At 71.2% G+C, this 57,671-nt stretch carries 46 protein-coding genes, 2 tRNA genes and 2 pseudogenes (1 of these 50 running past the window's edge); 30 read left to right on the plus strand and 20 right to left on the minus strand.

Annotated elements, in window-relative coordinates:
* Positions 1 to 37 precede the first annotated feature (37 nt).
* Positions 38 to 820, minus strand: a complete 783-nt coding sequence (locus tag ACIOHC_RS01575; RefSeq protein ID WP_351080500.1) for an alpha/beta fold hydrolase — start codon at positions 818 to 820, stop codon at positions 38 to 40.
* 187 nt (positions 821 to 1,007) lie between these two features.
* Here ACIOHC_RS01575 and ACIOHC_RS01580 point away from each other — a divergent pair, with 187 nt between their 5' ends.
* Positions 1,008 to 2,483 carry an MFS transporter gene (locus ACIOHC_RS01580; protein ID WP_401840912.1) on the plus strand — a complete coding sequence of 492 codons (1,476 nt, stop codon included), beginning with the start codon at positions 1,008 to 1,010 and terminating at the stop codon, positions 2,481 to 2,483.
* A gap of 114 nt (positions 2,484 to 2,597) precedes the next feature.
* Here the strand turns inward: ACIOHC_RS01580 and ACIOHC_RS01585 are convergent, their stop codons facing one another.
* Positions 2,598 to 3,485 carry a helix-turn-helix transcriptional regulator gene (locus tag ACIOHC_RS01585; protein WP_351080496.1) on the minus strand — a complete coding sequence of 296 codons (888 nt, stop codon included), beginning with the start codon at positions 3,483 to 3,485 and terminating at the stop codon, positions 2,598 to 2,600.
* Positions 3,486 to 3,998: 513 nt separating this feature from the next.
* On the opposite strand from ACIOHC_RS01585, the gene ACIOHC_RS01590 reads away from it, so the two are divergent.
* From ACIOHC_RS01590 to ACIOHC_RS01650, 13 genes are all read left to right on the plus strand, one after another.
* Positions 3,999 to 5,564 carry an aldehyde dehydrogenase family protein gene (locus ACIOHC_RS01590; RefSeq protein WP_351080495.1) on the plus strand — a complete coding sequence of 522 codons (1,566 nt, stop codon included), beginning with the start codon at positions 3,999 to 4,001 and terminating at the stop codon, positions 5,562 to 5,564.
* Positions 5,564 to 6,703 carry an acyl-CoA dehydrogenase family protein gene (locus tag ACIOHC_RS01595; RefSeq protein WP_365689623.1) on the plus strand — a complete coding sequence of 380 codons (1,140 nt, stop codon included), beginning with the start codon at positions 5,564 to 5,566 and terminating at the stop codon, positions 6,701 to 6,703. Before ACIOHC_RS01590 ends, ACIOHC_RS01595 begins: the two co-directional genes overlap by 1 nt.
* 17 nt (positions 6,704 to 6,720) lie before the next feature.
* Complete coding sequence (locus tag ACIOHC_RS01600; RefSeq protein WP_351080491.1) at positions 6,721 to 7,989, plus strand: aminotransferase class III-fold pyridoxal phosphate-dependent enzyme; 1,269 nt, start codon at positions 6,721 to 6,723, stop codon at positions 7,987 to 7,989.
* 54 nt (positions 7,990 to 8,043) lie between these two features.
* The gene (locus tag ACIOHC_RS01605) at positions 8,044 to 8,568 is read left to right on the plus strand and encodes an SRPBCC family protein (RefSeq protein ID WP_351080489.1); all 525 of its coding nucleotides are present in this window, start codon (positions 8,044 to 8,046) and stop codon (positions 8,566 to 8,568) included.
* A complete protein-coding gene (locus tag ACIOHC_RS01610; protein ID WP_351080487.1) occupies positions 8,568 to 9,071 on the plus strand; it encodes a hypothetical protein in 504 nt (167 codons plus the stop codon). Before ACIOHC_RS01605 ends, ACIOHC_RS01610 begins: the two co-directional genes overlap by 1 nt.
* On the plus strand, positions 9,068 to 9,604 hold the full coding sequence (locus ACIOHC_RS01615; RefSeq protein ID WP_351080485.1) for a flavin reductase family protein: 537 nt from the start codon (positions 9,068 to 9,070) through the stop codon (positions 9,602 to 9,604). The genes ACIOHC_RS01610 and ACIOHC_RS01615 overlap by 4 nt, the downstream gene beginning before the upstream one ends.
* The gene (locus ACIOHC_RS01620; protein WP_351080483.1) at positions 9,601 to 10,557 is read left to right on the plus strand and encodes a VlmB-like protein; all 957 of its coding nucleotides are present in this window, start codon (positions 9,601 to 9,603) and stop codon (positions 10,555 to 10,557) included. The genes ACIOHC_RS01615 and ACIOHC_RS01620 overlap by 4 nt, the downstream gene beginning before the upstream one ends.
* Entirely contained in the window at positions 10,554 to 11,585 is a 1,032-nt protein-coding gene (locus ACIOHC_RS01625) for a beta-ketoacyl-ACP synthase III (RefSeq protein WP_401840918.1), read from the plus strand. Before ACIOHC_RS01620 ends, ACIOHC_RS01625 begins: the two co-directional genes overlap by 4 nt.
* A gap of 75 nt (positions 11,586 to 11,660) precedes the next feature.
* Positions 11,661 to 11,900: an acyl carrier protein gene (locus ACIOHC_RS01630; RefSeq protein WP_351080480.1), complete on the plus strand. Its 240-nt coding sequence runs from the start codon at positions 11,661 to 11,663 to the stop codon at positions 11,898 to 11,900.
* On the plus strand, positions 11,897 to 13,141 hold the full coding sequence (locus tag ACIOHC_RS01635; RefSeq protein ID WP_351080478.1) for a beta-ketoacyl-[acyl-carrier-protein] synthase family protein: 1,245 nt from the start codon (positions 11,897 to 11,899) through the stop codon (positions 13,139 to 13,141). The genes ACIOHC_RS01630 and ACIOHC_RS01635 overlap by 4 nt, the downstream gene beginning before the upstream one ends.
* A 38-nt stretch (positions 13,142 to 13,179) precedes the next feature.
* Entirely contained in the window at positions 13,180 to 14,229 is a 1,050-nt protein-coding gene (locus ACIOHC_RS01640; protein ID WP_351080476.1) for an acyl-CoA desaturase, read from the plus strand.
* A gap of 316 nt (positions 14,230 to 14,545) precedes the next feature.
* A complete protein-coding gene (locus tag ACIOHC_RS01645) occupies positions 14,546 to 15,364 on the plus strand; it encodes an AfsR/SARP family transcriptional regulator (RefSeq protein WP_351080474.1) in 819 nt (272 codons plus the stop codon).
* 81 nt (positions 15,365 to 15,445) lie between these two features.
* Positions 15,446 to 16,567, plus strand: a complete 1,122-nt coding sequence (locus ACIOHC_RS01650; protein WP_365689617.1) for an FkbM family methyltransferase — start codon at positions 15,446 to 15,448, stop codon at positions 16,565 to 16,567.
* 292 nt (positions 16,568 to 16,859) lie between these two features.
* Here the strand turns inward: ACIOHC_RS01650 and ACIOHC_RS01655 are convergent, their stop codons facing one another.
* From ACIOHC_RS01655 to ACIOHC_RS01680, 6 genes are all read right to left on the minus strand, one after another.
* Positions 16,860 to 17,027, minus strand: coding sequence for an ABC transporter ATP-binding protein (locus tag ACIOHC_RS01655; RefSeq protein WP_351080471.1), 168 nt, complete (start codon positions 17,025 to 17,027; stop codon positions 16,860 to 16,862).
* Positions 17,028 to 17,074: 47 nt separating this feature from the next.
* Positions 17,075 to 18,076: a DUF2156 domain-containing protein gene (locus ACIOHC_RS01660; protein WP_351080469.1), complete on the minus strand. Its 1,002-nt coding sequence runs from the start codon at positions 18,074 to 18,076 to the stop codon at positions 17,075 to 17,077.
* Between the two features lie 117 nt (positions 18,077 to 18,193).
* Positions 18,194 to 18,284 (minus strand) — tRNA-OTHER (locus tag ACIOHC_RS01665).
* Between the two features lie 119 nt (positions 18,285 to 18,403).
* Entirely contained in the window at positions 18,404 to 18,826 is a 423-nt protein-coding gene (locus ACIOHC_RS01670) for a hypothetical protein (protein ID WP_351080467.1), read from the minus strand.
* Positions 18,823 to 19,755 carry a helix-turn-helix domain-containing protein gene (locus ACIOHC_RS01675; protein WP_365689613.1) on the minus strand — a complete coding sequence of 311 codons (933 nt, stop codon included), beginning with the start codon at positions 19,753 to 19,755 and terminating at the stop codon, positions 18,823 to 18,825. The genes ACIOHC_RS01670 and ACIOHC_RS01675 overlap by 4 nt, the downstream gene beginning before the upstream one ends.
* 330 nt (positions 19,756 to 20,085) lie before the next feature.
* On the minus strand, positions 20,086 to 20,811 hold the full coding sequence (locus ACIOHC_RS01680; protein ID WP_389635793.1) for a VC0807 family protein: 726 nt from the start codon (positions 20,809 to 20,811) through the stop codon (positions 20,086 to 20,088).
* A gap of 269 nt (positions 20,812 to 21,080) precedes the next feature.
* Between ACIOHC_RS01680 and ACIOHC_RS01685 the strand changes: the two genes are divergently transcribed.
* Positions 21,081 to 21,686 carry a DUF4291 domain-containing protein gene (locus ACIOHC_RS01685; protein ID WP_351080463.1) on the plus strand — a complete coding sequence of 202 codons (606 nt, stop codon included), beginning with the start codon at positions 21,081 to 21,083 and terminating at the stop codon, positions 21,684 to 21,686.
* Positions 21,687 to 21,749: 63 nt separating this feature from the next.
* On the plus strand, positions 21,750 to 22,472 hold the full coding sequence (locus ACIOHC_RS01690) for a DUF981 domain-containing protein (protein ID WP_351080461.1): 723 nt from the start codon (positions 21,750 to 21,752) through the stop codon (positions 22,470 to 22,472).
* Between the two features lie 106 nt (positions 22,473 to 22,578).
* On the opposite strand, the gene ACIOHC_RS01695 is transcribed toward ACIOHC_RS01690, so the two are convergent.
* On the minus strand, positions 22,579 to 23,145 hold the full coding sequence (locus tag ACIOHC_RS01695) for an AAA family ATPase (protein WP_351080460.1): 567 nt from the start codon (positions 23,143 to 23,145) through the stop codon (positions 22,579 to 22,581).
* A 294-nt stretch (positions 23,146 to 23,439) separates the two neighbouring features.
* Between ACIOHC_RS01695 and ACIOHC_RS01700 the strand changes: the two genes are divergently transcribed.
* The 4 genes and pseudogenes from ACIOHC_RS01700 to ACIOHC_RS01715 all read left to right on the plus strand — a co-directional run bounded on the left by ACIOHC_RS01700 (position 23,440) and on the right by ACIOHC_RS01715 (position 28,250).
* A complete protein-coding gene (locus ACIOHC_RS01700; protein ID WP_389635965.1) occupies positions 23,440 to 26,049 on the plus strand; it encodes an alpha/beta fold hydrolase in 2,610 nt (869 codons plus the stop codon).
* On the plus strand, positions 26,046 to 26,921 hold the full coding sequence (locus tag ACIOHC_RS01705) for an ABC transporter permease (protein ID WP_351080456.1): 876 nt from the start codon (positions 26,046 to 26,048) through the stop codon (positions 26,919 to 26,921). The genes ACIOHC_RS01700 and ACIOHC_RS01705 overlap by 4 nt, the downstream gene beginning before the upstream one ends.
* A gap of 288 nt (positions 26,922 to 27,209) precedes the next feature.
* Positions 27,210 to 27,664: pseudogene (locus ACIOHC_RS01710) on the plus strand (YfbK domain-containing protein); the annotation flags it as partial.
* A 136-nt stretch (positions 27,665 to 27,800) separates the two neighbouring features.
* Positions 27,801 to 28,250: an anthrone oxygenase family protein gene (locus tag ACIOHC_RS01715; protein ID WP_351080452.1), complete on the plus strand. Its 450-nt coding sequence runs from the start codon at positions 27,801 to 27,803 to the stop codon at positions 28,248 to 28,250.
* A gap of 207 nt (positions 28,251 to 28,457) precedes the next feature.
* Here the strand turns inward: ACIOHC_RS01715 and rhaS are convergent, their stop codons facing one another.
* From rhaS to ACIOHC_RS01740, 5 genes are all read right to left on the minus strand, one after another.
* Positions 28,458 to 29,543 carry a rhamnose ABC transporter substrate-binding protein gene (gene rhaS, locus ACIOHC_RS01720; RefSeq protein ID WP_365689607.1) on the minus strand — a complete coding sequence of 362 codons (1,086 nt, stop codon included), beginning with the start codon at positions 29,541 to 29,543 and terminating at the stop codon, positions 28,458 to 28,460.
* Between the two features lie 86 nt (positions 29,544 to 29,629).
* Entirely contained in the window at positions 29,630 to 30,691 is a 1,062-nt protein-coding gene (locus tag ACIOHC_RS01725) for an ABC transporter permease (protein ID WP_365689605.1), read from the minus strand.
* Positions 30,675 to 31,736, minus strand: a complete 1,062-nt coding sequence (locus ACIOHC_RS01730; protein ID WP_351080446.1) for an ABC transporter permease — start codon at positions 31,734 to 31,736, stop codon at positions 30,675 to 30,677. The genes ACIOHC_RS01725 and ACIOHC_RS01730 overlap by 17 nt, the downstream gene beginning before the upstream one ends.
* The gene (locus ACIOHC_RS01735) at positions 31,733 to 33,277 is read right to left on the minus strand and encodes a sugar ABC transporter ATP-binding protein (RefSeq protein ID WP_389635789.1); all 1,545 of its coding nucleotides are present in this window, start codon (positions 33,275 to 33,277) and stop codon (positions 31,733 to 31,735) included. The genes ACIOHC_RS01730 and ACIOHC_RS01735 overlap by 4 nt, the downstream gene beginning before the upstream one ends.
* A gap of 218 nt (positions 33,278 to 33,495) precedes the next feature.
* Complete coding sequence (locus tag ACIOHC_RS01740; protein WP_351080442.1) at positions 33,496 to 34,254, minus strand: nucleotidyltransferase; 759 nt, start codon at positions 34,252 to 34,254, stop codon at positions 33,496 to 33,498.
* A 324-nt stretch (positions 34,255 to 34,578) separates the two neighbouring features.
* On the opposite strand from ACIOHC_RS01740, the gene ACIOHC_RS01745 reads away from it, so the two are divergent.
* Complete coding sequence (locus tag ACIOHC_RS01745) at positions 34,579 to 36,084, plus strand: FG-GAP and VCBS repeat-containing protein (protein WP_389635787.1); 1,506 nt, start codon at positions 34,579 to 34,581, stop codon at positions 36,082 to 36,084.
* Between the two features lie 260 nt (positions 36,085 to 36,344).
* A complete protein-coding gene (locus ACIOHC_RS01750; RefSeq protein WP_351080438.1) occupies positions 36,345 to 37,106 on the plus strand; it encodes a hypothetical protein in 762 nt (253 codons plus the stop codon).
* A gap of 147 nt (positions 37,107 to 37,253) precedes the next feature.
* Here the strand turns inward: ACIOHC_RS01750 and ACIOHC_RS01755 are convergent.
* Positions 37,254 to 37,326: transfer RNA gene (locus tag ACIOHC_RS01755), tRNA-Arg, on the minus strand.
* A 327-nt stretch (positions 37,327 to 37,653) separates the two neighbouring features.
* On the opposite strand from ACIOHC_RS01755, the gene ACIOHC_RS01760 reads away from it, so the two are divergent.
* The 8 genes and pseudogenes from ACIOHC_RS01760 (at position 37,654) to ACIOHC_RS01795 (ending at position 48,632) form a co-directional block, all read left to right on the plus strand.
* Positions 37,654 to 39,312, plus strand: coding sequence for a dynamin family protein (locus ACIOHC_RS01760; protein ID WP_351080523.1), 1,659 nt, complete (start codon positions 37,654 to 37,656; stop codon positions 39,310 to 39,312).
* Complete coding sequence (locus ACIOHC_RS01765; protein WP_351080436.1) at positions 39,312 to 41,258, plus strand: GTPase; 1,947 nt, start codon at positions 39,312 to 39,314, stop codon at positions 41,256 to 41,258. The genes ACIOHC_RS01760 and ACIOHC_RS01765 overlap by 1 nt, the downstream gene beginning before the upstream one ends.
* Positions 41,259 to 41,358: 100 nt before the next feature.
* Positions 41,359 to 41,763 (plus strand): annotated as a pseudogene (locus ACIOHC_RS01770) (single-stranded DNA-binding protein); the annotation flags it as partial.
* A 605-nt stretch (positions 41,764 to 42,368) separates the two neighbouring features.
* Positions 42,369 to 43,784: an LAETG motif-containing sortase-dependent surface protein gene (locus ACIOHC_RS01775; RefSeq protein WP_351080432.1), complete on the plus strand. Its 1,416-nt coding sequence runs from the start codon at positions 42,369 to 42,371 to the stop codon at positions 43,782 to 43,784.
* Positions 43,785 to 44,407: 623 nt separating this feature from the next.
* The gene (locus tag ACIOHC_RS01780) at positions 44,408 to 45,595 is read left to right on the plus strand and encodes a PQQ-binding-like beta-propeller repeat protein (protein WP_351080430.1); all 1,188 of its coding nucleotides are present in this window, start codon (positions 44,408 to 44,410) and stop codon (positions 45,593 to 45,595) included.
* Positions 45,596 to 45,853: 258 nt separating this feature from the next.
* A complete protein-coding gene (gene ettA / locus ACIOHC_RS01785) occupies positions 45,854 to 47,518 on the plus strand; it encodes an energy-dependent translational throttle protein EttA (RefSeq protein ID WP_351080428.1) in 1,665 nt (554 codons plus the stop codon).
* A 5-nt stretch (positions 47,519 to 47,523) separates the two neighbouring features.
* Positions 47,524 to 47,946 carry a thioesterase family protein gene (locus ACIOHC_RS01790; protein WP_351080426.1) on the plus strand — a complete coding sequence of 141 codons (423 nt, stop codon included), beginning with the start codon at positions 47,524 to 47,526 and terminating at the stop codon, positions 47,944 to 47,946.
* Complete coding sequence (locus ACIOHC_RS01795) at positions 47,943 to 48,632, plus strand: hypothetical protein (RefSeq protein ID WP_351080424.1); 690 nt, start codon at positions 47,943 to 47,945, stop codon at positions 48,630 to 48,632. The genes ACIOHC_RS01790 and ACIOHC_RS01795 overlap by 4 nt, the downstream gene beginning before the upstream one ends.
* A gap of 115 nt (positions 48,633 to 48,747) precedes the next feature.
* Here the strand turns inward: ACIOHC_RS01795 and ACIOHC_RS01800 are convergent, their stop codons facing one another.
* The 5 genes from ACIOHC_RS01800 to ACIOHC_RS01820 all read right to left on the minus strand — a co-directional run.
* Complete coding sequence (locus ACIOHC_RS01800) at positions 48,748 to 49,944, minus strand: serine hydrolase domain-containing protein (protein ID WP_365689591.1); 1,197 nt, start codon at positions 49,942 to 49,944, stop codon at positions 48,748 to 48,750.
* Positions 49,941 to 51,491, minus strand: a complete 1,551-nt coding sequence (locus ACIOHC_RS01805) for an alpha/beta hydrolase (RefSeq protein WP_351080420.1) — start codon at positions 51,489 to 51,491, stop codon at positions 49,941 to 49,943. The genes ACIOHC_RS01800 and ACIOHC_RS01805 overlap by 4 nt, the downstream gene beginning before the upstream one ends.
* Before the next feature lie 113 nt (positions 51,492 to 51,604).
* Positions 51,605 to 52,567, minus strand: a complete 963-nt coding sequence (locus tag ACIOHC_RS01810) for an ATP-binding cassette domain-containing protein (RefSeq protein WP_351080418.1) — start codon at positions 52,565 to 52,567, stop codon at positions 51,605 to 51,607.
* Positions 52,564 to 55,371, minus strand: coding sequence for an FtsX-like permease family protein (locus tag ACIOHC_RS01815; protein ID WP_401840932.1), 2,808 nt, complete (start codon positions 55,369 to 55,371; stop codon positions 52,564 to 52,566). The genes ACIOHC_RS01810 and ACIOHC_RS01815 overlap by 4 nt, the downstream gene beginning before the upstream one ends.
* Position 55,372: 1 nt before the next feature.
* Positions 55,373 to 57,671, minus strand: partial view of an FtsX-like permease family protein gene (locus ACIOHC_RS01820; protein ID WP_401840934.1) — the 3' portion only. It continues 1,016 nt past the right edge of the window; the window shows 2,299 of its 3,315 coding nt (coding positions 1,017-3,315); its start codon lies off the right edge, out of view; its stop codon occupies positions 55,373 to 55,375.

The raw sequence follows: 57,671 nt of genomic DNA on the forward strand, positions 1-57,671 counted from the left end.
CCCGGCACCGAATCCGGCGCCGGGGCCGAGGCCGGTGTCAGCCCCGGCGCGGCCCCGCCGCGCCGCGCCGCAGCCGGCGCGCCAGATCCGCGGCCACCGCCATGGCCTGCTCGTAGATGTAGAAGTGGCCGCCCGGCAGCTCGTTGAGCCCCTGGAACGCGTCCGCCCGGTCCGCCCAGGCGCCCATGGCGCCCCCGCCCAGGAGCGGGTCCGAGGCCCCGCCGTAGGCCACCACCGGGCAGTCGACCCGCGCACGGTCGTCCGTGTATCCGTTGACCACGGTGAAGTCGGCGCGCAGCGTCGGGAGTACGAGGTCGAGCAGCTCGCGGTTCCCGGTGACCTCCGGCGGCAGGCCCCCGAACTCCTCGACGCGGGCCAGGAATTCCTCGTCGGAGAGCTGGGCGACGGGCACCGGGCTCGGCCGGTGAGCGCTCCCCTCCCATCCGGAGACCGCGAGCAGAGCGGGGGCGGGCGCACCGTCCTTCTGCAGGGCGAGGGTCAACCGGTAGGCGATCAGCGCGCCCATGCTGTGCCCGAAGAACGCGAAGCGACGTCCGTCGAGGTCGTCCTCCAGGGCCTCGTAGACGGACTCGACGAGGTCGTCCAGATCGGTGAACGCGGGGGTGGCGCGACGGTTCTGCCGGCCGGGCAGCTGGACCGCCGCGACCTCCACGTCGTCGGGCAGCATCTGCGCCCAGCGGGCGTACGTCGCGGCCGACCCGCCCGCGTGGTGGAACACGTACAGCCGGCACGCCGCGTCGGGCCGTGCCCGGCCGGTGTGGAACCAAGCGGCGCCGAGCCCCGCGTTCTCCTGGACCATCTGCCCCTCCCGCGCTTGTGCCGCGACGGACGGGGCCCTTGCCGCCACCGCCGCCTCGCGTCCGTACCACTCGACGCTAGGCAGCGGGCAGTGGCCGGAACAATTACCTGGCAGGTAATCGACACCCTCTCCGCCGCGCGCGGAAGGTGGGGGGACTTGTACTGGTTCGAGCGTGGGGAAGAGCGCTGTGAACGACGCCAACACCGCACCACCGAAAGCGGGCCGCGCCACCGCCGAGGGAACCGGATCCCTGGCGCTGCCGGTGATCCTGGCCGGCACCTTCATGGTCGTACTCGACTTCTTCATCGTGAACGTCGCGATCCCCGCGGTGCAGAGCGAGCTCGGCGCGAGTACGGCCCAGGTCCAGCTGATCGTGGCCGGATACGGGCTGGCGTACGCCTGTGGCCTGATCACGGCGGGACGGCTGGGTGACATCTTCGGCCGACGCCGTCTGTACGTCATCGGGCTGCTGCTGTTCACGGCGGCCTCGCTGGTGTGCGGGATCGCGCCCGACGCCTTGGTGCTGGTGCTCGCCAGGGTCGCCCAGGGCATCGGGGCCGCGGTGCTCTCGCCGCAGGTGCTGACCATTCTCGGGGTCACGTACACCGGCGCCTCGCGCGCTCGGGCGTTCACGGCGTACGGCCTGGTCCTGGCCTCGGCCTCGGTCGGCGGCCAGCTGATAGGCGGGGCGCTGATCCAGGCCGATGTCGCCGGGCTGGGCTGGCGCAGCTGCTTCCTGATCAATGTGCCGATCGGGGCCGCCGCTCTGCTGCTGACCCCGAAGCTGATCTCGGAGTCACGCGCGGAGGGGGCCAGCCGGCTCGACATCCCCGGGATGGTGCTGGTCACCCTGGGTCTGGTGGCCGTGGTGCTGCCGCTGGTCGAAGGCCGGGAGGCGGGCTGGCCGGCCTGGACCTGGGTGTGCCTGATCCTCGCCGTGCCGTTCCTCGGAGCCTTCCTGCTGCATCAGCGGCGGCTGTCGGCGAGCGGCGGCTCGCCCCTGCTGGATCCGGGGCTCTTCCGTCAGCGTGCGTTCACCGTCGGACTGCTCGCGGTGATCGTCTTCTATTCGGGGATGGCCTCGTTCTTCCTCGTCCTCGCGCTGTATCTGCAGCAAGGACGCGGCCTGAGCGCACTGGACTCCGGTCTCACCTTCACGGTCATGGGCGTCGGGTTCTTCGTCACGTCCGTCTCCGGGCGGCGGCTCGGCGCCTGGCTGGGGCGACAGGCCCTGGCCCTCGGCGGCGTGCTCATCGCGGTCGGCCAGCTGCTGCTCTTCCTCACGGTGTCCCGCATCGGCGTCGAGGGGAACGTCTGGCTGCTCGCCCCGGCCCTGCTGCTCGACGGAGCGGGGATGGGAATGGTGATGGCACCGCTCAACTCGACCGTGCTGGCCGGTATTCCGCCCCGCCTGGCCGGTGCGGCCTCCGGGGTTCTGACCACGATGATGCAGGTGGGCAACGCGCTGGGCGTCGCGCTGATCGGCATCATCTACTACGGCAGCGTCGACGCCGCTCCGGCGAGCGCAGCGGACGGGCTGGACGCCGGGCTGGTGTACCTGGCCGCCCTCGCGCTCGTCCTGGTCGTCGCCATCCAGCTGCTCCCGGGAAAGCCCGCGCCGACGAAGCCTGCCGAGCGCACGGGGGTCGAGGAGACCGTCTGAGCGCACGGCGGTCGAGAAGGCCTTCCGGGCCCACACCGTCCGCACCCGGACCCCGGGCCTGCCGAGCGCGCCCGCACCCGGACCGGTTGAGCGCACCCGCGCTCGCGGGTGCGCTCAACGGCCCGTCGGCAGCAGGGGACAGCCCTCCGGAACCGCCGCGCGCAGATGTTCGCTCCAGTGGTGGGAGTGGAGCGTGGCGGCCGTGTGCGTGTCGGCGGGATAGAACGTCTCTATGGTCAGCTCGGCCAGTGTGGCATCGGCGGGCGCCACGAAGGCGGTCACGGCACTGAAGAATCTCAACTCGGTCCCGAGCGCGCGGATGTGCAGCGGAATCGCGACATGGTGGGCTTCCGCGGGATCGGGGGTGCTCGGCTCCGACCCCAGCAGACCCGACGGGTAGCGGTAGGCGCGGACCTCCTCGTACAGGGCACCGAGCCGCTCGTCGTTGGTGAACGCGGCATCGCGCCCCAGCCGGGAGAGCAGATGCCGGCGCCACTCGGCGAAGTTGGTGATCCGCCGCGCCATACCCATCGGATGCAGCCCGAGCCGCACGACGTTGACGGGCGGCAGCAGCAGCTCCTCGGCGACACCGTCCAGCAGCGCCATCGCCGACCTGTTGGCGCGGCACAGATCCGAAACGGTGTCGAAGACCAGGGCGGGGTAAGGCTCGTGGCCGGTGAGGAGCCGCTCGACGGCCTCATTGGCTCGATCCATGTGGGACTCACCGATCGGAGTCTCCTCATAGGCGGGCGCATATCCGGCGGCCATGATCAAACCATTGCGCTGACGCACGGGCACGTCCAACTGGTCGCAGAGCCGCAGCAGCAGTTCGCGACTCGGCCTGGCGCGCCCGGTCTCTATGAAGCTCAGATGACGGCTGGATGTCTCCGCCAGCAGGGCGAGCGCCATTTGACTCAGATTGCGTCGGTGGCGCCACTCCCGGAGCATGGGGCCGATTCGACTGGGCTTCGTGTGTCCGCTGGCCATCGTGTGTCCGCGCATTTGTCCATGGTAGGCAGCGGACTTCACCCTTCCCGGCCCGGCCGTGAGCTGTAATAAACTTTGGCCGGAATGATTCGCCCATGGCCGCAGGGCTTTTAATCGCCCGCCCCGGTGTTGTCCTCCTCGTAAATAAACGGCGAATCGACGGTAAGAATCCGGACTGTCCTGATCTCGGACGTGTGGCGTCGTGCCCGTCCAGTATTCGGATGGGTCAGTCGACCGTCAGGGCCGTATCAGTGCGCCCTGCCAGAATCGCCGACGTGCCGAGTCGCGCAGCTTTCGGCCACTTCCGTGTTTCCGCAGCCTTTGTCTCCGCAGCGTCGAGCATCCAGCACCTCGGAAGGAAGACGTCGAATCGTGGAATCTCCCACAGGGACCTTCGGACAAGTCGCCACGAGTGGTTCGCGACCGCCCCGACCCGTGTTCCTCAGCTACGACTCGTATATCGCCGGACATGAGGTGCCAGCGGAAAGACACGTCTACACGGTGAAGACGTCGTCGATTCTTGACGACGTGTTCAGGAGTCTGACACTCAAGCGGAAACTGGAGCGTGGTAAAGCCGATCCCGCGGACGCGGCGGACTTTGTCGTGGGACGCTGCGCGCTGGCAGACGACCGCACGGTCGAAGATGCGTCCCGCGAAGCGGCCGCGGCGGCTTCCGTGTGGGCACGGTTTCCGCTGGAACGGCGTCTCGCGCTGGGCCGGGGAATCCGCGAACGGCTGCTCCGCCACCATCTGGAGTTCGTCGATCTGCTCATCGCCGAAGGAAACCCCAGGGCGCTCGCCGAATGGCAGGTGGCCGGTCTGCTGGAGATCTTCAGCGAGGAGACCCTCGGCTGGTGCGCCCGGCAGATGGAGCAGAGCATCGAGCACGCCGGCCGGCGGATGACCGTACGGCGTGTGGCGGACGGCGTGGTCGCCGTCAACCCGCCGCAGAACGCTCCCGCCAGCAGTGCCCTGTTCGGGATCACCCCGCTGATCGCCGGCAACGCCGTGGTCGTACGGGCCCCGCGCAGCGCACCGCTCGGCGTCATGTACGCGATGCGTGAGCTGGTCGCCCCGGCGCTCGACGACATCGGCGCGCCCCCCGGCACGCTCAACGTCTTCTGCTCCCGCCCCGGACCGGCCATCAAGAGCTGGCTGGAGAGCCCGCACATCAACGACATCTTCTACACCGGGGGCGTGACCACCGGACTGGAGCTGGAGCGGGACTGCGTCGCGCACGGCAAGAAGCCCGTCCTCGAACTCGCGGGCAACGACGCCGTGCTGATCTGGCACGACGCCGATCTGGAGGCCGCCTGCGAGGCACTCGTCGAGTGCTTCTTCGGCTCGGGGCAGATCTGCATGGTGCCCAACCAGGTGATCGTGCACCCCGCGGTCGCCGAGCAACTGCTGGAACGCCTGCGGCTGACCGCGTCACTGATCCGCCCGGGACTGCCCGAGGACCCCGGCGCGCTGCTCTCCCCCGTACTGCGCAGCGAGCGCTTCTACGCCTACGTCCAGGACGCACTGGACAAGGGCGCCACCCTGATCCACGGCGCCCGCCGGATGGAGACCGACGGCACGCCCTCCGACACGGGCCTCTTCCTGGAACCGACCGTCCTGCGGGTGGACGGCCTCGAACACTGCCGGGACATCGAGGCGGTCGCCGAGGAGACGTTCTTCCCGCTGCTGCCGGTCATCGTGCCCGAGCAGGCCCCCGACGGCGAACTGCTCGACCGGATGCTCGCCTATGTCAACAGCAACCCCTACGGGCTGCGCAACTCGCTGTGGACCAAGGACGAGGCCGTCGCCGACCGCTTCGTGAACGAGGTCTCCAACGGCGGTCTGCTCAAGGTCAACGACTCGCACATCGGCTTCCTGCCCTATCTGCCGACGCACGGCGGCACCGGACGTACCGGCGGCGCCTTCGGCGAGGCCAACTACCCGATGCTGCGCACCACTCATCTGCAGGGCGTCTCCCGCGCCACCGGGGTGAGGCCGCGCGAGGCGGTGTTCGGAGCGTACGCCGAGCTCGCCGGGATGCGTCCCGGGCCGCTGCCGACCGCCACGCCGGAAAACAACTCTGAGGAGCAGTAATGCAGTTCATGCAAGCCGACCGCGATACCTGTGACGCGCTGCTGCCCGGCCTGCTGGACCGGCTGGCCGAAGTCCCCTTCGCCGAAATGGAGTCCGGCGACAGCCCCGCCGTCGGGATCTTCCGCGACCACGGCGGATCCAATCTGCTGGTGCCCGCCGCGTTCGGCGGGGCGGACGCCACCGCGCTCCAGGCGGCCCGGGTGGTGCGCGCCCTGGGCGCCGCGGCTCCTTCCCTCTCCGTGGCGACGGCCATGCACCACTTCTCGATCGGCACGCTCTTCGGTGTCGCCGACACCTTCGCGGACGGCACGGACCTCGACGAACTGCTGCTGAAGCGGGTCTCCCAGGAACGCCTGCTGGTGGCCTCGGCCTTCGCCGAGGGACGCACCGAACAGGGAATCCTCAGCCCCACCATGGAGGCCCGGCCGGTGGACGGCGGGTATCTGCTGACCGGCTCCAAGAAGCCGTGCAGCCTGTCGAAGTCCATGGACCTGATCACCGCGAGCGTCGGGATGCGCCGGCCGGACGGCTCGGTCGACATGGGCTTCCTGATCCTGCCCGCCGACACCCCCGGCATCAGCGTGCATCCCTTCTGGAAGACCAGCGCGCTGCAGGGCACCGAGAGCAACGAGGTGCGCCTGACCGATGTGTTCGTGACCGATCGCCAGATCCTTCAGCCGCCGGCCGAGCTGGCCGAGGAGCTCAGCGAGCTCCAGGAGGTCGGCCTGATCTGGTTCCAGATGATCGTGTGCGCCGCCTACACCGGCATGGCCAGCTCCCTGGTCGACCGGGTCCTCAAGCGCGGACGGGGCTCCGCCGCCGACCGCGGGGCGCTCGCCGTCGGCATCGAGACCGCGGCCGCGCTCACCGAGGGACTGGCCCGGCGCGTCATGGACGGCGACACCGACAACGACGGGCTCGCGGCCGCGCTGGTCACCCGCTTCGGTGTGCAGAAGCTGATCGCCGAGATCACCTCACAGGCCGTCGAGATGCTCGGTGGCATGGCCTTCATCTCCTCCTCCGACATCGCGTACCTCGCCGCGGCGACCCACGCGATCGCCTTCCACCCGCCGTCGCGCACCAGCACCGTCGACGGCCTGCTCGACTACTACGCCGGCCAGCCGCTGGTCGTGGCATGACACCGGGAGCGTCCACGATGACCACCACGTACACCGACACCGCGCCGGCCCCCGCCAAGGACCCGTACGCCGACCTCGTCACCCGCTACCGCCGCTTCCTGAGCAAGGGCCGCGCCTCGCTCGGCGAGATGTTCGGCGGCGATGTCGAGGTCGCCGCCGAGGGCCCCTGGATCCACACCGCGTCCGGGAGCCGCATCCTCAATTGCGGCGGATACGGCGTCTTCCTGATGGGCGCCCGGCACCCCCGGGTCGTCGCCGAGGTGACCCGGCAGCTCAACGCCAACCCGGTCGCCACCCGGCTGCTCCTCGAACCCGCCGTCGTCGACGCGGCCGAGGCACTGATCGACGTCGTTCCCGCCGGGCTGCAGAAGGTGCACTTCGCGGGATCCGGCGCGGAGGCGGTGGAAGGCGCCATCAAGCTGGCGCGCGCCCAGGGCCGCGGCCGTCTGATCTCCATGGACCTCGGCTACCACGGCAAGACCATGGGCGCCCTCAGCCTCACCGCGAAGGACGTCTTCCAGGAGCCGTTCCGGCCGTTGCTCCCGCAGGTCTCGCACGTGCCGTACGGCGACGCCGCCGCCCTGGAGGCCGAGCTGGCGCGCTTCCCCGGAGAGGGCTGCGTCATCGTCGAGCCGGTGCAGGGCGAGGCAGGTGTGATCGTGCCGCCGGAGGGCTATCTGCGGGACGTCGCCCGGCTCTGCAGCGAGTACGGCGCGCTCTTCGTGCTCGACGAGATCCAGACCGGACTCGGCCGCCTCGGCACCTGGTGGGGCGCCGACCGGGAGGGCGTCGTGCCGGACATCCTCCTGGTGGGCAAGGGGCTGGCCGGCGGTGTGGTGCCGGTCTCGGCGCTGGTCGCGACCCCTCAGGTGTTCCGGCCCTTCGACAAGGACCCGTTCATCCACACCTCGACCTTCTCCGGCAACCCGCTCGCGATGGCCGCCGCCCGCGGCGCGCTCGCCGCCATCAAGGAGGACTCCCTGGTCGAACGGTCCGACGAGCTGGGGCGGCTGCTGCTGACCGAGCTGGAGCGGATCGCCCGCGAGGTGCTCGGTCACCGGCTGCTCGAAGTACGCGGGGCGGGCCTGCTCATCGGTCTGGAGTTCACCGTGCCCGGACTGGCAGGGGACCTGCTCCTGGAGCTGATCGGCGCCGGCGTCCTCGCCAACCACTCGCTCAACTCCTCCACCGTCATGCGGCTGACCCCACCGGCGGTGCTCAGCCAGGACGACGTGCAGTTCCTCCTCGACGCCTTCGAGAAGGCCGCCCGCGCCGTCCTCGCCTGAGCCACCGGTCCGTACGGCCGCCCTTCCCCCTCCGACAACTGGAGCAGAATCACCGTGAGAAGCATTCACCTCCTGGTGGCCCTGGACACCGAGAACCCCTCGGCGGCCTTCGAGACCATCGCGGACTTCACCCGCTTCGCGGACATCGCGGAGGACATCCACGTCGTCGAAACGCATGGGCCCACCGCCCCGGACGCACCCCGCGACAGCGACTGGGAGGTCAACTTCCGGCGCGGCATCATGCGCTGGAACGAGGCGGAGATCCTCGATCCGGAGAAGCTGAGGATCGAATTCGACCAGACCGACGGCGACTTCGAGGAATTTCGCGGCAGCTGGCAGCTCACCCCGGCCGGCTCCGGCATCGAGGTCCGCTTCGAGGTCACCTACGACTTCGGCATCGAGAGCCTCGTGGGAATCATGGACCCCATCGCCGAACGCGTGATCAAGCGGGCCATCTGCGCCGTGCTCGAAGGGCTCTTCGGCTCCATCACGGTGCTGGAGGGCGGCGAGGCGCTCACCGATCTGCCCGGTCCCGCTCCGGAGCCGGCCCACTCGCTCTCCGCCCGAGGAGGCGCCTGATGGATGCGCTGAACCGCTTCGACACCAAGGCCACCTACCGGCTGATCCGGCTCGAATACCTCTTCGCCCTCGGTGTCAGCTTCTACTTCTTCTTCCGGCACCTGGGCGACATCCGCTGGTGGCCCTTCGCCCTGCTCTTCGTCTACATCGACCTGATCGGCTACATCCCCGGCGCCATCGCCTATCACCGCAGCAGGACCAAGCGGATACCGAAGGCGTACTACGTGCTGTACAACACGATGCACAGCATGGCGACCCAGGGCGCCGTCGCCCTGCTGTGGATCCTGCTGATCGGCAACGAGTGGGCGCTGCTCGCCCTCCCCATCCATCTGTGCGGCGACCGGGCCCTGTTCGGCAATTTCCTGAAGCCGTTCGGCGTCAGCTTCGAGCCCGTCGTCCACCCGCAGTTCGCCGCGCTGGAAGCGGCCGTGGAGCAGGGACCGGGAAGGCCCCCGGCCTCCGCCCCCGCCCCGGCTCCCGCCCGTCAGTCCGCCACCTCATGAGCTCGCCGATCGGCACGGCGCACCGGCCGGTCGTCGAGACCACGGTGTGGAGTGCGGCCCGGAGGTTCCCCACCGGGGTGTCGGTGGTGACCGTGGGCAGCGGGGACGCGGTGCACGGCAGCACGGTCAGCGCGTTCTCCTTCGTCTCCCACGAACCTCCGCTGATCTCCGTCTGCCTGCAGAACGACAGTTCGCTGCTCCCGCGCATCACGCAGCACCGCGACTTCACCGTCAATGTGCTCGCCGCCCACCAGTCCGCACTGGCCCGGCACTTCGCCAGCCGCTCCAAGAGCCCGGGACGCGCCCAGTTCCAAGGGGTGCAGTGGGCGCCGGGTGAGGGCGGTGTGCCGAGGCTGCGGTCCGCCCTGAGCTGGCTGCACTGCCGGGTGCACGAATGCGTTCCGGCCGGGGACCACATGGTCGTACTGGCCACCGTGACGGCCTGCGCGGCCGAGGGCGGCGGGGCCCCACTGCTGTACTTCGCCGGGCATCTTCACCCCGGTCACATCCGGATCGAGGAGGAAACCACATGACCACGCAGATTCCCGCCGAGGCGGACTGGGACCAGGCCCCCGGGCTGCTCGAAGGCGCCATGGACCTGGAGCTCACCGCGGCGGACTGCAACCTCCGCTACTGGCTGCAGGCCGTACCGCAGGGCACCCTGCGCGGCCGGCCCGACGGACACGACCCCGCGCTCACCGTGGCCCCGTACATGCTGGAGGGGCCGTTCTTCGAGGCCATCACCCAGGAGTACGCCTTCCGGGCACTGGCCGAGGAGAAGGCCACCCGGGTGCTGTCGTACCTGGTCCCCATCGCGCCGGACAACGACACCATGGAGTTCTACGCCACCCAGGTGCTGGACGAGTGCCGGCACGCCATGGTCTTCCGCAACCACCTGCTGGCGCTGGGCATCGCCCCCGAGCGGCTGGTCGAGGCCGTCGACACCTTCGCCTCGCCGTACAAGGACAGCGTGCTGGGGCCGCTGGAGCAGCGCAGCCTGGAAATCATGCGTGACGACCGCGACTTCATCGGCGGCGTGGTGATGATGACCATCATCCTGGAGGGCGCCCTCGCCCCCGCCGCCGAACTGAGCGAGCGCAAGTGGCGTCCCCTCGACCCGGCGGCGGCGGAGATCGACAAGGGCGCCGGCATCGACGAGATCCGTCATCTGACGGTCGGCGCGGACATCGCGCGCCGCCATCTGGTCGACCACCCGCAGGACAAGGACCGGGTCGTCGAACTCATCCGCCGCGGCATGGACATGTGGGAGGAGCTCCCCACCCACGACATGGTGCACTGGCGCGAGGAGAGGTTCCAGGAGGGGCTGCGCCGCCACGGTGACGTGGTGGGCGACTACGAGATCTGGCCGGGCCGGCGGCTGATCGACACCACCCCGCAGGAGCGGCAGGACACCGCCGACCAGTGGTCCGACGACATGAAGGCCAAGCGCCTGAAGTACATGGGGCTGGAAGAGGCACTCGCATGACGGGCCCGGCCGCGGCCGGGCGGCCGACCGGACCGGCCGCGGTGCTGTCCGGGCTCGGCGCCTGGCTGCCACCCCGGGTGGTGACCAACGAGGAGCTCGTCGCCCGGCTGGACACCTCGGACGAGTGGATCCGGACCCGTACCGGCATCCGGCAGCGCCATGTGATCGAGCCCGGGATGTCGACCGGTTCGCTCGCCGTCGAGGCCGGGGCCAGGGCGTTGAAGTCGGCGCAGCAGGAATCCGTCGGCGCGGTGGTCCTCGCCACCACCACCCCGGACCGCCCCTGCCCGGCGACCGCCCCGGAGGTGGCCGCGCGGCTCGGTCTGGACGGCGTCCCGGCCTTCGACATCGGGGCCGTCTGCGCCGGATTCGTCTACGCACTGGCGACCGGGGCGGGCCTGATCGCCTCCGGCGCCGCGGACGACGTCCTGGTGATCGGCGCGGACGCCTACTCGACACTGCTCGACCCCCAGGACCGCACCACCGGTCCGATCTTCGGGGACGGTGCCGGAGCCGTCGTACTGCGCCGCGGCGAGGCGGACGAGCCCGGCGCGCTCGGCGGGTTCGACCTGGGCACCGACGGGCACCTCTCCGATCTGATCGAGGTACCGGCCGGAGGTTCGCGCCAGCGGGGCAGCGGCGTACCGGCCGGGCCCCGGGACCACTACTTCGCCATGCAGGGCAAGCAGGTGTTCCGGCACGCGGTGCTGCGGATGACCGGCTCCGTGCGCAAGGTCGTCGACCAGGCGGGCTGGACCGTGCGGGACCTCGACCGGCTCGCCGCCCACCAGGCCAACTCCCGGATCCTCGACGCCCTCACCGACCAGCTCGGGCTGCCGGGCGAACGCGCCCTGTCCAACATCGACCGGGTCGGCAACACCGCGGCGGCGTCCGTCCCGCTGCTGCTCGCCGACTCGGTGGCCGACGGCACTCTGCGCGCCGGCCACTCGGTGGTGCTCACCTCCTTCGGAGGCGGCCTCGCCTGGGGTTCCACCACGCTGCGCTGGCCGCAGCTGGACGCCGTCTGACGGCAGGCACCGGCACACCGTCCCACCACCCGTCCCGTCCCACCCCCCCGTGCGTACATCGTTAAGGAGACTGAGATGCCCAGCGTTCTCGACCGGATCACCGAAGTTCTCGTCAGCCGGTTCGGAGTCGAGCCGGAGGAGGTCACCGAGGACACCACGATGCGCGATCTCGACCTGGACTCGCTGGCCCTGGTCGAATTCGCCCTGGTCGCCGGCGGTGAGTTCGGCATACAGATCGACGACGAGGAGGTCGGCGCCGAATCGTCGGTCAAGGACCTGATCGCCCTCATCGACAGCAAGAGCGCCGTGCTGTGATCTCCGACCGCGACAGCGCCGGGGCCCGTGACATCGCGGTCACCGGCCTCGGCCTGGCGACTCCCGCGGGCATCGGGGTGGCGGAGAACTGGACGCGGGTCCTGGAAGCCGAACCGACCGCGGCCCGCGATGCCGCTCTGGCGGGGCTGCCGGTCGACTTCAGCTGCCGCGCCGCCGACTTCGACCCGGTGGCCCACTTCGGCAAGCGGCGGGCCTGGCGGCTCGACCGCTATGTGCAACTGGCCCTGATCGCCGCGGCGGAGGCCGTCCACGAGAGCGGGCTGGACCCCGCCGGCTGGGACGGGGCCCGGGTCGGTGTGGTCCTCGGCAACGCCCTCGGCGGCACCGCCACCTTCGAGCAGCAGGTCCGCACCCTCGACCGGCAGGGAGCGGCCTTTGTCTCACCGATGCTGGTGCCGATGTCCGCGGTCAACATGGTGTCCGGTTACGCGGCCATGGAGTTCGGCGCCCTCGGTCCCAACCTGGTCACCGCCACGGCATGCGCCTCGGGTGCCACCGCCATCGGCACGGCGCGGGACCTGCTGCGGTCCGGCACCTGCGACGTGGTGATCACGGGAGGCACCGAGGCGAGCCTGACCCCGACGGTACTGACCGGGTTCGCCCGGATGGGAGCACTCTCCAGGCGGAGCGACGATCCGGCCGCGGCCTCCCGCCCGTTCGACACCGACCGGGACGGATTCGTGGCGGCGGAGGGCGCGGGGGTGCTGGTGCTGGAGCGGGAGGCCGACGCCCGCGCCCGCGGCGCCCGGGTACGGGCCCGGCTGAGCGGGTACGGGGCGTCGGCCGACGCCCATCACGCCACCGCCCCCGACCCCGAGGGGCGCGGCGCCGAACGCGCGATCCGCACGGCACTGCGCGACGCGGGGGTGGCCCCGGACGAGGTCGACCACGTGAACGCGCACGGCACCTCGACCCCGCTCAACGACCTCACCGAGGCCCGGGTGCTGAAACGGGTGCTCGGGACGCGCCCCGCCGTGACCTCGTCCAAGGGCGTGACCGGGCACTCGCTCGGCGCCGCGGGAGCCATCGAGGCGGCGCTCACCGTCCTCGCCCTGGAACACGCGACCGTGCCGCCCACCGCCAACCTCGACAGCGTCGACCCCGCCATCGAGGTCGACATCGTGGCGAAGGCGCCCCGGGCCCTGCCGATCGGAGTCGCGCTGAGCAACTCCTTCGGATTCGGGGGACAGAACGCCGTGCTCGTGTTCACCGCGGCCTGACCGCGGCGCCATTCGGCTCGACATGAAGGAGAACGCTCATGCCTGCCCGACAGGACTCGCTGACCATCTCGCCGACAGGCTCCTTCGAGGAGCTGTCCGAACAGGTCAAGCAGGCCGGGCTGATGGATCCCCGGAAGGACTACTTCACCTTCAAGATAGTCTCCAACCTCGTTCTGTTCGGGGCCTGCTGGGTGGCCCTGTTCTGGTTCGGGGACACCTGGTGGCAGCTGGTGACGGCGGTCGTGCTGGGACTGGCCTTCGTCCAGACCGGCTTCATCGCGCACGACACGGGCCACAAGCAGATCAGCAAGGCCAAGGTGCCGTCCGAGGTGCTGGGCGCCATCCACATGAATCTGCTGATGGGCACCGCGTACGGCTGGTGGATCAACCACCACAACCGGCACCACAGCAACCCCAACAACCTCGACCGCGACCCGGACACGATGCGCCGTCAGGTCATCTTCGACGTGGACGAGATGCCGGCGAAGGCGACGAGCGGCTTCAGGCGGTTCGTCATCCGCTTCCAGTCGGTGATGTTCTTCGTGCTGCTGGGGCAGGAGGCCTGGCGGCTGCACGCGTCCGGCTTCAAGGCGGCGCGCGCGGGCGGGCTGCGCAGGCCCGTCCTGGAGCTCGGGCTGATCGGGGTGCACGCCGTGGTCTGCCTGGCTGCCGTGTTCACCGTGCTGTCACCACTGACCGGCGTGGTGTTCGTGCTCCTCAACCAGGCGGTGTTCGGCCTGTATCTGGGAGCCGTCTTCGCCCCGAACCACAAGGGCATGGTCGTCTACCGCAGCGATGTCCAGCTCGACTGGCTCCACCGTCAGGTCCTGACGTCACGGAACATCCGGTCCAGCCGGCTGACCGACTTCATGTACGGGGGGCTGAACTACCAGATCGAGCATCATCTGTTCCCCGCCATGCCCCGTGTCAATCTTCGGCATGTGCGGCCGATGGTCATCGACTACTGTGCGGAGCACTCCATCCCGTACCGCGAGGTGTCGGTCTGGGCGTCGTACCGCGAGGTGGCCGCCTTCCTCGGGAAGGTGAGCGACGAGGCCCGCAACGGCGCGGAACCGCAGGCTGCGTGAGTGTCACGGCAGGGTCCGACGGTGCCGGACCGCGCGTCGCCGCGCGGCATCGGGTGCCGCCGGGCCCGCGCGCCGGATGGTACGCGGACGCTCGGCCGTACCGGCCGGCGCACAGGTATTCTTGGCTGTTTTTTTGCACACCGCGCTGAGAATGGGTTTTATCACGACCCCGGTGCGGCGTCAATTACTGAGTGGGTAATGGACTTTGCCAATTGCCCTCCTGCACAGTTGGTCGAGCGAGGGGCATGCTCGATATCCATTCGACGAGTGACGGCCCTTCCCGACGGTCAACGGACGATTGGACGCGGGGGGATTCGTGACATTCAGGGTTCTTGGCTCAGTTGGAATAGCAAGCGGAACCGGCCTGACCGCTTTACGGGGTGCCCGTCAGTGCACACTGCTCGCGCTCCTGCTCCTGAAGGCGGGGGAGCCGGTGACCAAGGAGCAGTTCTTCGAGGAGCTGTGGGAGGAAGGAATACCGAGTCAGCCCGGAAACGCATTACAGGCCCAGGTGGCCCGGCTGCGGAAGGTGCTCCGCGCGGAGCTCGGCGACGAGTTCGTCTGCCGGCGGCTCATCACCCGGCCGTCCAGCTACGTGCTGGACGTCGATCCGCTGGAGGTGGACGTCCATCTCTTCGGCTCCCTGACGAAACAGGCGCGCGGGCTGATGCGGAACGATCCCGTCGCCGCGAGGGAGTTGTTCGACCGGGCCCTGTCGCTCTGGCACGGCGCACCGCTGGAGGGCGTCACGGGCGGCCCGATCTGCCAGAGCGCCGCCGCCCAGTTCGAGGAGAACCGGCTCTCGGCCGTGGAGACACGGATACAGCTCGACATCGCGATCGACGGATACGCGCAGGCCGTGAGTGAGTTGAAGATGCTCGCCTACCTCGCCCCCTGGCGGGAGCGGCTGTTCGAGCTGTTGATGGTGTGCCTCTACCGGCTCGGCCGTCAGGCCGAGGCCATACAGACCTACAACCAGTTGCGCAGCCGCCTGGTCGAGGAGTTCGGGATGGAGCCCTCGCCGAGCGTCAAGAGCTGCATGATGGCGATCCTCAACCAGGACCCGGCGCTGGGCGGCGCCGAACGGCTCGTGGTGGCACGTACCCCGCTGTTCAGTACCGCGGTCGCGTCCTGACCCGACGCCCCGACGCCCCGGCACGCCGCTCCCTGCTCCACGCACCCCGGAAAGCGATTGTCGATGACGGAGGAATTTCTCGTGACGAAGCCCGACCGGACCACTTCGCCGGATGCGCCGACGACGGAACTCGACGATGTGCGCGATCTGATCCTGCGCTACCCCGGCGTCGCCCGTGCGCGACTGGAGCGGACGGCCGCGGGCCGGCTGACCGCACGCATCCAGGGCTGGGACAACGCGAATGACCTCTCACCGGCCGGGCCGCTGAGCGAACTCGCCGAGATAAATCCGCACGAAACACGTTTTCTCTACGACGAGATTTTTTCCGCCGAATCCTACTTGCAGGGCGGTATCACTCTCCGCGAGGACGCCGTGGTCTTCGACGTGGGCGCGAATATCGGAATGTTCAGCCTCTTCGTCGGTGCCCGCTGCCCCTCGGCCAGCGTTTTCGCCTACGAACCGGTGCCCGACGTCTTCGACGTGCTGCGCAGCAACGTCGAGCGGCACGGCGTCTCCGCGCGGCTGCTGCCCTTCGGGCTGTCCGACCGGGAGCAGGAGATCGTCTTCAACTTCTATCCGGGCATCTCGATCATGTCGTGCCGCAGCGACTACGCGGACCTGGACAACGAGGTCGACCTGATCAAGCAGTACGTCGCGAACACCCGGGAGACCGGCGCCTCGGGCCGGGACGACCACCTGGCCCAGGTGGAGGCCCTGGTCGCCAAGGACTTCGAACTCACCGAGCGGCGCTGCCGGCTGAGGGCGCTCTCCGACGTGATCGAGGAGACCGGGGTGGAGCGCATCGATCTGCTGAAGATCGACGTGCAGCGGGCGGAGCTGGACGTCCTGCGGGGCGTCGACGAGCGTCACTGGTCCTTGATCCAGCAGATCAGCATGGAGGTCCACGACGAGAAGGGCACCCCGACCGAAGGCCGGGTGCAGCTCGTGACGGACCTGCTGACCGAGAACGGTTTCCGGGCCGCCGTGGCCGAGGAGGACCTGCTGCGCGGCACCGGCCGGTACGCCGTGCAGGCGGTTCGCCCCGAGTACGCGGCCGATCCCCGGCCGGTGGTGGCCTCGGCCGATTCCGGCAAGCCGCGCCTCGATCCCCGGGCCATCCTCGACTGGCTGGCCGAGCAGCGGCCCGCCGGGCTGGTTCCGGACGAGATCGTGCTGGTCGACGGCCTGCCGCCGCAGGACTGAGCGACCCGACCCGGGCCGACGCCCGAACATCGCGCAGGGGCCCACCGGACCGGATCCGGTGGGTCCCTGTTCGTCATGCCCGCACTGCGCCACGCCAGTTCACCGCGTCCGTCGCCCGCAGTCCGTCGGGCCCCCAGCAGGTCGCCCGTCGTCCATCGTGCGCGCTGTCCGTCGTTGCCCGCACGGCCGGGCGCCGGACGGGACGCGGTGCGCACGGCGCGGAAGACCCCCGGGACCGGTGGGTCCCGGGGGTCTTCCGGACGGCGAGGGGTGACCGTCGGGCGGTGGTTCTTCAGGCGGAGGCCCGTTCGGGCGCCGTGGCCAGCAGCGCGTCCAGCTCCGTCAGCGCCAGGTCCGCCGCCGCGGCGGCGGCGGCGCTGTCCGGGTCGCCGGCCAGGCCGAAGAAGGTGTTCAGCAGCTGGCCCTCGGCGGCTTCCAGCTGCTCCGGTGTCGGTCCCATGACAAGCTCCCGGGTCTCGGATCGGGTCGGACGGATGTGGCACCGCCTCAGACGGCGTTGGCCGCCTTGAAGATGTGAAGGAGCCCGCTCAGCCGGGCCTCGCCCTGGAAGGCCACGTACTCCGGCAGCACCAGCGGCGCCCACTTCTGCTTGTAGGCCAGCTGCGTCTGAGCCGGGTACACGGCCGCGCCATTGGCCAGCAGCCACCGCATGAACCAGGCGAATCCCTTGCTGGCGCCCGGCACTTCGTACTCCTCGTCCAGCCCGGTGAACGGGGTGAACCCGAAGTGCAGCCAGTCGGCCCCTTCGGAGACGAAGGTGTCGATGGCCGTCCGGTTGATGGCCTCCATGATGCCCGGCACCTTGTCCGGAAGCCGGCGGCTGAGGTCGTGCAGCCAGCCGCTGCGGCTGCCGTGGGCGGGGGAGTAGGAGATGTACCCGACGGGCTTGCCGTCGATCCGGCCCACGAACAGGCGGCGCAGTGCCTGCGCCTCGCCACCCAGTTCACCCACCAGGAACTCCAGCGGCTTGGCGTGCTCGCCCTTGCTGCCCAGCCAGGCGCGGTCGACCTCGGCCACCGCCTCCGCACAGTCCGCCAGAGGGCTCTCCGTCACGGTGAGACCGGCCCGGAACGAACGGGCGATCTTGTTGCGCAGCTGCATGAAGCGCGTGCCGCGCAGGCTGAAGTCGGCCAGGTCGATGGCGTACGACGCGCCCACCTGGTTCACGGTGAAGCCGTGCTCGGTGTACAGGCCGGTCTCCGCCTGCTGGAGCTGGACCGACACGACCGTACGATCCTGCGCGGCGGCGAACTCCAGAAAGCCCTTGAGCAGCCGGCCCGCGGCGTCCGGGGGAGAGAAGGGGCCGCCGAACTGCACCAGATAAGGGCCGGAGGTCCGGTACACGATCACTCCGGGCACACCCGGCAGTGAGAAGCGGGAATTACCGCTGCTGAGAGCCAGGAACGCGCTGGGATTGTCGCTGAACTCCGCCACGGCGCGGAGCGTGTTGTCGAAGTCGATGCTGTCTGCTGTGACACTGGAAGTCATCCTGCACGCCCCACGAGAATAGACGGGTAATGCGGTCTGCCGCCGCGCAGCGGGAAGTCAGACAGATCCGGCCCTGCTCCTGGTGGAGTGCAGGGCCGGATCCATTGCTGCGTGCTGCGGAGAGGGCAGGATTCGAACCTGCGTGGACCTTTGCGGGCCCGACCTTGCTTGCGCGCGGTCCCCGATAAACCACTCCGGGCACCTCTCCGTGTTCCCGGCCCGGTTTCCCGTCCCGTTCACAGTGAAGAGTCTGCCAGAGGGGCCTGACATGGCCCTGACGTCCCGCTGATGGTGCGCCGGCCCGGTCCGCCCCGGCCCGGCGCACCCTCACATGCGCCGCAGGCCCGCGTACTGGAGCGCCCCCATGGCCGCCACCACCAGGCCCTGGAACACGATCCATCCGTTGCCGATGCCCGTCGCGCTCAGCGAGTCCATGGCGACCGTCGCGACGCTGAGCACGGCCCAGGCCACGTTCATGGTGATGATGACCGAGACCGCGCCGCGGTTGATGTTCTCCTGGCGGGAGACGACCAGCACCCACAGGGCGTACACGGTGAGGAACACGCCCACCGGGTACTGCACCGCGAGGCGCACTCCCAGGAACGAGTCCAGGACCGTGGCGAGTGCGAGGTACCCGATGCCGTTCGCACCGGTGAGGACCACGTCCGCCACGAGGGCGAACCGCAGGAGGCTGTCGGAACGGGCGGCACCCGTCGCCGGGACCGTACCCGCGTTCTGGGACGACGTCATGAGGTCTTCCTTTCGTTGTCGTGCTGCTGATCCGGAGGTGTGTGCAGGGTGGAGCCGGCCGTGCCCCCGGCGTCGGGGAGCACCGGGGTGGGTGAACCGAGGAGGACCCGGGTCTCGGTGTTCGCCGGAAGGAACGATTCGAGTGCGATGCCGCTCAGCGGACCGCAGGGGAGATCGGAGAACAGGGTGCCGGGGCGCTCCCCGAACGAGGTGACGATGTGGAAGAAGGTCAGGAGGCGCCCGTCCCGGTTCAGTTCGATGGGGAGAAGCAGCCGGTCCGCCTCGCCGGAATCATTGAATTCAGATTCCTCGGAGGCGGACAATTTCGCGCCCCGCGCCTCCGGAAGACCTTCTATGGACGCTTCCAATTCGCGCAGGCGGGCGTCCCCGGTGATTTCGCTCCAGCGCCGGAGCATGCGTATGACGTGGTAACGAACCTGGGCGAGATTGGTCAGGTGAGGCGCCAGTCCATCCGGGTGCAGAATGATGCGGAGGAAATTGGCGGGTGCCAGGAGGTGACCCGGGACGTCGCTCATCAGCATTTCCATCGTGTGATTGAGAGCCACGATGTTCCAGCAGCTGTCGGTGACCATGGCCGGATACGGTTCATGACCGGTCAGCACCTTCTCCAGGACCGGGCGGACGTCATCCGGCAGCGGAGGCACGCTGTCGTACCAGCGCAGCCTTCCCGCCGCGCTCGCACGGGCGACGAGTTGCTGTCGGTGCGCGGGCGGCAGTCCGAGCGCCTGGGCGATGTGGAGAACCGTCTCGGCGTCGGGGGTCTGCTCGCAGGCCTCGATCCGCCTCAGGTGGTTCAGGGAAAAGCCGGCCCGCTCGGCAAGCATCTGCTTGCTGAGCGATTTCTGGCGCCGCAGGTCACGCAGAAGCAGCCCCAGGACGCCGTCGTCTTCGGAGGAACGCATGCCCATACGGGGACGGTAATGACCGGCGCGCGGCCATCTCAATTACCTCTCAGGTAATCGTCGTCCGCTCGGTCGTGGGAGTTCGGACCCGCTCGGCGGCACCGGCTCCGGTTCCTTGCTCCGTCGCCGGATGGCGCCGCCTCGTACCGCGGTGACCGGGGCCGGAACAGGCGGGAGCCGGCCCGTTCGCGGTGATGGGCTCGCGAGTCCGTGCCGGACCCGTCCGCCGCAGCCGGAAAGCGGCCGGAAAGCAGCCGGAATGCGGCTGGAAATCGGCCGGGGAACAGCAGAAAAAGGGAAGCCGCGAAAGCGGCTCCCCTTCTCGGTCCCATGGTGTCACCGGGCGACGTCCGCGGCACTCCCGGCGCCGACCGCCTCCGCGATCATCCGCTCCATGGGGACGGCGCCGACCCGCCCCGAGACCAGGAAAGCGAACACCGGCGTCGCCACCATGATCACCGTGCCGAGCCACACCATCGTGTCCACCGGAACCGTGTAGGCGCCCACGGTCCGCACGACGCACTCACCCAGCAGCGCCGCGCCCCACACCGCCGAGAACCGCATCTCCGCCCGCCGGAACGCCGCCGACTCCACCGAAAGCCGTTGCCAGGCGGTGCCCTTGGCCGCGTCACCCTTGACCAGCCACGGCCGCATGCCCGCGCTCATCATCGGCTGCCCCTTCAGTACGGTCACCAGGACGACGATCCCGATGATGCTGCTCACCCCGCTGTCCTTGGCGAGCATCAGCCGCGGGTCACCGACCACCAGGCTCGTCAGCAGCGCGACCGTGTTGACCGTCACCATCAGCGCCGCCGGCCCGTTGAGGCGACGCCCGCGCACCACGCCCCACACGGTGCGCACGGCCGGCAGCACGCTGCTCCAGGCCGGCGCGGGGAACGTGCCCGTGCCCGCCGCCTTCAACGCGTAGTACGGGACGAGCGGCACCCCCACATCCACGAGCAGCGGCACCATGCTGTCCAGCAGCGTCTTGCGAGGAGCGAAGGGGGCGGCGGCCGGAGCATCTGCGACAGGGGTGGTGGCCGTGGCTGCCGGGCTGGTCATGAAGGGTTCCTCTCCCGTGTGGGCGGGCACCTTCGCGGCCCCGCTCCCGATACGTACGGACTGGCCGCCGGGCCCCGTTGCCCGGCAGGGCCGCGGGTACCGAGGTCCGTACGACGAATGTCAGCCGTCGCCTATGACACGGCCGCCGGCCGCAGCCGGCGCACCGGGCCATGAGCGCACGGAGGTCCGAGCGGCCGGGGATCCCGGCTGCCGTGCGCCAGGCCGTAACTCGCTCGCCGCACCCGGCCGGCCGATGCTGTGATGGGGTCATGACCGCCCCGACCAGGCCACAGCACGAGATCCGCGCCCAGTACACGGACACGACCATCACCGTCTACCAGGCGTACGCCCCGCACATCGGCGGTCCCGCCGCGCGCGACGGGCGCTTCCCGGACGTCTGGAAGCGCGACCGCATGACATGGATCAAGCCGAGCTTCCTGTGGATGATGTACCGCTGCGGCTGGGCCACGAAGGAGGGCCAGGAGACCGTCCTGGCCGTCGAGATCACCCGCGAGGGCTTCGACTGGGCCCTGGCCGGCTCCGAACTGTCCCACTACGTGCGGAAGGTCCACCCCGACCGGGCCGCCTGGCAGCGCAGCCTGCGCCGGAGCCCGGCCCGCGTCCAGTGGGACCCCGAGCGCGATCTCCGCCTCGACCGGCTCCCGTACCGCTCCCTCCAGCTCGGGCTCTCCGGCGAGGCGGCGCGGCGTTACGCGGACGAGTGGACGGTGTCCATCACCGACGTCACCCCGCTCGCCCGGCGGATCCATGAACGGGTGTCGGCCGGGCGGCTCGACGACGCGGCGGAACTCCTGCCGCCCGAGTCGCCCTATCCGTCGGCCGACGCCCCGCTCCCCGTGGGGGCCGTGATCTGACCCGTGACCCCGGCAGAAGAGTTAATGCCCGATAAATAACATATATAGCGATACGCTCCGCGCATGAGCCCCCATGCCATCTCCCTGGCGGCAACCGGCCTGAAGATCGACTGGACCAGGATGCCGACGTACAACACGATCATGTCGGTGGCCGCCGGTGCCGGGCTGTTGCTGGTGGTGGTGCTGGGGCGTCAGCTCCTCATGCCCGGACGCACCATCACCCCCGAGGGCTGGGTGCTGGCTTTCGGGGCCATCGGCTTCACCCTGGTGACCACCGGCCTCCATATGACCCTGACCTGGCCGCTGGCCGGACAGGGCTTCCCGTTCGACAACGTCATCTTCGGCGAGCCGGCACTCGCCTTCGGTGTCTTCCTTCTCGCCGCGAGCTTCTACCTCTGGAAACGCGGCGCCGAACTCAACAGCGCCGATCGCATCGTCCGCACGGCCCGCGTCGCCCTGCCCATCTCCGTCTTCGTGTTCGGCCTCGGGCTCGCCTGTTTCGGGATCGCCGCCGCGGGCTGGAAGTACACCCTCTTCGCCGCGCCGCCGGAGGAACCCATCTCCGGGGAGTTCGCGAAGTGGCCGGTGCTGGAAGCGAGCTTCATGTCCGGGCTCTACGTCCTGGTGGGCATCGGCGCGCTCCTGTTCCCGTTCGCGCTGCGTCGGCCCAGAAGCTGGAAGAGCCCGGTCATCGGGGTCGTCTGGGGTCTGGCCGGACTGGCGTTCCTGCTCTTCGGGGGGCTGAACTACTTCACCCACATCGGACTCATCGTCAACACCATGTGAACCGCCCCCGATGCCGTTCGGGCAGCGGGCCGGGGCCGGGCGGCGCTGCGAAGAGCGCCCGGCGCACACCCTCCTCGCAGCGACGCTCCGCAGGAGGCCGCCGCCTTCACGGCGAACGCACCGTCCCGCTCGTGCCCGCCGGATCCGCCCACCCCGTCACGGCCACCACCTCGCGCGCGATGTCCGTGACCTTCCTGCCGTCCGTCGCCAGCCGGACCGTGTCCGCCGGTGAACGTTCGTCCAGGAGACGGGCCTTGCGGACGCTGTTCGCCACCTCGCGGTCGAGTTCCGAACCGATCTCCCGGCCCGCGAGCCGGCCGTACGTCGTGGTGTCGGAGGCGGTGAGCAGGACCCGGATGATCCGTACGTCCGCACCCATCGCATGCTCGAACATCGCCGCCGACTCCGGCAGCACGCTCACCGTGTTCGTATAGATCAGGCGCCGGTGGCCGAGGTCCGCGAAGTTGGACCAGACCGCCGTCAGGTTGCGCTCGGTGATTCCCGCCCGGTGCGGATCGCCCTCCGGCGCCGGATGGACCTGGCCCATCAGATCGCCCTCCACCACCGCGTGCGCCGCCTCGACGGCCCGCAGCTGCGCCGAGACCTCCCAGGCCACCGTCGACTTGCCTACGCCCGCGCGCCCGCCGATGAGCAGTACCTCTGCGTGATCCATGTCGGCAGGGTGCCAGCCCATGGGGTCTCCCGTGATCCGATTGCGCGGGCGCGCCGGGCGGGGCCGCCCGAACGCGCCCGCCCGAGCCGCGCGGCATACCGCGTACGGAGTACGGCGGACGGACGCCGTACGCCGCAAGGAGGCGGGAGAGTTCCGCCCTGGCGGCTGCCCTCACACGGCGAACGCCCGCTTAGAGTCGGAACCATGGAGAGCCCTGATGCGCGTACGTCCCGGTGGTGGCGACCGCCTCCCCGTAAACGCGGCCGATGGGCCGCGGCACTCGCGGTGCTCGTCGTGCTGGCCGGTGCGGGGGTCTGGACCGCCGCGGCCGACGACGGCGGGCCCGCCGTGCACCGCCAGGACCGGATGATGCGGATCGACGGGGTGTCCATCGACACCTCGTACTTCACCACCGGGGGCACGGAACGCCGGCCGGCCGTGCTCATCGGGCACGGGTTCGGCGGCGGCAAGAACGACGTGCGGGCGCAGGCCGAGCAGCTGGCCGGTGCCGGGTACGCCGTGCTGACCTGGTCCGCCCGCGGGTTCGGGAAGTCGGGCGGAAAGATCTCGCTCAACGCCCCCGACCGCGAGGTCGAGGACGTGTCCCGGCTGATCGACTGGCTGGCGGACCGGCCCGAGGTGGAGCTCGACGCAAAGGGCGACCCGCGGGTCGGGGTCACCGGGGCCTCCTACGGCGGAGCCGTCTCGCTCCTCGCCGCCGGGTACGACAAGCGCGTCGACGCCATCGCACCGCAGATCACCTACTGGAACCTGGCCGACGCGCTGTTCCCCGACGGGGTCTTCAAGAAGCTCTGGGCCGGAATCTTCATCACCACCGGCGGCGGCTGCCAGAAGTTCGAGCAGCGGCTCTGCGCGATGTACGAACGGGTCGCCGCCGACGGAAGGCCGGACGCCGCCGCGCGTGCGCTGCTGAGTGAGCGTTCCCCGAGCGCCGTCGCCGACCGCATCAAGGTTCCCGCGCTCATCGTCCAGGGTCAGAGCGACTCCCTCTTTCCGCTCGGCCAGGCCGACGCCATGGCCAGGGCGATCAGCGGCAACGGCGCACCGGTCGCCGTCGACTGGATCGCCGGCGGGCACGACAGCGGTGAGACGGAGACCGACCGGGTGCGGCAGCGGATCGCCGGTTGGTTCGACCGTTACCTGAAGGGCGACAAGGGTGCCGACACCGGCCCGGGATTCCGCGTCACCCGGACCGGCGGCGTCGACTCCACCGACGGGGCGGTACTCACCCGAGGGGCCACCAGCGATACGTACCCGGGGCTGACCGGCGGCGGTGAGACCTTCGACCTCGGGCATCGGACCCGGACGTTCCGTAACCCTGCCGGGGCCAACCCGCCCGCCGTCTCCGCCGTTCCCGGCATCGGCGGCGGTCTCTCCCGGCTGTCCTCCCTCGGCGTCGGCCTCTCGATCGACTTCCCCGGACAGTTCGCCCGCTTCGACTCGGCCCCGCTGGACACGTCCCTGCGCGTCACCGGTTCCCCGACCGTGCGGGTCCGCGTCGACGCGGGGCGCGGCGACGCCGTGCTGTTCGGCAAGGTGTACGACGTGTCGCCGGACGGCAGGCAGCAGGTGCTGCCCTCCCAGCTGGTCGCACCCTTCCGGATCACCCCGGACCGACAGGGCGGACCCGTGACCCTGACCCTGCCCGCCATCGACCACTCGTTCGACGCGGGACACCGGCTCCGCCTGGTCCTCTCCGCCACCGACCTCGGCTACGCCTCACCGGCCGAGCCGACGACGTACAAGGTCACCACCCTCGGCCCGCTGACCGTCCCCACCGTCCCCGCGCTGAGGACCGCGCCGGCCACCCTGCCCTGGTGGACCTGGGGGCTCCCGGCCGCCGCCCTCGTGATCGCCGCCCTGCTGCTGCTCACCGCCCGCCGCCGCACCGCCACCCCCGCACCCGATCCGGCACTCGCCGAGGTTCCCCTCCAGATCACCGGCCTGTCGAAGAAGTACGTCAGTTCCGCCGGCCTTCCCCGAGCTCTCAGCTTCGTTCGAGCAGGGGAGGCCCCATTCGCCGTGAAGGAACTGTCCTTCCGGGTCGAGAAGGGACAGGTGCTCGGGCTCCTCGGACCCAACGGCGCGGGCAAGACCACGACCCTGCGCATGCTGATGGGCCTCATCACGCCCGACGACGGCGAGATCCGCGTCTTCGGGCAGGCCATCCGGCCGGGCGCGCCCGTGCTGTCGCGCGTCGGTTCGTTCGTCGAGGGCGCAGGCTTCCTGCCGCACCTGTCCGGACGCGCCAACCTGGAGCTGTACTGGCAGGCCACGGGGCGCCCCGCCGAGGACGCGCACATCGAGGAGGCCCTGGAGATCGCCGGTCTCGGCGACGCCCTGGCCCGTGCCGTCCGTACGTACTCGCAGGGCATGCGGCAACGGCTCGCCATCGCCCAGGCCATGCTCGGCCTGCCGGACCTGCTCATCCTCGACGAACCGACCAATGGACTCGACCCGCCCCAGATCCGGGAGATGCGCGACGTGATGATCCGGTACGCGGCCGGGGGCCGGACCGTCATCGTCTCCAGCCACCTCCTGTCCGAGGTCGAACAGTCCTGCACCCACCTCGTGGTCATGGACCGCGGCCGGCTCGTCCAGGCGGGGCCCGTCGCCGAGATCACCGGCTCCGGCGACATGCTGCTCGTCACCAGCGCGCAGGACGTGGCCGAACCCCTCGTGGAGAAGGTGGCGGCGCTGCCGGGGATCGGCTCGGCCGTCCGTACGGACGGCGGACGCGGGCTGCTCGTCCGGCTCGACGGAGCCACCTCGTCCGAGCTGATCGCCGAACTGGTCCGGCTGGACGTGCCCTTGACCGGTGTCGGCCCCCACCGCCGCCTGGAGGACGCGTTCCTCACCCTGATCTCCGGAGGCTCCGCATGAGTGCCGCAGCCGATCCCACCGAAGCCGCCGGGGCCCCGGGCTACCGCGCCCGGCGCACCCTGCCGCTGCGCGTCGAGGCGGTACGTCAGCTGCGCAGGCGCCGCACCCTGCTCATGGGCGGGGTCCTGGCCGCGCTGCCGTTCATCCTGATCGCCGCGTTCGCGATCGGCGGCACGCCGTCCTCACGGGGCGGCGGCGACCGGATCACGCTGATGGACACCGCGACCGCGTCCGCCGCGAACTTCGCCGCGACCTGTCTGTTCGTCTCCGCCGGGTTCCTGCTCGTCGTACCGGTGGCACTGTTCTGCGGGGACACCGTCGCCTCCGAGGCCAGTTGGTCGTCGCTGCGCTACCTGCTGGCGGCGCCCGTGCCACGGGCCAGACTGCTGTGGAGCAAGCTCGTCGTGGCGCTCGGCTTCAGCCTGGCCGCGATGGTGCTGCTGCCGCTGGTCGCACTGGCCGCGGGAGCCGCCGCGTACGGATGGGGGCCGCTCGAACTACCCACCGGCGGCGTGCTCGCGACCTCGGCCACCGTGCCGCGTCTCGTCCTCGTCGTCGCGTTCGTCTTCGTCTCCCAACTCGTCACCGCCGGGCTGGCGTTCTGGCTGTCGACGAAGACCGACGCCCCGCTGGGCGCGGTCGGCGGCGCGGTCGGACTGACCATCGTCGGCAATGTGCTGGACGCCGTCACCGCGCTCGGCTCCTGGCGCGAATTCCTCCCCGCGCACTGGCAGTTCGCCTGGGCGGACGCGCTCCAGCCCGATCTGGAATGGGGCGGCATGGCGAAGGGCGCGGCGATCTCGGTGACGTATGCCCTGATCCTGTTCGCCTTCGCCTTCCGGGGGTTCAGTCGTAAGGACATCGTGTCCTGAGCTGGACATTCCGCCGATTCCCCGGTCTCCGTTGCCGCATCGAGATTCATCCGCAACGTCCTCGTCTGCTCCTCGGCACCGTCTCGCACGTCACATTCACAAGTGCCGACACGACGACGTTGGGGGCCGGGCATGGAACGCCGGACCGGGAAGTACGAGGTGAAGTACGTACGGACATGGCAACGGGCACTCGGTGGGCTGCTGGTGGGCGGGGCGCAGTCATCCTCGAACGCATCGGCACCGCCCGCCGCGAGTACGGCCCCACCCTCTTCGGCGTCGGTGTGGGCGGTCGCCGACGAGGACTTCCGCAACGACCGCGCCGACGGGGAGAGGTCGGCCCCGGTCACACGGTGACCGCGCTCTACGCCGTGCGCCTCAGGGACGGCGCCGACGGGCATGTGGCCACCGCGACCGTGCGCCGGCTGGACCCCGAAACCCGGGCACCGCACGAGCAGACGGGTTCGGTCGGGACGGACGCGATCGGGGGGCCGCTGTGGGACGACGTCGGCAAACGGCTCCAAGTGACCGCGGTAGCCGCCTACTTCGCCGACGCACTGCGTGGCGGCAGGCTGCCGGGCGCGCCCGGCCTCGGAGAACTCGCCACGCGGGCGGACGGGCTGGCATCCGCGGCCGAGGACGATTCGGTACGGAGGCCGGCGACCGCGATCGGACAGACGGACCGGCTGAAGGGCGGCATGGACGGCGACGGGTCCGGTGGCGCGCAGGAGGGCGAGATGGACTGACCGGGGGAGCCGGGAGGAGTTGCCGGCCCGCCGAACGGCCTCGTGGACCGGGGAACGGCCCCCGGGAGCGGCGCCGGTCGCACAGACCTGCGAAAGTCGGCTGTGCGGCCTGCTCACCGACGCCATGATGGGCACCATGTCCTCCCTGTTCCTGGCGCTCGCCGTGATCACGACCGGCCTCTACGCCGGATTCCTGCTGACGTTCCTGATCGCGATCATGCCCGGCATCGCGGTACTGCCCGACGAGCGGTTCACGGCCGCGATGCGCCGCTTCAACGAGAAGGTGCCCGGTCCGGTCTTCCTGGTCCTCTTCCTCGGTGTGATCGCCTTCCCGGCCGCCGCGGCCGTCGTCGGGGACGGCGGCCGCGGCCGACTGCTCGCCATGGCGGCGCTGGCCTGCGCGGTCGGCAGTCACCTGATCACGATCGCCGGGAACATCCCGTTGAACAAACGGCTCGCGGAGTCCGAGGGCGGTGACGACAGCGCGGCCCGCGCGGCGTTCGAGTCCCGCTGGAACAGCCTCCACCGTATCCGGACGGTCCTGTCCCTGGCCGCGTTCGCGCTGCTGGCCGTGGCCGCCGCGTAGGACAGGGCCCCGCAAAGGACGGCGGGCCGGTTCCCTCCGGTGAAGGAACCGGCCCGCCGTGCGCCATGCGAGGTGGAAGACCTCGGTCGGCGGGACCATCGCCTCGTCAGCCTCGTCAGCCTCGTCAGCCTCGTCAGCCTCGTCAGCTTCGTCCGCCGCCGGCTGCAGAAAGCAGACGCGCTGCATCGTGTGGGCCCCTGTGTCCGCTCAGAAGTTGAACGTGTCGATGTTCTTCCGGTCGAAGACGGTCGGCTCGCCGAGGATGACCTCACCGTTCTTGCCGATCGTGTACTCACCGAGCTTTCCGGCCTTGAACTTCTCGCCCTCCGCGCCGCTGATCTGCCCCGACGCCAGCGCGGCGGCGGCGTACGAACCGAGATAACCCAGCTCCTGCGGGTTCCACAGCGAGAACTGCTCGACGGTGCCGTCCTTGACGTACTTGCGCATCTGGTTCGGTGTGCCCAGCCCGTTCAGCACGACCTTGCCCTTGTACGAGGAGTCGCTCAGGTAGCGGGCGGCGGCGGCGATGCCGACGGTGGTCGGCGAGATGATGCCCTTGAGGTCCGGGTACGCCTGCATCAGGCCCTGTGTCTGCTGGAACGACTTCTGGTCCGCGTCGTCCCCGTACGCCACCTTCACCAGCCGCATGTCCTTGTACTCGGGCAGCTTCAGCTCGTCCTTCATGAACTCGATCCAGGTGTTCTGGTTCGTGGCGTTCTGCGTGGCCGAGAGGATCGCGACCTTTCCCTTGTAGCCGATCTGTGCACCGAGGTGCTGGACCAGGCTGCGGCCGATGTCCTCCGAGCTCGCCTGGTTGATGAAGAGCTGGCGGCAGTCCTTCGCCGTGTCGGAGTCGTACGCGACGACCTTGATGCCCTTGCGCATGGCCTGCTTCAGCGGGCCGCACACCGCGTTCGGGTCGTTGGCCGCGACCAGGATCGCGTCCTGGCGCTGCTGGATCAGCGTGTTGATGTAACTGACCTGCGAGGAGGCGCTGGCGTCGGACGGGCCGACCTCCTTGCCCGTCCCGCCGTACTCCCCGGCGGCCGCGATGCCCGCGTCGTCGACGATCTTCTCGTACGGGTTGTTGATCTGCTTGGGCAGGAAGGCGAGCTTCAGACCCTTCTTCAGCGGCGCGTTCGGGTCCGCCCTCGCCGTGGTCCCGGCCTGAGCGGAGTCCTTGCCCGCGCTGTCCTTCGTCGTGCCGGAACAGGCGCAGAGCGCGAGAGCGAGCGAGACGGCGGTGGCGGCGGTCGCGACGGCGCGGCGCCCGGCGGCATTGCGGAGCATCATGGCGGCGATGTGCCTTTCGAAGAGGTACGGGGGCTCTCGGAGAGGTGCGGGGCTTTCGGAGAGGTGCGGGGAGAGGAACGAGGGGGTCAGGACCGCGCGTTCGCGGCGCGCCGGTGCCGTCGTTCGATGACGGAGGCGATCACCCGGGGCGTGAGGACGGACGCCACGAGCAGCAGACCGGTCACGATCACCTGCACCTCGTTGGCCACGTCATTGAGCGTCAGCAGGTTCTTCAGGATTCCGATCAGCAGCACCCCGGCGACCGCGCCGAAGAGCGTTCCCTTTCCGCCGTCGAAGTCGATGCCGCCGAGCAGCACGGAAGCGATGACGAGCATTTCGAATCCGAGACCGTTGTCGGCGCGGGCACTGCCGTACCGGAGGGCGAAGACGACACCGGTGAACGAGGCGAACAGCCCGGCCACGACGAACAGGAGCAGCTTGATCCGCTTGACCCTGATGCCCGCGAAGTACGCCGCCTCCTCCTGGGCGCCGATCGCGAACAGCGAACGGCCCGGCCCCGTGGCGTGCAGCACGATCGCCGTGATCACCGCGAGGACGATGAACAGCACGACGGGGTAGGTCAGGAAGGTGCCCGGCACGGTGGTGGTGTCGACGGCCCAGTCCGTGTACTTCTGCGGGAAGTCGGTCACCGCGTCGCTGCCGAGCGCCACCGACGCCAGACCGCGGTAGAGGGCCAGGGTGCCGATGGTGACGGCCAGCGACGGCAGCCCCACCCGGGTGACCAGCCAGCCGTTGAGCAGCCCTCCCGCCGCGCCCACCAGCAGCACGAGGGGCACGATCGCCTCGAACGCCCAGCCCGCGTTCCACAACGCACCGGTGAGCGCGCTGCCCAGGCCCAGCATGGAGGCGACGGACAGATCGACCTGACCGGCGACGACGAGCAGCGTCATCGGCAGGGCGAGCACGGCGACTTCGACGATGTCGTTCAAGGCGAAGGCGAGATTGCCCGCGGAGCCGAAGCCGTCCGTGGAGCCGAGTCCGATGACGAAGACCGCCACCAGGAGCACCCCGACCGCGGTGTCCCAGCGCAGTGCGGCACTTCGCAACGGACCGCCCCCGGTCCTCGGCTTCCTCGCGGCCCCCGGCCCGGCGGGCACCGCCTCTTGCGTCTCAGGCGCCGTTCCCATGGCGGGCGCTCCTCTTCCTCAGGGCGGCGGTCATCCGCAGGTTGACGATCCGGTCGACGCCGATGGCCAGCAGGAGCAGCGCACCGGTGATGGCGCCCTGCCAGAAGGCGTCGACCTTCAGGACGATCAGGACGCTGCCGATGGTGGTGAGCAGCAGGGCGCCCAGCGCCGCGCCCCAGACCGTTCCCGTGCCGCCGGTGATGGCGACGCCGCCGACGACGACGGCACTGACGACGGTCAACTCCCAGCCGTGCGCGTTGTCCGCGACGACCGTGCCGAAACGGGCCAGCCACAGGGCGCCGGCGAAGCCGGCGACGGCCCCGGAGAAGGCGTACGCGGCCAGGATCCGACGGCGGATCGGCACCCCGGCGAGCAGGGCGGCCTCCGGGTTCGAACCGATCGCGTACAGCTCCCGGCCGGAGCGGTAGCCGCGCAGGAAGTACGCGGTCGCGGCGAGCAGCACCAAGGCGATCAGGGGCAGATACGGTATCCCGATGACGCCGACGCTGCCGCTGCCGAACCCCAGGATCTGGTCCGGCACATCGGCGGCGCCGATCTGGTCGCCCTGGGCCCACCAGTAGTCGATGCCCTGAATGATGTAGAGCATGCCCAGCGTCACGACGAGCGCCGGGACCCTGCCGAAGCTGACCAGAGCGCCGGAGACGAGTCCGCAGACCACGCCGATGGCGACGCCGAGCAGCATCACGGTGAGCACGCCGTGGTCCGTCCCGGCGACGAACTTCCCGCAGGCGAAGGCGGAGAGGCCGACGACGGAGCCGACCGACAGATCGATGTTGCGGGTGATGACGACGGCCGACTGGCCGACCGCGAGCAGCACCAGGATCGAGGCGTTGAGCAACAGGTCCTTGATGCCCTGGTCGGACAGGAAGCGCGGGTTGGCGAGGTACGTTCCCAGGACGAGCAGGACCAGCGCCCCGGCGATGGAGAACTCACGGGCCCGGAAGACCGCGTCCACGAGCGAGGCGGCGCTGCGGGCCGGGGCCTCGGCGCGGCTGTCCCGCGGGGATTCGACGGTGGTGGTCATGCCGCCGTCCTCCCGCCCACGCCGGTCGCCGCTGCCATGACCGTCTCCTCGGTGGCGCCCCCGCGCGGGAGTTCGGCCACGAGCCGGCCCTCGCGCATCACGAGCACCCGGTCGGCCATCCCGATCACCTCGGGCAGATCGGAGGAGATCATCAGCACCGCGAGCCCGTCGGCGGCCAACGAGGAGAGCAGCCGGTGCACTTCGGCCTTGGTGCCGACATCGATGCCACGGGTCGGCTCGTCGACGATGAGGACGGACGGTTCGGTCGCGAGCCACTTGGCGAGCACGACCTTCTGCTGGTTGCCGCCGGACAGTACGCCGACCGCGTCGGCCAGCCGGCTGTACTTCAACTGGAGGCGTACGGCCCAGTCGGCGGCCCTCTCGTGTTCCAGGGCACGGCGGACGAGGCCGCCCCTGCGGAGCTCGCCGAGGCCGGTGAGCCCGATGTTGCGTTCGATGGACAGCTCCATGACCAGCCCGCGCTGACGACGGTCCTCGGGCACGAGCGCGAGTCCGGCGGCCATCGCTGCGGCCGGCGACCCCGGCCGCAGCACGGTGCCGGCCACTCGCACCTCCCCGGCGTCCGCCCGGTCGACGCCGAAGACCGCCTGGGCGACCTCGGTCCTGCCGGCACCGACGAGCCCGGCGAGCGCGACGATCTCGCCACGCCGGACCTCGAACGACACATCGCGGAAGACACCTTCGCGGGTCAGGCGGCCGACGGACAGGGCGACGTCGCCGACCGCCGCGTCCTGCTTCGGATAGAGGTCCTCCAGATCGCGTCCGACCATCCGTCGCACCAGATCGTCCTCGGTGAGTCCGGTCAGCGGTCCGGAGGAGATCAGATGGCCGTCGCGCAGCGTCGTGACCCGCTCGCACAGCTCGAAGATCTCGTCGAGCCGGTGCGAGATGAAGAGCACGGCCGCGCCCTGGTCGCGCAGTGTCCGCACGACGGAGAAGAGCCGGGCCGTCTCGCCGCCGGTGAGCGCGGCCGTCGGCTCGTCCATGATCAGGACCCGGGCGTCGAAGGAGAGCGCCTTGGCGATCTCGACGATCTGCTGGTCGGCGATGGAGAGCCCACGGGCCGGCCGGTCGGGCGACAGTTCGACACCGAGCCGGCGCATCAGTCCCTCGGTGGCCTCGCGCACGGCGCGGTGGTCGATCCGGCCGAGTCCGCGGCGGGGCTGGCGGCCCATGAAGATGTTCTCCGCGATCGACAGGCCGGGGAAGAGCGTCGGCTCCTGGTAGATCACGGCGATCCCGGCGGCGCGGGCGTCGGCGGGCCCGTGGAAGACGACGGGCCGACCGTCGAGCAACACCTGTCCGCCGTCCGGGCGATGCACTCCGGCGAGCGTCTTGATGAGGGTGGACTTGCCCGCGCCGTTCTCTCCGGCGAGCGCGTGGACCTCGCCGGGGCGCAGGGACAGGGACACGTCCTGAAGGGCACGTACGGCACCGAAGGACTTGCTCACGTCGCTCAGCGCCAGGACCGGGGCGGCCCGGTCCGTGGCCGGGGACGGGCCCGTGGCGGGCTGGTTCATGGGTGCTCCTCAGCGGTGGGATGCGTCGGCGGGACGCGGTGGCCCCCACGCCATGAAAGGTTTCAATGAGACAGCTCGGAAGCTAGACGGGGACTGCTCATGCAGTCAATGGGTCGGTGATGAGAACTTCTCGCGGTCGAGGGTGGGGAGTGGCGCGAACGAGAGTGACATCTGAAACGATTCAGGCTTTCGACGAATACCGCTCGTCATGGCTTCGGTCACTGCGACAGCGCCCGCTCGATGCCCGCCCGGACGAAGGAGCGCGCGAGGCGCCCTCGTTGGACGCGCCACCTCGGGGAGGCCGGGCGCGGGTCGGCTCCGTAGCGCCGGCGGTGGATGTCGGCGACGACCTCTGCGGGCGCACCCGACTCGGCCAGCACTTCCAGCGCCTCCCCCTTGGTGATGAGCCGCCCCTCCCGCAGGGTCACCGATGCCCGCGCGAGGGTCAGCAGTCCGTGGTCCACCCAGACATCGCGGAGCCAGAGGGACGGCTTGGCGCTCGCCGGATACCAGTAGTCCTTGAGATCGCTCCGGATGAACTCCGCCAGCTCCTGGTCGGACACCTCCGGGACGAGCCCGGCGGGTCCCGGGCCGAACAGCGACAGCCCGCCCGTACTGAGTTCCCGTCGGCCGACCGCGGTGACCGGCCGCTCGAACAGCCGCCCCTGTGCCCAGGTCACATGGTCGCGTCCCACCTCCGGGAGCATCGAACGCACCACGTAGGAGCAGTGCAGCAGCGAGGCCCCCGGCACATCCGCGATCAAGGTGCGGTGCAGAAGCCCGAGTTGCCGCCTCTGGGAGTCGCTGACCGCCGACGCCACGAGGGCCACGAGGTCGAGGTCGCTGCGTCCGTGCCGATAGTCCCCCAACGCCAGGGACCCGTGCACCCAGACCGCCTCCAGGGGCACGACACGACCGGCGTCGGCGATGAAGCGGTCCAGAAGCGGCCCGGCGGGCCGTTCCTCGTCGGCGTCCATGGAACCGACTATGGCACGGGGCACCCGGTGGCGCGGGGGTTACGGACGATCGGCTCGGCACGCACCCACCGGAACCGTCGGAGCAGGAGATCACGGGCGGGTTCGGTCGTGGCACACCTCCTTCTTCGCACGGTTGCAGCCGCCGGTCGCGTTCCTCAGTGGTCCGGCACCGGGTTCGCGCGTCAACTCCCATGAGGTGGAGGAGCTGTGACGGTCCATGCCGAGAACGCAACCCTCGGCCGTGCACGCCGGTCTGAGTCTGCACAGTGCCCGGTGCCCGGCGCACCGCACACCCCCCAACTCCGAACGAACGAAGGAGTCCACGTGGCACACCGTGCTCTCGGATCCACCGTGGCCCTCGCCATCACCGTGGCGACCGCCGTGATCACCCTCCCCACCGCCCAGGCATCGACGCCCGCCCCCGTCACGGCCTCGGCGTCCCCCGCGGGGGCCGTGCCCACCCCGGCCCCGCGACGCGACGACTTCAACGGCGACGGCTACCCGGACGTGGCGTTCACCGCGCCCGGTGCCACCGTCGGCGGGAAGGCCGGAGCCGGGTACGTGGGTGTGGTGTACGGCTCCAAGGCCGGTCTGCAGACCTCCACCAAGCAGGTCTTCACCCAGGACTCGCCCGGAATCCCGGACACCGCCGAGGCCGGTGACGCGTTCGGCAGCTCGATGGTCTCCGCGGACCTGGACCGGGACGGGTACAGCGACCTCGTGGTCGGCGCCGGGACCGAGAAGGTCGGCACGGCCGACGCCGCCGGTTCGCTCACCGTGATCTGGGGCGGCCCGCAGGGGCTGTCCGGTGGCGCGACCCTGCTGACCGGCGACGAGCGGTACGCGGGGATCGGCGCCAAGACCGTCGTCGGCGACTTCGACGGCGACGGAGCCATGGACATCGTCACCCTCGGCATGGGCGACCTGCACGTCCTGTCCGGCCCGTTCAAGCGCGACGGCAGCGCCGCGGCCCCCGTCCGGGTGATCCGGGACATGGACGATCTGCGCCATCTCGACTTCGCCGCAGGCGACTTCAACGGCGACGGCCGCGACGACCTGGCCGCCGTCGTCCACGACGGCGACGAGTTCGACGCCCGGCGCATCCTCATCCGCAACGGCGGAGCCAAGGGCCTCGCCGAGAAGTACACCGTCGTCAACCGGCCGAACGGCTTCCGTCTCCAGGGCGGCGAGACCATAGCGGCCGGACAGATCAACGGAGACAAGTACGCCGACCTCGTCGTGGGCCGCACGATCGAGGGCTACGACAGCGACCTGGACTATCCGCTCGCCCTCGGCGGCATGATCACCTACGTACCGGGCAGCGCCACCGGCCCACGGGGCGACCGGGCCAAGGTCTTCAACCAGGACACCGCCGGAGTCCCCGGTGCCGCCGAAGTCCACGACGGGTTCGGCGCGTCACTGTCGATCGGCGACGTGAACGGCGACGGCTACGGCGACATCGCCGTCGGCGTCCCCTACGAGGACCTGGGCAGGACGAAGAACGCCGGCTCCGTCCTGGTCCTGCCCGGCACCGCGTCCGGCCCCACCGGGAAGGGCACCGTGGGCTTCAACCAGGACACGCCGAGCGTCCCCGGCGTGGCGGAGGCGAACGACCAGTTCGGCGGAGCCGTCAAGCTGGTCGACGCCAACCGCGACGGCCGCGCCGAACTGGTCGTCGGCGCCCCCGGTGAGAACGCGGACGCGGGCTCCCTGTGGGTCTTCCCGGCCACCGCCTCCGGTGTGACGGCCAAGGGCTCGTTCACCTTCGGTCATGGCGCGCTGGGCACGGTGGCGAAGGCCGCGAAGCTGGGCTCCTCCTTCAACCGCTGACGGCCCGGAGCCCCGTCGTCGGACCGCCGCGCACCGCGTGGCGTCCGGCGACGGGGCCCGGCCCGGCGATCCGGTCGGGGTCGTGCATGCCGATGCGGGAGAGTGCGTCGCCGCACCGGCCGCGGTGCCCGACCCGTGCCGGGGCCCGGGGGCGCCGGCACACCGTGTGCGGGCTCCGTCCTGTCCGGTTCCGCGGTTGTGACGGCTTCGGCCCTGCGATCATGGCGACGAAGGCGGAACACACGGCCGAGGGGGGCACGGTGATTTCTGAACCGGAGATGGCGGGGGAGTTCGATTCGGTCGAGACCCGCGAGGTGATGGGCGGCTTCGACCGGGAACAGGCCGGGGGACGCCGGCGGCGAAGACCGTGGCTGTGGGCGCTGGGCGGCGCGGTGACGGCGTCGGCCCTCTGGGGGGCGGCGCTCTTCCTGCACGGCCCGGGCGATCGAGAGCCCGACACGCACGGATACCGGCTGGACCGGGACCCCTGCCCGTCCCTGCGGCTGAAGTCGATCGGCGCGGCGATCGCACCGAGGGAGCGCACCACCGTGGCCGACTCGGCGATGTTGCACCATGCCGTCCTCGACCAGACCCAGTGCTTCATCCCTCTTCGCTCCCGGACCCGGGGGGAGCGGGCCGGGAAGGGCTGGTCCCTCCACTACACCGTCGGAATCAAGGTGGAACTGCACAAGAAGACCGACCCCGCCCCGGAATTCGAGGCGCGGCGGCAGGTGACCGATCTCGGATTCGATCCCGGGGCGAAGCTGGAGACGGTTCCGGACCTCGGCGACAAGGCGTATCTGCTGACCGGGGACGACAGCGACGCGGAGCTGCGGGTGCTGGAGGGCGGAGCGGTCTTCTCGCTGAGCCTCTCCTCCTTCACGCAGTACCTGGGCGACGGCCCCGGCGAGGACGACGGCGAGGGCACGGCCGTCGGCGGTCCGGACAACACGGACCTTTCCCCGTACCAGTCGGCCATGATCAGTGACATGCGCGACCTGATGTCGAGCCTCAAGCGCTGAATCCGAGGCCGAACCCCGGGCGGACCACACCCTCACCGGCACGTCCGCAACGCCTTACGCCACCACTACGCCAAGCTCGCTAACGTGCCTCCGGCCGCGAGAAAAAAGGCCCTCCGGGCGGAGGGCCTCGTAGTCGTACGGGCAGAGCGCCCCCGGCAGGACTCGAACCTGCGGCCAAGCGCTTAGAAGGCGCCTGCTCTATCCACTGAGCTACGGGGGCCGGATGGTGGCCTCGGCGGCCTGGAGCCCTGAGGCCGGCCGGTCGGTGACCTGCCGGGACAAGGATAGGGCTCCGATCGCCTCGACCCGGTTGCTTCACCTGCGTGGCACGATGTGGAGGTTCGGTGAAGCGAACCGATAATCGCAGGTGGGTGGGATTCGCGCATCGCTTTTGACGCCTCGCGCCCCGGGTGTTGTGCACTCGTTATGCCTGCGCCCCACTCGTCCCCTCTGTCCGGACTCCGCCCCAGGGGGAGAACCGGCGCGCAGAGGCGGCTATACGCTTCAAAAAGGCTTCAAAATTGGGCATTCTTCGCATGTGGTGACCTTGGACGTACGGCCTCAGCTCATCGACGCACTTTCCGCCCTGCGCGACCGTGTCGCTGCCGTGCGTCTTCCACTTCCGCTGCCGGGAGCCCCACGCGCTCGCCTGACCCGGAGCGAGCTGCTCGCCCAGCTCGACGACTATCTGCTTCCCCGGCTCAGGGATCCTGAAGCGCCCCTGCTCGCGGTCATCGGCGGCTCCACCGGGGCCGGGAAGTCGACGCTCGTCAATTCGCTGGTGGGACGGCCGGTCAGCGAGGCCGGGGTGCTGCGGCCGACCACGCGGACACCTGTGCTCGTCTGCCATCCGGACGATCACCACTGGTTCGCCGGAGGTCGCGTGCTGCCGCAGCTCACCCGGGTCTGGCTGCCGCCGGAGGAGCCGGGGGCGCAGGGCCGACGCGACGAGCTGGACGCCCTCGACGGATTCGACGGGAGCGGCGACGAGGACGGAACCGTGCTGCGCGTCGAGACCGCCGCCGGGTTGCCGCGCGGGCTCGCGCTGCTCGACGCGCCCGATATCGACTCGCTCGTGGTGCGCAACCGGATGCTGGCCGCCGAGCTGATCTCCGCCGCTGACGTGTGGGTCATGGTGACCACGGCCTCCCGGTACGCGGACGCGGTGCCGTGGCATCTGCTGCGTACCGCCAAGGAGTACGACGCCTCGCTCGTCACCGTCCTCGACCGGGTGCCGCACCAGGTGATCGGCGAGGTCTCGCGGCAGTACGGGGCGCTGCTCACCAAGGCGGGCCTCGGTGAGGTGCCGCGCTTCACCATTCCCGAACTGCCCGAATCGGCCGGCGGCGGCAGCGGGCTGCTTCCCACCACCGCGGTCGCCCCGTTGCGGGCCTGGCTCACCCACCGCGCCCAGGACCCGGCGGCGCGCCAGCAGGCGGTCGGGCGCACGGCGGCCGGGGTGATCGCCTCGCTGGACGTGCGGATGCCCGCGCTGGCCGGGGCCGTCGCGGCGCAGCACGCGGCCGCCGTGCGGCTGACCGGTGTGGTCGAGGACGCGTACCGCACGGAGGGCGCCCGGGTCCGGCGGCGCCTGGCGAACGGCGGTGTGCTCGCCGGGGACGCCCGCACCCGCTGGCGCGGATACCCGCTGTACAGCACCTCCGAGGAACTCCTCGAAGCGCTGGTGGAGAGTCTCGCCGCGCTTCTGCAGTGCGCCGTGGCAGCCGCCGACGAACAGATCCGCACGACCTGGCGGCGCGAGCCCGCAGCCGGGGTCTTCGGTTTCGAGGACGTCGGCCGGGAGGCCGGGGGGTGGGGGCCCGCCGAGGACATCCGGGGCCGGATCGCCATGGCCGTACGACGCTGGTGGCGGGTGCTGGAGGAACTCGCCGAGGAGGAGGTGCGCCGACTCGAACGCAACGCCGCGCCGGACGCCGGGACCGTGACGGCGCTGCTGGCCGCCGCGCTGCTCGGCGGCCGGCGCACCCGCGGCGCCGGCGAACAGCTTGCCGAACGGATCGGTGCCCAGGGTGCGCTGCGGCTGCGCGACAAGGGCGGCGCCCTGCTCACCGACTGCCTCGACCGGGTGCTGGACGGCGAGCGCGACCGGCGGCTCGCGCCGCTCGACGCACTCGACGTGGCGCCGGAGCCGCAGGCCGAACTGATCGCCGCCCTGTCCGTACTGCAGAAGGAGAGGTGGCAGTGATGACTGCCGTCATTGACGAGGGGCCCGGCCGGGGCGAGTGTCCCGCTTCCCACGAGGACCGCGAGCAGGACGGCCCCGCCCGGGGCCGGGCGCCTCAGGCGCGCGGCGACTGGAACGACGGGCTCATCGCCCGGCGCGCGGCCGTCAGGGCGGCGGACCCCGAGCCCGGCGCCGCCCCGGACGACGACGTGCGTGCCCCGCAGGTCGAGGCGTACGTACCCTCCGGCGGTCCGCTCGGGCCGCGGCTCGACGCGCTGCGTGAACTCGTCGGACTGTCCAGGGCCAGGCTCGACCGGGCCACCCTCGCCGAAGCGGGGCGCGTGCTCGACGAAGCGGCGGCCCGTCGGCGGCTCTCCTCCCGGCACACCGTCGTCGCCATCGCCGGAGCGACCGGCAGCGGCAAGTCGACGCTCTTCAACTCCCTCGCGGGCACCCAGATCTCCGAAACCGGGCTGCGCAGGCCGACCACCGCCGCCCCCATCGCCTGCTCCTGGACCGACGGGGCCGCCGGACTGCTGGACCGGCTCGCCATCCCCGGACGGCTCCGGCGCAGGCCGCTGCAGGGCGGTCCGGACGCCGACGAGGCGCTCCAGGGGCTCGTCCTCGTCGACCTGCCCGACCATGACTCGGCGGCGACCGGACACCGTGATCAGGTCGACCGGGTGCTCGCGCTGGTCGATGCGGTGATCTGGGTCGTCGACCCGGAGAAGTACGCGGACGCGGCCCTGCACGAGCGCTACTTGCGGCCGCTCGCCGGGCACGCCGAGATCACCTTCGTCGTCCTCAACCAGATCGACCGGCTGCCCGGCGACGCCGCCGACCAGGTACTCGACGATCTGCGCCGACTGCTCGACGAGGACGGCATTGCGCTCGGGGAGCACGGCGAACCGGGCGCCACCGTCATGCCCCTGTCCGCGCTCACCGGCGAAGGCATGGGCGAACTGCGCGCGGTGCTCGGCCGGTTCGTGCAGGAGCGCACGGCCGCCGCACGCAGGCTCTCCGCGGACGTGGACGCCGCAGCGGCCCGGCTGCGTCCGGTGTACGTCGCCGAGGGGCGCCCCGGTCTGGGCGAACGTGCCCGCGAGGAGTTCGCCGACCGGCTCGCGGAAGCCGTCGGAGCGGGCGCGGCGGGTCAGGCGGCCGAGCGCGAATGGCGCAGGAACGCCGGACGGGCCTGCGGCACGCCGTGGTTGCGGCTGTGGCGCTGGTACGAGGCCACCCGGCGGCCGGGGGGTCTGGAGTGCCCGGCGCGGCCCGCGCCCCCCGAGGAACAGCTCACCGCCCGGCAACGCGTCGAACAGGCGGTGCGGACGGTGGCGGACGGGGCCGCCGACGGACTGCCCGGTCCCTGGGCCCAGGCGGTCCGCGAGGCCGCGGTGAACGGTGCCGAGGGACTGCCGGAGGCGCTCGACGAGCTGGCGGAGAGGACCGGCGCCGTGGACGGGCGCGGGCGGCCGACGGGCGATGCCGGTGAGGCGGGCGGCGTGCGCGGTGCGGCGGGTCCGGGTGGTTCGACGGTCGTGGCGACCGGGGTGGCCGGGGCCTCCGGCGTGGCGCACAGCGGCCGCGTGGGCGGGAGGCCGCCGCGGCCCAGGTGGTGGCCCGCCGCCGTGCTGGCACAGGCATCGATGACACTGCTGCAGATCTTCGGCGGGCTCTGGCTGGTCGGCCAGATCGTCGGGGTACTCGCACCCGGGTTCCTCACGCCCGCCCTGGTGATGCTGGCTGGGGTCGTCGGAGGCCCGCTGGTGGAGTGGTCGTGCGCGGTCGCGGCCCGGGGGCCCGCGCGACGGTACGGACAGGAGGCCGAGCGGCAACTGCGCGAGGCGGCGGCGGCCTGCGGGCGGGCGCGGGTGCTCGATCCGGTGGCCGCGGAACTCGTGCGGTACCGCGAGGTGCGGGAGCGGTACGTGACGGTGACGGAGTTTTCCACAACCGTCCGGTAGTCCACAGGCATCAGCGGCATCTCCGCCTTCCCTTCAACCTGGTACCGGTGGCTGCGCGGGTGCGGTCGTTGGAACCGAAGGCCGAAGGGAAGGCGGAGGCATGAATGACACCCTGGTGACACTGGTGGGAAACGCGGCGACGGGCGTGGAGTTCCGGGAGACCGCGACCGGCGGAATGGCGCGATTCCGGTTCGCGGTGACACCGCGCCGTTGGGATCGCGGGAAACAGCTCTGGACGGACGGCCACACCAGCTTCTACACCGTGTGGGCCTGGCGGACCCTGGCGTCGAATCTGTCCGCTTCCGTCTCGGTCGGAGAACCGCTCGTCGTGCACGGCAGGTTGAAGGTCCGCGAGGAGGAACGGGAGGACCGGCGCCGGACGTTCGTGGACATCGAGGCGGTCGCCGTGGGACACGATCTGACACGGGGGACGGCCGCGTTCCGGCGGGTGATGAGGAGCGAGCCGGGGCCGGTGGCACGCCGGGGGAGTGTGGACGGGGCGGCGGACCGGGGCGACGGACCGGGGCGCTCGGACGAGCCGGACTGGTCGGGCGGCCCGGCGCGGGAGACACGGGAAGCGCAGGAGGTGAGCGAGGCGCGGCCGGGTGGTGCGAGCGAAGCGTCACGGGCCGAGGGGAACGAGCGGGAAGGAGGGGGCGAACAGTCCGAGCGGGTCGAGCAGCCCGAGCAGCCCGAGCAGGCCGAGCAGGCCGAGCAGGCCGAGCAGGCCGAGCAGGCCGAGCAGGCCGAGCAGGCCGAACGGGGCGGCCGACAGCGGGTGCGGCGGTCGACGGTGCGTCAGAAGCGTGGCCAGGAACTCGCGTCGGTGTCGTGACCGGAGAGGAGAGAGGCAGTGGATCTGACGGGGGGTCGGATCGGGAGGGTGTCGAGGCGCCGCGCGCGGTACCGGCGATAACGATTCCGATTCGGAATGGTTGTACGACGGTATGAGAGGGGATTGTTCATCTCTTCATCCTTAGGATTCCCCCGTACTCACGGGGTACTTGAGTCGACTGGCGAGACAGTCCCCACACGCGCATCAGGCGCGGAGGGTCTCGCCCGGAGGGGAATTCTGTGTTTTCTGCTTCTTCAGCGACCGTTTCGTCGTCCATGGAGACGACCCGTACTCCACGGCGGCGGGGCATGGCCCGGCTGGCCGCGTCGGTGGTGGCATCCGGTCTGGTCATGGCAGGCACCCTTGTCGGCGCGGGCGGCGCGGTCGCCGACGAGGCGCCGCAGCATCAAGGTGGCGCGGCTGCGGTCCTGGACGGGTTGAAGACCTACGACCGCGCCGTGCTCCACACGGACGGCAGGAACCAGCAGCTGCCCGCCGGACTCTTCGAGATGACCGTCGACGGCGGCGGCAAGCTCAAGACGTACTGCATCGACATCCACAACCCCACCCAGGACCAGGCGAAGTACCTGGAGACCCCCTGGAACCAGACCTCGCTCGGCAGCAACAAGAACGCGGGCAAGATCCGCTGGATCCTGGAGCACTCCTACCCGCAGGTCGACGACCTCGCGGCGCTCGCCGAGCAGGCCGGCACCGGACCGCTCACCGAGAAGACCGCGGCGGCGGGCACCCAGGTCGCGATCTGGCGCTACTCGGACGACGCCGATGTCGACGCGACCGACAGCCAGGCCGAGAAGCTCGCCGACTGGCTGGAGCAGAACGCCGCCGACCAGGCCGAGCCCAAGGCGTCCCTCGCCCTGGATCCGGCCGCGGTCTCCGGCAAGTCCGGTGAGCGGCTCGGCCCGGTCACCGTCCACACCAACGCGGGCCAGGTCTCCGTGACCCCGCCCGCCGACGCCGCCAGCGGTGTCAAGATCACCGACAAGGGCGGCCAGCCCGTGGCCACCGTGTCAGACGGTGCCCAGCTCTACTTCGACGTTCCGGCGGGTGCCGCCGACGGTTCGGCCTCGCTGACCGTCCAGGCCACCACGTCGGTGCCGGTCGGCCGGGCCTTCGCCGGGGTGACCAAGAGTCAGACCATGATCCTGGCCGGCTCCAGCGAGTCCACGGTCTCCGCGACCGCCAACGCGACCTGGGCCAAGCAGGGTGCGATTCCGGCCGTGTCGGCCGAGAAGAACTGCGCCAAGGGCGGCGTGGACGTCACCGCGACCAACAAGGGCGACGAGGCGTTCACCTTCGAGCTGGCCGGGGCGGAGCACACCGTCGAGGCGGGCAAGTCCGAGACCGTGACCGTCCCGGTCGCCGAGGACCAGGCGTACGACATCACGGTGACCGGCCCCGGTGGCTTCACCAAGACGTTCAAGGGCGTCCTGGACTGCAAGACCAGCGGCAGCGGCACCGGCGGCACCGGCACCGACACCCAGACCGGCGGTGACAAGCCCGCCCCGGCCACGACCGGTGGCGGCTCGACCGGCGGCTCGGGTGACCTCGCCGAGACCGGTGGCTCCAGCGCCACCCCGGTCATCGCGGGCGTCGCGATCGCCCTCGTCGTCGTCGGCGGCGGCGCGGTCTTCATGCTCCGCAAGCGCAAGACGCAGTCCTCCGCCCAGTAGTCACCGCACGGATCAGGCCGGCGATCACATCGGTGACCGCCGAGTGACGAACGGTGGGCGGACTGTCACGACGGTCCGATGACGGCCCCGGTACGCGGACGCGTACCGGGGCCGTCGCATGCCGGAATGCGGAATGCGGTGCGGGCCGGGAGACGGGACCGGGCGCACCGCGAGCCGGACTGGTTTCCATCCGGGGATGGATGTCGGCAAAGCGGGGGTGTTTCCCTCCGAGTGAGGGCACAGAACAGCCCCTCACCAGCACCTTTCCCGCTCGGCGCCTTGATGTTCCCGCCGGCGCCCAGAGGGGCCGGGCGTAGAAGTGCCGCAAGGCGTGCCTGCCGTGCTCATGGGCCGCCGCGTGGCGCCGGCCCTTGTCCGGCACCGGGCTGATGTCGTCGGCGGCGAGCGTGGGCCCCACCCGTTCAGCACAGCGCCACGAGCCCTGCTCCGGATCGCGGAACGCGGTCGTGAAGATGTCCGGAAGACGTCCAACTGATCGAAAATATGGGGCGGTTGAGACGTCCTTGGCGAACCATGGGGCTTGGAAGCGGGCCGCCGAACCTGGGGGCTGGACCGCCTTGCGCGCATCGCCACGGCGATGCCGGATGATGAGGGATGTCCGAGTGAACCTTCGAAGAACCATCGCCGTCCTGCTCGGTGCGGCGCTGTCGGTCGTCACGCTTGTGACGCCGGTCGGTGCGCAGCCGACGCAGACCGGAGTCTCGACCACCTACCAGATCAACGCACGGCACGACGGCAGTCTCGTCGACACGGCTGTGGGCGCGCCGCCGCTCAGCCAGAAGTGGTCCCGCGACCTGGGCGGGAACGTCTCCTACCCCATCGTGGCAGGCGGGCGCGTCTTCGCCACCGCTGCCTCACCGAACGGGTACGGCACCGTCCTCCACGCCATTGACGCGGCCACGGGCGAGAACGCCTGGGAGCCCGTTGACCTCGGCGGCACCTACTGGTGGTCCGCGCTCGCCTACGGGGGCGGTCGGCTCTACGCCCAGAACTACGACGGCGTGCTGACAGCGTTCAACCCGGCCACCGGGAAGGAGATCTGGACCGCCACACTGCCCGGACAGTATTCCTTCACCTCGCCGCCCACTTTCGCCGGCGGCGTGGTGTACACGGGCGGCGCCGGCTCGGGCGGCACCCTGTACGCGGTGGACGCTTCCAGCGGTGCGGTGCTCTGGACCCAGCCCGTCGCGAATGGGGACAACAGCTCGCCTGCCGTCACGGCCGACGGGGTCTACGTCTCATACGCCTGCGAGCAGACTTACGCCTTCGACCCCAAGTCGGGCAACCCGATCTGGCGCCATCGGACGGACTGCTCCGGTGGCGGGGGCCGCACCCCTGTTCTCGCCGACGGCGGTGTCTGGGTTCGCGACGATGCCGGGATGACCCCCTCGGTCCTCGACATCGCCGACGGGCAGGTCCGCGGCACTTACGAGGCCGCCGGCTGGTCGCCCGCCCCGGCCTTCGACGGTCGTCAAGGCTACTTCGTCGATGACGGTGTCCTTCAGGAGCGACACAGCCGCACCCTGGCCACTCGCTGGAAGTTCGAGGGCGACGGCCGGATCAGCACGGCGCCGATCGTCGTCAACGGCTACGTCTACGTCGGCTCCCGAACCGGTCGGCTGTGGGCGCTCAACGGCGCCACCGGTCAATCCGTATGGTCCACCGACGTCGGCGCGCCGATCAACGAGCCCGACGAGCACAACGTGTCCGAGCCGCTGACCGGTCTCGGAGCGGGCGGCGGGCTCGTGGTGGTTCCGGCCACCAACCTGCTGGTCGCGTACGGGCAGTGAGCAGCGGGGGTGGTGGCCGGTCCCGGCGACCACCCTCGGGCCCCGGCCACCGTCGACCACGCCGGTGCCTGGGGCCGTCCCCGGCCGTGCGAGGGCGCTCGTCGGCGATCGGGGGCGACAGCCAGTGACGGATCGGTTACGAACGGGTCGGCGGAGGGGCAGGTCACGGGCCCCTGATGAGACGGGTTTCCATCCCGGGATGGACGTCAGGCAAGATGGGGTGTATCTGCCCACACATCGATAGCCGGACGGTTTCTCTTGGCTGAGTACATCTACACCATGCGCAAGACGCGCAAAGCGCACGGCGACAAGGTGATCCTCGATGACGTCACCCTGAACTTCCTGCCCGGCGCGAAGATCGGTGTCGTGGGCCCCAACGGCGCCGGTAAGTCCACGGTGCTGAAGATCATGGCGGGCCTGGAGCAGCCGTCCAACGGTGACGCGTTCCTGTCGCCCGGGTTCAGCGTCGGCATCCTCATGCAGGAGCCGAAGCTCGACGAGTCGAAGACGGTCCTGGAGAACGTCCAGGACGGCGCCGCCGAGATCATGGGCAAGCTCAAGCGCTTCAACGAGGTCGCCGAGCTCATGGCGACCGACTACTCCGACGCGCTGATGGAGGAGATGGGCAAGCTCCAGGAGGACCTGGACCACGCCAATGCGTGGGACCTGGACGCCCAGCTGGAGCAGGCCATGGACGCCCTGGGCTGCCCGCCCGGCGACTGGCCGGTCGTCAACCTCTCCGGTGGCGAGAAGCGCCGCGTCGCGCTCTGCAAGCTGCTGATCGAGGCCCCCGACCTGCTCCTCCTCGACGAGCCCACCAACCACCTCGACGCCGAGTCGGTGAACTGGCTGGAGCAGCACCTCTCGAAGTACGCGGGCGCCGTGGTCGCGGTCACCCACGACCGCTACTTCCTGAACAACGTCGCCGAGTGGATCCTCGAACTCGACCGCGGCCGCGCCCTGCCCTACGAGGGCAACTACTCCACGTACCTCGACAAGAAGGCCGCCCGCCTCAAGGTCGAGGGCCGCAAGGACGAGAAGCGTGCCAAGCGGCTCAAGGAAGAGCTGGAGTGGGTCCGCTCCAACGCCAAGGGCCGGCAGACCAAGTCCAAGGCACGTCTCGCCCGTTACGAGGAGATGGCGGCCGAGGCGGACAAGATGCGGAAGCTGGACTTCGAGGAGATCCAGATCCCGCCGGGCCCGCGGCTCGGTTCCATCGTCGTCGAGGTCGAGAACCTCTCGAAGGCCTTCGGCGACAAGGTCCTCATCGACGACCTGTCGTTCACGCTGCCGCGCAACGGCATCGTCGGCGTCATCGGTCCGAACGGTGCTGGCAAGACCACGCTGTTCAAGATGATCCAGGGCCTGGAGACCCCGGACACCGGCTCCATCAAGATCGGTGACACGGTCAAGATCTCCTACGTCGACCAGTCCCGCGCCAACATCGACCCGAAGAAGACCCTCTGGGCCGTCGTCTCGGACGAGCTGGACTACATCAACGTCGGTCAGGTCGAGATGCCCTCGCGGGCGTACGTGTCCGCGTTCGGCTTCAAGGGCCCGGACCAGCAGAAGCCGGCCGGCGTCCTGTCCGGTGGTGAGCGCAACCGCCTCAACCTGGCGCTGACGCTCAAGGAGGGCGGCAACCTGCTGCTCCTCGACGAGCCCACCAACGACCTCGACGTCGAGACGCTGTCCTCGCTGGAGAACGCCCTGCTGGAGTTCCCGGGCGCCGCGGTGGTCATCTCCCACGACCGCTGGTTCCTGGACCGCGTCGCCACGCACATCCTGGCGTACGAGGGCGACTCCAGGTGGTACTGGTTCGAGGGCAACTTCGAGTCGTACGAGAAGAACAAGGTCGACCGCCTCGGCGCGGACGCGGCCCGTCCGCACCGTGCCACGTACAAGAAGCTCACGCGAGGCTGATCGTCTTGGCACGTCACATCTACAACTGCCCTCTGCGCTGGTCGGACATGGATGCCTTCGGCCACGTGAACAACGTGGTCTTCCTCCGCTATCTGGAGGAGGCGCGCATCGACTTCATGTTCCGGCTGGCGCCGGGGGACGGCTCGCCGTCCTTCTCGGGCGGGTCCGTCGTGGCCCGGCACGAGATCGACTACGTACGGCCGCTGGTCCACCGGCACGAGCCGGTGACCGTCGAGTCCTGGGTCACGAAGATCGGTGCCGCGTCGCTGACGATCGCGTACGAGATCAAGGACCCGGACCAGGTGTACGTGCGCGCCGCGACCGTCGTCGTGCCGTACAACCTGGCGGAGGAGCGGCCTCGGCGGATCTCCGCCGAGGAGAAGCTCTTCCTCCAGCAGTACCTGGCCGAGGAGCCCGCCGCAGCATGACGGTGCCCGTGAGGTCGCTGGAGTTCGCCGACACGAGGGAGGCCGCGGATCTCGCGGCCTTCCTCGGTCGGCTGATCCATTACGACCGGGCCGCCGCCGTGCGGATGCAGGCGGGCGGCGGCGCGCTGGCCGTGTTCGGCAGGCCGCCGTCGTTCGAGGTGCTGGCGATCCGGGCGGCGCGGCTGGCCGGAGCGCACGAGTTCGACGTCACGGTGTCCGCCGGTGAGCTCCTCGAATCGCTCGATGTCGAGGGCGTGGCGGCCGGCTCGGGCGCCCTGCCCGCACCGGTCACCGGGCCGCCGTGGACGGGGGTCCTGCCGCCCCGCGGTGGCTGGCACGAAGTGCCCGGCCTGCCGGACCCGGTCTCCCTGCGCACGGCGGTCACCGGGGCGGTGGCGGAGTTCCGCTCCCGCGACGAGGCATTGCCCGAGGGCCGCCGCACCCGGGCGGAGCGGGATCTGATCGGCCGCGAGATCTGGTCGCGCACCCTCGGCCCCACCGAACTTCCGCTGAGGGCTGTCCACGCCGCCCAGTCCCTGGGCTTCCTCCGCCCGGCGCCGGACTTCCCCGTCGCCCTGCTCGCGGCCGGGTCCTGGCTGCGGCTGCGTACCCCGTTCGGCTCGATCGCCCTGCGCGGTCCGGGCAGCGGACCCGGCACGCTCGCGGTGACGGTGGGCGCGGGCTGAGTCCCTGCCCGGACGCCCGGACGACCCGACGCCCGGACGACCCGACGCCCGGACGACCGGACGACAGGACGAAGGACGTCCGGACGCGCGGGGCGATCGAGCCGAACGAGAAGCGCTAGCCGGTCAGGGCCCTGTCCACCAGTCGTAGCGCGGCCGCGTCCTGGGCGTCCTGGGCCGGGTCGCCCATGCGCAGGGTGAACGTGGCGCTGGTCGCGGCCCGGGAGCCGTCCGGCGTCACCCCGCTCTCGGAGACGATCCCCAGATGGGTTCCGCCGTGGAACCAGATCCCGCCGTTGCTCCCGGCCACCGGGCGCCAGGCGATGCCCAGTCCGTAACGGACCCCCGACGCCGCACTCCAGTCCTCGGCCGCGACCGTCTCCTTCATCGCCGCCAGCTGGGCCGGGCGCAGCAGCCGGCCGCTCATCAGGGCGCGCAGGAAGACGCCGTGGTCATGGGTGGTGCTGATCACGGAGCCGTCGGCCCCGCCGCCGGACGCCGTCGTCGTGTCGGTCGGCCGGGTGCGGCCGGGGAACCAGGTGTACGCGGTGGCCGTGGGCCGGGGGACGTACGGCGAGGTTCCCGGTGTGAAGGTGTGGCGCAGGCCCAGGGGCTCGATGATCCGGTCGTGGATCTCCTGCGCCCAGGAGTTCTTGGTCACCTGCTCGATGATCAGCCCCGCCACCACGTAGTTGGTGTTGGAGTAGCCCCAGCGCCGTTCCCCGGCGGGCTGTCCGGGGTCCGGCACCCACAGGGGCGGCCGGCTCACGGCCGCCTTCAGCTGGTCCTCGGCGGGCGTGGTGCGGAACCGCGACCGGCGGTAGCCGGCCGGGGTGAACGCCTCGGCCACGTCCGGTGAGACGGCGAGATAGTCGTTCAGCCCGCTGGTCTGGCGCAGCAGATCGGCGACCGTGATCCTGCGGCCGTCGTTGCCGTTGCCCCGCACGGCGCCGGGCAGCCACCGCTCGACGGTGTCGGTGAGCGCGAGCCGCCCCTCGCCCACCAGTTGGAGGGCGAGCGTGGCCGTGAAGGTCTTGGTGTCGCTGCCGATCCGGTAGTAGGCGTCCCGGGGGACCGGGTGGTGCGGGGCCCGCAGGTCGGCGGAGCCGGCGCGGGCGGTCGTCCGGCCGTGGGCGCTCTGCACCTCGGCCAGTACGCCGGTGGCCCCGGTGGCCAGGATCGCGTCCACATCGCTCTGGAGACGGCTGCGGAGCCCGGGGGCGTGACGGGGTGCGGCGGCCGTCGCCGCCGGGCCGGACGCCGTCGTGAACAGGGCCGCCGCCGTGGCCGCCAGGCCCGTACGTCTGCTGATCAACGTTCCTCCCCGGTGCGAGGGCAGAGCAGATCGGCGGCGGGCAGTGTGCCGTCGCGCAGATAGGCGTCGACGGCTTCGTCGGCGCAGGGGACGGGGGTGAGGCCGTCGAGTCCGCGCCCGTACACCCCGTGTGAACGGATGTCCGCCGTCACCAGTCGTGAACCGGTCAGGCGGTGGTGCAGCGCCAGCGCCCCCTCGTACGGGACGTTGTTGTCGCGCCGGGCCTGGAGCATCAGGACGGGCACGTCGTTGCCGATCACCGTGGCGGGTTCGCGGGACGTGCTCGGCCAGAACGCGCACGGGGCCACCATGCCGTTGACGAGCGGACCGAAGACGGGCTGGGTGGCGCGGCTGCGCTCCATGTTCGTCCAGTACGTCTCCGGGTTCTTCGGCCAGCCACCGGCCGGCCAGCCGTTGTCGCCGCACATGAAGAGGGCCCCGCCCAGCATGCTGTCCGCCAGCTCGGGCGATGCGAGCAGTTCGAGCATGGCGGCGAGCTCCGGGCCGGGCTCGACCGGCCTGCCCGCGGCGGCGTCGGCCAGGTCGCGGACCGTACCGGCGAGTGCCGGGTCGTACTCCTCGTGCTGGATGAGCTGCCTCAGCACCAGCCGCAGCAACGGCGCGTCGAGCCGGATGCCGGAGACGGTGACCGGGCGCCGCTCGGCTCCGTCGAGCAACTGCTGGACACTCGACCGTACTTGCGCGGGCGTCTTGCCGAGCCGGTAGGTGCCGTCGTGCCGGGCGACCCACCCGGCCCAGGCGTCCAGGGCCTCTTCGAGCGGCTTGCCCGCCCGTTGGAAGAGTTCGTACTGGGTGGCCGACGGGTCGGTCGAGGAGTCGATGACGATGCGGTCGGCGCGGCGGGGGAACATCTGGGTGTAGACGGCCCCGAGGTCGGCACCGTACGAGACGCCGTAGTACGAGAGCCTGCGCTCGCCCAGTGCCGCGCGGATCGCGTCCATGTCGCGGGCGACGTTCCGGGAGGTGGCGTGCGGCAGGAGCCGTGCGTTGTCGCCGTGGTCCCGGCAGCGGCGTGCGGTGTCGCGGGCGGACCGTACCGACCGCTCGAAGTCCTCGCGGCGGGTCGTGGTCGGGCCGGGCGCGGGCGTCGAGGCGGCGGGGTCGCAGGCGACGGGGGTGGACTCGCCGAGGAAACGGGGGTCGAAGCCGATCAGGTCGTAGCGGTCGGCCGCATCCTTCAAGGCGGGCCGCAGAAGCAGGGTGCTGGCGAGTCCGGTGCCGCCCGGTCCACCCGGATTCGACAGCAGGATGCCCCGCCGCTTCCCGTGCCCGGTACCCGCCTTGATACGGGAGACGGCGATCCGGATCGTCGCTCCGCCGGGGTCGGAGTAGTCCAGGGGGACGGTCACCTTCGCGCACTGCGCGCCCGCCTCGTTCAGCTCCCGCTGCTGCGGCGAGCAGGGGCCCCAGACGAGCCGTTGATGAGTGGGGGTGGCAGGGGTGGCAGGGACGGCCGACGCGGGCACCGTGCCCGCGAGTAGACAGGTCAGGCCCAGGCCGGCGGTGGCCAGTGCGGTGCCGCGCATCGTGCTCCTCGGGATCAGGCGGATGACTCCCGTACGACGCTAGGGGCGTGCGTGGCACGGGAACATCGGGCCACCCGGTCAATGCCTCCTGGGGCTGGCACCACCAACTGCCGTCACGGGCGCGGCTGGTCGTCCGGCCAGATCCCGATGTGGTCCTGCTCCAGCTCCAGCATCACGCGGTGCTCCATCCCGAGCGCCTCCGTGTAGTCGGCGGGCAGTTGCAGGCGGCCCGCGCGGTCGAGCATCGCGTACTCGCGTGCCACCTGGGACTCCAGGCCCGTCGCCGCGTCGACCTCGGTGCGGCGCAGCACCTCGGAGGACGTACGGCCGTCCCGGATGGCGACCGTACGACGGACCTCGCTCGCCACCGCGTGGTCGTGCGTGACGATCACGATCGTGGTGCCGAGCTCCTCGTTGGCACGGCGGAACGCGGCGAAGACCTGCTCGCCGGAGGCCGAGTCGAGCTCACCGGTCGGCTCGTCGGCGAGCAGCACCGAAGGACGGTTGGCGAGCGCGACGGCGATCGCCACCCGCTGCTGCTGGCCGCCGGAGAGCTGCTGCGGGCGTCGGTCGCGGCACTCCTCCAGCCCCAGCATCCGGAGCAACGACTCGGCCCGCTCGGCCCGTTCGCTGCCCCGGCCCCGACCGCGCAGCTGCATGGGCAGGGTGATGTTCTGCACGGCGGTGAGGTATGGGAGCAGATTGCGGGCGGTCTGCTGCCAGACGAACCCGACGATGTCCCGGCGGTAGCGGAGCCGTTCCTTCGAGCCCATCGACAGCAGATCGCAGCCCGCGACCTTCGCCGACCCGGCCGTGGGCACGTCGAGGCCCGCCAGGATGTTCATCAGGGTCGACTTGCCGCTGCCGGACGCGCCGACGAGGGCCATCAACTCGCCCTCGGTGACCAGCAGATCGAGGCCCTGGAGCGCCTGCACCTCGACCCCGTCCGCGGAGAAGATGCGGACCAGACGGTCGCAGGCGATCAGCGCGTCGTGCCCGTACGAGGGCCGGTCGCGGCGGGCGGCGGCCCGCTGTTCGAGTTCGGCCAGTGTGGTGGCGGTCGACGGCGACGTCATCGGGGGTCTCCTGACCTGAGTTCGGTGATCGGTCCGCGGCGCCCGGCCCACCAGGCCTGGACGGCGGCCACCGCGGCGGTGAGGACGACCACGCCGAGCGCCGGGAGCGCCAGCGACCACGGGTCGGTCCGCAGCGGGACGGTGTCGGGTGCGGCGGCCTGGGATCCGGTGGAGAGCGAGAGGCCCACCAGGTCGATGCCCGGCGCCAGCAGTGCGGTCGTCGCCCAGCCGACGAGCAGCCCGCCGACGGCCGCCAGCAGCGCCTGAGGCATCGCTTCGAACCCCAGGAGCCGTCTGCCCTGCCGGGAGGTGAGGCCCATGGTCCGCAGCCGGGCCAGCAGGGCGGTGCGTTCCGGGGCGGTCTGCAGCAACGACAGCAGGACGGCCAGCAGGGCGTAGCCCGCCCCGGCCACGATCGCCGCCGCGTAGATATCCCCGGCACCCCGCTGCACGGGGGTGTCGACGAACGTCTGGCGTTCCTCGGTGCGCAGCCGCACGGTGACGTCCTTGCCCGCGTGGTGCACCGCCGTGCGCAGCGCCTTCGCGTCCAGGGAACCGCCGGTGACCAGCAGGGTGGTGGTCTGCGGGCGGGGGAGCGAAGCGGCGTCGACGATCAGGAAGTCGCTGACGGCAACGGCGGGAGTGCGCGTGACGACACCCGCCACCCGCGCGCTGAAGTTCCCGGCCGCCGTGGAGAAGTCGCGCGGCCGGTCACCGAGCCGCCGGGCGACGGACGGCGACGCGATGACGGGCAGCACCCGGTCCTGCGACGGCGCCTTCCGGGCCGCGGAGCCGGAGGACTCCAACCGGTCGGCGGGGAAAGCTCCGAGGCCGGTCGAGCGGGCCAGCCGGGCATAGGTCGTCGGGTCGACGGCCACCAGGGTGGCGCTCTTCGTCTGCTGGTCCCCGGTCCCGTCGAACGGCAGCATGACGTCGTACTCGATGCCCACAGCCGCCACCTCCCGGACACCGTCCGCTCCCCGCACCTCCCGGACCAGACGGTCCGGCAGCGGCACGGAGCTGCCGGGGCCGCTGATCCGGGCGTCCGCACCGATCGCACGTACCGCCGCCTCGTTCCGCGCGTCCGCGATGCCCGCGAGCACCGAGCCGCCGAACGCCGTCGTGGTCAGCGCGAGCAGCAGCGCGAGCAGCGGCAGCGCGCCGCCCGCCGAGGTGCGCCCGGCACGGGCCAGCGACAGGAAGCCGACCGCGCCGCGCCGCCGGGCGACGGAGCGCTGGGCGAGACGCAGCGGCACCGGCAGCAGCCGCACGAGGACCAGGGCGGCGATCAGACCGACGAGCACGGGGGCGGCGCTGACCAGCAGATCGCCGTCACCGGAGCCCGTACCGCGCCGGCGCAGGGCGACGACCGCGCCGACGGCCAGTACCAGCGCGGTGAGTTCGGCGACCGTGCGCCGCCGTGAGGGGCGGGCGCTCATCAGATCGTCGCGGGCACCGTGCGGCTGCGGCCTGCGGTGCGGCAGCGCCGTACGCAGCGGCAGGGCGACGCAGACGAACGCGGCGACGGCGAGCGCGCCGGTGACCGAGGGCCACAGCCGTGCTTCCCCGATGGTCAGCACGGCGATCAGCAGACCCAGTGCCGCCGCGGGCAGCGTGGTCACCACCGTCTCGGCGAGCAGTCGGCCGCCGATTCCGCGCAGCGATCCGCCGCGCGCACGCAGCAGGGCCAGTTCGCCGCGGCGCCGTCCGGCCATCAGCCCGATCGTCATCAGCAGGACGACCGCGGCGACCGCTCCGATGCCCACGGCGGCGACCGTGACGATCGGGCCGACCGCCTCGCGCAGCGTGTCGTACCTGGCGAGGATCGCGTCCAGGTCCGTCTTGAGCGCGGCGTTCGGACCGGCCACCGCCCGCAGGTCCACCAGCCCGGGACCGCCCTCCAGCGAGGCGATCGACGAGCGCAGTGCCGGCACGTCGGTGGCGGTGAGGGGGGAGGCATCCGGCGCGATCCGCCAGAACGCCTCCGGTTGAGCGGCGGTGGCGAGCAGCGCGGGCGCGGCGTCCGGCGGCAGCAGAACGGCCGCGATCCAGTAGTAATGCGGGTCGATATCCTTCGGTTTGGCCACCAGCGACGGGGTCCGGAGCAGTGGCTGGGCCGACCAGTAGGTGGCCTCGGGGCGCTCCGGGGCGACGATGCCGGTGATGCGCACGGTCAGCGGTGTGCCGCCCTGGGTCGGTACGGAGACGGTCGAGCCGACCCTGATCCGCAGCGCCTTCGCCGTCTCCTCGGTGACCGCGCCCTCCACCTGCGGTGTGCGCGCCGTGACCGTGCCGTGCGCGGTGGGCCACGCCCCGGCGCGCAGGGCGGCGTGGTCCGGGAGGGCCGAGAGGGTCGCGTACGTCAGCTGAGGGGCGATGCCAGAGGGCCGGGGCAGCCAGCCCTCCTCGGCGGGGATCGGCGTCACGGTGCGGAATCCGTACGCCGACTGGGCGGTGTCGGGCCGCAGCACGTCGGGCAGACCGGACAGCACCGCGCGATGGACGGACGCCAGCGACGCCGCGCGCACCGCTTCCTCGCGCAGTGGCTGGGACACCTGCAGATCGGGCTGCGGCGTACTCAGCTCCAGCACACTGAGCCGGGGGTCCGCGGTGGCGATGTCACGGCGCAGCCCCTCGTTCTCGTAACGGTCGACGGCACGCGGGAAGGCGGCGGCGAGGAACGCCGTCAGCAGCACCAGCAGGCCGAGCGCCCAGGCCGTGCCGGGTGCAGTACGCAACCGGGTACGGACCCAGGGCGCACAGGCGGCCGTGGCGCGACGGTCTCGGACGGAGTGCGGACTCATGTCAGTTGTCCCCCTGGTGGCGCAGCGAGGTCGCGGGATCGGCGCCGCGCCATGCGAGGGACACGACGATCAGCAGCGGCAGCGCGGCGACTCCCGCCAGCAGCGCGGCGACCTGCCCGGCCGGCAATTGCACCAGCACCGGGGGCACCGGCGCGGTGGCCTGTCCGGTCAGCACGATGAGCGGTACGACGGCACGGTTCAGCGCGACCCCGAGCGCGGCCCCGACCAGCAGCGCGATCACGATCAGCACACCCTGCTCGGCGGCGATCATCCGGGTCAGCCGTCGGCGCGGCGTCCCCAGTGCCCGCAGTACGGCGAACTCGGAGGTCCGCTCGCGCTGCGCGCCTGCGGCGTTCACCGCGAAGCCGACCGCGGCCAGGGCCGCGGCGACGACCGCCACCGCGGGCAGCGCGGACTGCGGCCCGGCGCCCAGTGGGTCGCCGACCAGTTCCCGCGCGATCTCGTCGCGCACCAGGACCTGCGTCGGATCGGTGTAGGGCTGTGCCCGCAGTGCGGCGGCGACCTTCCCGGTCTGTCCGGGCGCGGTGCCCAGCCACCACTCGACGGGGGTCAGCACCGCCCCCGGGCGATGGGCGAGGACCTGGCCGACGGCCCTGAGGTCGAGCAGCAGAGCGCCGCCGTCCCGCTGCCGGTCGGCGCTGCCGGCGGAGGCCTCGGGCCCGGTACCGGGGCCCGTGGTCGGCAGGCGGTGCACCGCCCGCACGATCTTCACCCGGACCGTCTCGCCGGCCAGCGTGACGTCGACGTCCTGTCCCACCTTCGCCCCGGCGGCGCGCAGGTACGCGTCGGTGGCCACAGCTTTCAGCGCCGGAGCCGGGGGGAGGGGCGCGGTGGCCCGTACGGAGAAGGAAGGTGTCGATGCCGTCCAGTCCGTGTTCGAGCCGGTGTCGTATCCGAAGGCCAGCAGACTCTTCGCGGAGACCCTCGCCTCCACCGGATCGCCGGGGCCCGCCTCACCGGATCCGGTGGCGGTCTGCGTGGCGTCCCAGCCGAACCCGTCGGGCACCGGGACCGTCTGCTCGGTGCCGTCGGCCGACACGGACCTGAGGGCGCCGATGTCGACCCGGTGGGACTCGCTCCGGCCGGTCGGCCGGTTGCCGTCCAGCTCGAACCCGGTCACCGCGAGATCGCCCCCGGCCGCCACCGCGAACGTGAACGGGTGCGTTCTCCCGTCGACGGGGACGGTTCCGGCCGGTACCCGGTACGGAAAGCCGTAACGATCCTCCAGCAGCACGGTGAGGAGCGGCGCGGCGCCGGACGGCGACGTCCGCGCGGGCGCTCCGGCGGCCGTGATCCGCACGTCGAACCGGACCTTCTCGGCGAGCCGCGGCAACGGCAGTCCGGCCCTCGCGGTCCCCCGCGGGGCGAGCGAGTCGAACAGCCGCTCCCGCGGCCGGTCACCGAGGTCGCCGCGCATCAGCATCCGCTCGTCGGCGTGCGCGGTGTCCAGGGCCAGGATCTCGGCCGTGCGTTCGTCGGAGAGGTCCAACGTCGTACGGAACGCGGGCGCCGCCTCCCGTACGCCCGCCAGCCGCGCGTACGCGCCCGCCTGCGCCGGATCGTTCTCGACACTGCCCACCACCCGCACCGACGCACCGGCCCTGAAGTCCGCCTGGTCGCCCTGCGAACGGTCCCAGGAGGCGCGCTGCCCGATCGCCAGCATGCCCATGGCGACCGACAGCACCAGCAGCAGCACCGGTCCGGCGTTGCGCAGCGGACGTCGGCTGAACTGCCAGCCGGCCAGTGCCGTGACCAGCCCCCGGCCGCCCGCCGCGCGGCGCTCCGCGAGCCTGGCCACGGGCGGCAGCAGACGCAGCGTCAGCACGGTGCCGGCGAGCAGCAACAGGGCGGGGGCCGCGACGAGCAGCGGATCGACCCCGAGGCCGCCCTGCCGGTCGCCGCTCAGCGCACCGCTGCCGGAGCCCGTCGTCTGGCGGTCGAGCTGCCAGTACGCCACCGCCGCGATCACCAGCAGGCCGATGTCGGCGCCCGCCCGGAGCGGCGCGGGCAGCGCCGCGGCACGGCGGGAGCGACGCTCCCCGGCACCGGCCGCCAGCGCGGGCGCCACGACGGCCAGCGCACACGTCAGCGCGGCGACGACGGAGACCAGCCACACGGTCGCGGTCGCGCCCGCGTCGAGCCGCAACCCGATCCGGGCCAGCGCGCCGCTGTTCGCGAGCAGCCGGGTCAGCGGCCCGGCGAGCAGCGGGGCGAGGAGGGCGGCGGGCAGCGCGAGCAGCAGCGCCTCGACCGCGGCGAACCCGGTGATGCGGCCGCGC

Source organism: Streptomyces sp. NPDC088252 (genome assembly GCF_044740965.1).
Lineage (GTDB): Bacteria > Actinomycetota > Actinomycetes > Streptomycetales > Streptomycetaceae > Streptomyces.

What these genes read in the sequence shown, in the direction of transcription:
- ACIOHC_RS01610 (WP_351080487.1), top strand. Translation starts at nt 8,568, where the DNA reads ATGGATGCGCTGAACCGCTTCGACACCAAGGCCACCTACCGGCTGATC.
- ACIOHC_RS01630 (WP_351080480.1), top strand. Translation starts at nt 11,661, where the DNA reads ATGCCCAGCGTTCTCGACCGGATCACCGAAGTTCTCGTCAGCCGGTTC.
- ACIOHC_RS01725 (WP_365689605.1), bottom strand. Translation starts at nt 30,691, where the DNA reads ATGGGAACGGCGCCTGAGACGCAAGAGGCGGTGCCCGCCGGGCCGGGG.
- ACIOHC_RS01715 (WP_351080452.1), top strand. Translation starts at nt 27,801, where the DNA reads ATGTCCTCCCTGTTCCTGGCGCTCGCCGTGATCACGACCGGCCTCTAC.
- ACIOHC_RS01685 (WP_351080463.1), top strand. Translation starts at nt 21,081, where the DNA reads ATGACCGCCCCGACCAGGCCACAGCACGAGATCCGCGCCCAGTACACG.
- ACIOHC_RS01600 (WP_351080491.1), top strand. Translation starts at nt 6,721, where the DNA reads ATGACCACCACGTACACCGACACCGCGCCGGCCCCCGCCAAGGACCCG.
- ACIOHC_RS01675 (WP_365689613.1), bottom strand. Translation starts at nt 19,755, where the DNA reads ATGGGCATGCGTTCCTCCGAAGACGACGGCGTCCTGGGGCTGCTTCTG.
- ACIOHC_RS01730 (WP_351080446.1), bottom strand. Translation starts at nt 31,736, where the DNA reads ATGACCACCACCGTCGAATCCCCGCGGGACAGCCGCGCCGAGGCCCCG.
- ACIOHC_RS01690 (WP_351080461.1), top strand. Translation starts at nt 21,750, where the DNA reads ATGAGCCCCCATGCCATCTCCCTGGCGGCAACCGGCCTGAAGATCGAC.
- ACIOHC_RS01810 (WP_351080418.1), bottom strand. Translation starts at nt 52,567, where the DNA reads ATGACGTCGCCGTCGACCGCCACCACACTGGCCGAACTCGAACAGCGG.
- ACIOHC_RS01765 (WP_351080436.1), top strand. Translation starts at nt 39,312, where the DNA reads ATGACTGCCGTCATTGACGAGGGGCCCGGCCGGGGCGAGTGTCCCGCT.
- ACIOHC_RS01735 (WP_389635789.1), bottom strand. Translation starts at nt 33,277, where the DNA reads ATGAACCAGCCCGCCACGGGCCCGTCCCCGGCCACGGACCGGGCCGCC.
- ACIOHC_RS01740 (WP_351080442.1), bottom strand. Translation starts at nt 34,254, where the DNA reads ATGGACGCCGACGAGGAACGGCCCGCCGGGCCGCTTCTGGACCGCTTC.
- ACIOHC_RS01585 (WP_351080496.1), bottom strand. Translation starts at nt 3,485, where the DNA reads ATGCGCGGACACACGATGGCCAGCGGACACACGAAGCCCAGTCGAATC.
- ACIOHC_RS01655 (WP_351080471.1), bottom strand. Translation starts at nt 17,027, where the DNA reads ATGGGACCGACACCGGAGCAGCTGGAAGCCGCCGAGGGCCAGCTGCTG.
- ACIOHC_RS01705 (WP_351080456.1), top strand. Translation starts at nt 26,046, where the DNA reads ATGAGTGCCGCAGCCGATCCCACCGAAGCCGCCGGGGCCCCGGGCTAC.
- ACIOHC_RS01795 (WP_351080424.1), top strand. Translation starts at nt 47,943, where the DNA reads ATGACGGTGCCCGTGAGGTCGCTGGAGTTCGCCGACACGAGGGAGGCC.
- ACIOHC_RS01680 (WP_389635793.1), bottom strand. Translation starts at nt 20,811, where the DNA reads ATGACCAGCCCGGCAGCCACGGCCACCACCCCTGTCGCAGATGCTCCG.
- ACIOHC_RS01640 (WP_351080476.1), top strand. Translation starts at nt 13,180, where the DNA reads ATGCCTGCCCGACAGGACTCGCTGACCATCTCGCCGACAGGCTCCTTC.
- ACIOHC_RS01620 (WP_351080483.1), top strand. Translation starts at nt 9,601, where the DNA reads ATGACCACGCAGATTCCCGCCGAGGCGGACTGGGACCAGGCCCCCGGG.
- ACIOHC_RS01615 (WP_351080485.1), top strand. Translation starts at nt 9,068, where the DNA reads ATGAGCTCGCCGATCGGCACGGCGCACCGGCCGGTCGTCGAGACCACG.
- ACIOHC_RS01575 (WP_351080500.1), bottom strand. Translation starts at nt 820, where the DNA reads ATGGTCCAGGAGAACGCGGGGCTCGGCGCCGCTTGGTTCCACACCGGC.
- ACIOHC_RS01625 (WP_401840918.1), top strand. Translation starts at nt 10,554, where the DNA reads ATGACGGGCCCGGCCGCGGCCGGGCGGCCGACCGGACCGGCCGCGGTG.
- ACIOHC_RS01595 (WP_365689623.1), top strand. Translation starts at nt 5,564, where the DNA reads ATGCAGTTCATGCAAGCCGACCGCGATACCTGTGACGCGCTGCTGCCC.
- ACIOHC_RS01805 (WP_351080420.1), bottom strand. Translation starts at nt 51,491, where the DNA reads ATGCGCGGCACCGCACTGGCCACCGCCGGCCTGGGCCTGACCTGTCTA.
- rhaS (WP_365689607.1), bottom strand. Translation starts at nt 29,543, where the DNA reads ATGATGCTCCGCAATGCCGCCGGGCGCCGCGCCGTCGCGACCGCCGCC.
- ACIOHC_RS01660 (WP_351080469.1), bottom strand. Translation starts at nt 18,076, where the DNA reads ATGACTTCCAGTGTCACAGCAGACAGCATCGACTTCGACAACACGCTC.
- ACIOHC_RS01670 (WP_351080467.1), bottom strand. Translation starts at nt 18,826, where the DNA reads ATGACGTCGTCCCAGAACGCGGGTACGGTCCCGGCGACGGGTGCCGCC.
- ACIOHC_RS01815 (WP_401840932.1), bottom strand. Translation starts at nt 55,371, where the DNA reads ATGAGTCCGCACTCCGTCCGAGACCGTCGCGCCACGGCCGCCTGTGCG.
- ACIOHC_RS01775 (WP_351080432.1), top strand. Translation starts at nt 42,369, where the DNA reads ATGGAGACGACCCGTACTCCACGGCGGCGGGGCATGGCCCGGCTGGCC.
- ACIOHC_RS01695 (WP_351080460.1), bottom strand. Translation starts at nt 23,145, where the DNA reads ATGGATCACGCAGAGGTACTGCTCATCGGCGGGCGCGCGGGCGTAGGC.